59 protein-coding genes (1 of these 59 running past the window's edge) are annotated in these 54,692 nt (G+C 67.8%); 32 read left to right on the forward strand and 27 right to left on the reverse strand.

Going from position 1 to position 54,692, the window contains the following annotated elements; all coding sequences use genetic code 11:
• Positions 1-84 precede the first annotated feature (84 nt).
• Entirely contained in the window at positions 85-1,005 is a 921-nt protein-coding gene (locus Tchl_RS16570; protein ID WP_075149337.1) for a branched-chain amino acid transaminase, read from the forward strand.
• A 26-nt stretch (positions 1,006-1,031) separates the two neighbouring features.
• Positions 1,032-1,232, forward strand: a complete 201-nt coding sequence (locus tag Tchl_RS16575) for a zinc-finger domain-containing protein (protein WP_075149338.1) — start codon at positions 1,032-1,034, stop codon at positions 1,230-1,232.
• Positions 1,233-1,314: 82 nt separating this feature from the next.
• Here Tchl_RS16575 and rfbC read toward each other — a convergent pair whose 3' ends face one another.
• Together rfbC and rfbA are read right to left on the reverse strand one after the other, a co-directional pair.
• Complete coding sequence (gene rfbC / locus Tchl_RS16580; RefSeq protein WP_075149339.1) at positions 1,315-1,860, reverse strand: dTDP-4-dehydrorhamnose 3,5-epimerase; 546 nt, start codon at positions 1,858-1,860, stop codon at positions 1,315-1,317.
• A complete protein-coding gene (gene rfbA, locus Tchl_RS16585) occupies positions 1,860-2,744 on the reverse strand; it encodes a glucose-1-phosphate thymidylyltransferase RfbA (RefSeq protein ID WP_075149340.1) in 885 nt (294 codons plus the stop codon). Before rfbA ends, rfbC begins: the two co-directional genes overlap by 1 nt.
• Positions 2,745-2,983: 239 nt before the next feature.
• Here rfbA and Tchl_RS16590 point away from each other — a divergent pair, with 239 nt between their 5' ends.
• Positions 2,984-4,375: a phosphomannomutase/phosphoglucomutase gene (locus Tchl_RS16590; RefSeq protein WP_075149341.1), complete on the forward strand. Its 1,392-nt coding sequence runs from the start codon at positions 2,984-2,986 to the stop codon at positions 4,373-4,375.
• Positions 4,376-4,808: 433 nt separating this feature from the next.
• Here Tchl_RS16590 and alaS read toward each other — a convergent pair whose 3' ends face one another.
• The 3 genes from alaS to Tchl_RS16610 form a co-directional block, all read right to left on the reverse strand.
• Entirely contained in the window at positions 4,809-7,442 is a 2,634-nt protein-coding gene (alaS, locus tag Tchl_RS16600) for an alanine--tRNA ligase (protein ID WP_075149343.1), read from the reverse strand.
• 63 nt (positions 7,443-7,505) lie between these two features.
• The gene (locus Tchl_RS16605; RefSeq protein WP_075149344.1) at positions 7,506-7,919 is read right to left on the reverse strand and encodes a type II toxin-antitoxin system VapC family toxin; all 414 of its coding nucleotides are present in this window, start codon (positions 7,917-7,919) and stop codon (positions 7,506-7,508) included.
• Positions 7,909-8,160, reverse strand: a complete 252-nt coding sequence (locus tag Tchl_RS16610; protein WP_075149345.1) for a ribbon-helix-helix protein, CopG family — start codon at positions 8,158-8,160, stop codon at positions 7,909-7,911. The genes Tchl_RS16605 and Tchl_RS16610 overlap by 11 nt, the downstream gene beginning before the upstream one ends.
• A gap of 121 nt (positions 8,161-8,281) precedes the next feature.
• On the opposite strand from Tchl_RS16610, the gene Tchl_RS16615 reads away from it, so the two are divergent.
• Positions 8,282-8,833, forward strand: a complete 552-nt coding sequence (locus tag Tchl_RS16615; protein ID WP_075149346.1) for a cob(I)yrinic acid a,c-diamide adenosyltransferase — start codon at positions 8,282-8,284, stop codon at positions 8,831-8,833.
• On the opposite strand, the gene dinB is transcribed toward Tchl_RS16615, so the two are convergent.
• On the reverse strand, positions 8,834-9,907 hold the full coding sequence (dinB, locus tag Tchl_RS16620; protein WP_075149347.1) for a DNA polymerase IV: 1,074 nt from the start codon (positions 9,905-9,907) through the stop codon (positions 8,834-8,836). It abuts the gene before it with no gap.
• Between the two features lie 150 nt (positions 9,908-10,057).
• Positions 10,058-11,143 (reverse strand): 3-deoxy-7-phosphoheptulonate synthase AroG, encoded by a 1,086-nt coding sequence (gene aroG / locus Tchl_RS16625; RefSeq protein WP_075149348.1) that lies wholly within the window; start codon positions 11,141-11,143, stop codon positions 10,058-10,060.
• A gap of 229 nt (positions 11,144-11,372) precedes the next feature.
• On the opposite strand from aroG, the gene msrP reads away from it, so the two are divergent.
• Positions 11,373-12,305, forward strand: a complete 933-nt coding sequence (gene msrP, locus Tchl_RS16630) for a protein-methionine-sulfoxide reductase catalytic subunit MsrP (protein ID WP_075149349.1) — start codon at positions 11,373-11,375, stop codon at positions 12,303-12,305.
• A 117-nt stretch (positions 12,306-12,422) separates the two neighbouring features.
• Entirely contained in the window at positions 12,423-13,085 is a 663-nt protein-coding gene (locus tag Tchl_RS16635; RefSeq protein WP_232311613.1) for a protein-methionine-sulfoxide reductase heme-binding subunit MsrQ, read from the forward strand.
• On the opposite strand, the gene Tchl_RS16640 is transcribed toward Tchl_RS16635, so the two are convergent.
• From Tchl_RS16640 to yjgA, 3 genes are all read right to left on the reverse strand, one after another.
• Entirely contained in the window at positions 13,072-14,262 is a 1,191-nt protein-coding gene (locus Tchl_RS16640; protein ID WP_075149351.1) for a methyltransferase, read from the reverse strand. The genes Tchl_RS16635 and Tchl_RS16640 overlap by 14 nt on opposite strands.
• Before the next feature lie 104 nt (positions 14,263-14,366).
• Entirely contained in the window at positions 14,367-14,957 is a 591-nt protein-coding gene (gene mog / locus Tchl_RS16645) for a molybdopterin adenylyltransferase (RefSeq protein ID WP_075149352.1), read from the reverse strand.
• A gap of 85 nt (positions 14,958-15,042) precedes the next feature.
• Positions 15,043-15,657, reverse strand: coding sequence for a ribosome biogenesis factor YjgA (gene yjgA, locus Tchl_RS16650; protein ID WP_075149353.1), 615 nt, complete (start codon positions 15,655-15,657; stop codon positions 15,043-15,045).
• A gap of 56 nt (positions 15,658-15,713) precedes the next feature.
• Between yjgA and pmbA the strand changes: the two genes are divergently transcribed.
• The 9 genes from pmbA (at position 15,714) to ribD (ending at position 25,680) form a co-directional block, all read left to right on the forward strand.
• On the forward strand, positions 15,714-17,078 hold the full coding sequence (gene pmbA / locus Tchl_RS16655) for a metalloprotease PmbA (protein WP_075149354.1): 1,365 nt from the start codon (positions 15,714-15,716) through the stop codon (positions 17,076-17,078).
• Positions 17,079-17,151: 73 nt separating this feature from the next.
• Positions 17,152-18,258, forward strand: coding sequence for a TRAP transporter substrate-binding protein (locus tag Tchl_RS16660; protein WP_075149355.1), 1,107 nt, complete (start codon positions 17,152-17,154; stop codon positions 18,256-18,258).
• Between the two features lie 115 nt (positions 18,259-18,373).
• A complete protein-coding gene (locus tag Tchl_RS16665; protein WP_075149356.1) occupies positions 18,374-19,024 on the forward strand; it encodes a histidine phosphatase family protein in 651 nt (216 codons plus the stop codon).
• A 136-nt stretch (positions 19,025-19,160) separates the two neighbouring features.
• On the forward strand, positions 19,161-20,243 hold the full coding sequence (locus Tchl_RS16670; protein WP_075149357.1) for a TRAP transporter substrate-binding protein: 1,083 nt from the start codon (positions 19,161-19,163) through the stop codon (positions 20,241-20,243).
• 134 nt (positions 20,244-20,377) lie between these two features.
• Positions 20,378-20,986, forward strand: coding sequence for a TRAP transporter small permease subunit (locus Tchl_RS16675; protein WP_075149785.1), 609 nt, complete (start codon positions 20,378-20,380; stop codon positions 20,984-20,986).
• A complete protein-coding gene (locus Tchl_RS16680) occupies positions 20,983-22,668 on the forward strand; it encodes a TRAP transporter large permease (protein ID WP_075149358.1) in 1,686 nt (561 codons plus the stop codon). The genes Tchl_RS16675 and Tchl_RS16680 overlap by 4 nt, the downstream gene beginning before the upstream one ends.
• Positions 22,669-22,783: 115 nt before the next feature.
• The gene (gene glyA / locus Tchl_RS16685) at positions 22,784-24,034 is read left to right on the forward strand and encodes a serine hydroxymethyltransferase (RefSeq protein WP_075149359.1); all 1,251 of its coding nucleotides are present in this window, start codon (positions 22,784-22,786) and stop codon (positions 24,032-24,034) included.
• A gap of 58 nt (positions 24,035-24,092) precedes the next feature.
• Entirely contained in the window at positions 24,093-24,605 is a 513-nt protein-coding gene (gene nrdR, locus Tchl_RS16690) for a transcriptional regulator NrdR (RefSeq protein WP_075149360.1), read from the forward strand.
• Positions 24,586-25,680: a bifunctional diaminohydroxyphosphoribosylaminopyrimidine deaminase/5-amino-6-(5-phosphoribosylamino)uracil reductase RibD gene (gene ribD, locus Tchl_RS16695; protein ID WP_075149361.1), complete on the forward strand. Its 1,095-nt coding sequence runs from the start codon at positions 24,586-24,588 to the stop codon at positions 25,678-25,680. Before nrdR ends, ribD begins: the two co-directional genes overlap by 20 nt.
• Positions 25,681-25,688: 8 nt before the next feature.
• Here ribD and Tchl_RS16700 read toward each other — a convergent pair whose 3' ends face one another.
• The 4 genes from Tchl_RS16700 to Tchl_RS16715 are packed head-to-tail and all read right to left on the reverse strand — an operon-like array spanning position 25,689 to position 29,507.
• Positions 25,689-26,444 carry a HesA/MoeB/ThiF family protein gene (locus Tchl_RS16700; RefSeq protein ID WP_075149362.1) on the reverse strand — a complete coding sequence of 252 codons (756 nt, stop codon included), beginning with the start codon at positions 26,442-26,444 and terminating at the stop codon, positions 25,689-25,691.
• Between the two features lie 6 nt (positions 26,445-26,450).
• Positions 26,451-26,900: a hypothetical protein gene (locus tag Tchl_RS16705; protein WP_075149363.1), complete on the reverse strand. Its 450-nt coding sequence runs from the start codon at positions 26,898-26,900 to the stop codon at positions 26,451-26,453.
• 19 nt (positions 26,901-26,919) lie between these two features.
• Positions 26,920-28,299 carry a S41 family peptidase gene (locus tag Tchl_RS16710; protein WP_075149364.1) on the reverse strand — a complete coding sequence of 460 codons (1,380 nt, stop codon included), beginning with the start codon at positions 28,297-28,299 and terminating at the stop codon, positions 26,920-26,922.
• Between the two features lie 47 nt (positions 28,300-28,346).
• Positions 28,347-29,507 carry a murein hydrolase activator EnvC family protein gene (locus Tchl_RS16715; protein WP_232311614.1) on the reverse strand — a complete coding sequence of 387 codons (1,161 nt, stop codon included), beginning with the start codon at positions 29,505-29,507 and terminating at the stop codon, positions 28,347-28,349.
• Positions 29,508-29,522: 15 nt separating this feature from the next.
• On the opposite strand from Tchl_RS16715, the gene Tchl_RS18190 reads away from it, so the two are divergent.
• From Tchl_RS18190 to Tchl_RS16745, 7 genes are all read left to right on the forward strand, one after another.
• Positions 29,523-29,708: a hypothetical protein gene (locus tag Tchl_RS18190; RefSeq protein ID WP_232311615.1), complete on the forward strand. Its 186-nt coding sequence runs from the start codon at positions 29,523-29,525 to the stop codon at positions 29,706-29,708.
• Positions 29,709-29,971: 263 nt separating this feature from the next.
• Positions 29,972-30,301, forward strand: coding sequence for an ArsR/SmtB family transcription factor (locus Tchl_RS16720; RefSeq protein WP_075149366.1), 330 nt, complete (start codon positions 29,972-29,974; stop codon positions 30,299-30,301).
• A 45-nt stretch (positions 30,302-30,346) separates the two neighbouring features.
• Complete coding sequence (locus Tchl_RS16725) at positions 30,347-30,763, forward strand: rhodanese-like domain-containing protein (protein WP_075149367.1); 417 nt, start codon at positions 30,347-30,349, stop codon at positions 30,761-30,763.
• A 2-nt stretch (positions 30,764-30,765) separates the two neighbouring features.
• Positions 30,766-31,035: a glutaredoxin 3 gene (grxC, locus tag Tchl_RS16730; RefSeq protein ID WP_198158970.1), complete on the forward strand. Its 270-nt coding sequence runs from the start codon at positions 30,766-30,768 to the stop codon at positions 31,033-31,035.
• 108 nt (positions 31,036-31,143) lie between these two features.
• Positions 31,144-31,608 carry a protein-export chaperone SecB gene (gene secB / locus Tchl_RS16735; RefSeq protein WP_075149368.1) on the forward strand — a complete coding sequence of 155 codons (465 nt, stop codon included), beginning with the start codon at positions 31,144-31,146 and terminating at the stop codon, positions 31,606-31,608.
• A gap of 10 nt (positions 31,609-31,618) precedes the next feature.
• On the forward strand, positions 31,619-32,098 hold the full coding sequence (locus Tchl_RS16740; protein WP_075149369.1) for an SH3 domain-containing protein: 480 nt from the start codon (positions 31,619-31,621) through the stop codon (positions 32,096-32,098).
• Entirely contained in the window at positions 32,086-33,084 is a 999-nt protein-coding gene (locus tag Tchl_RS16745; protein WP_075149370.1) for an NAD(P)H-dependent glycerol-3-phosphate dehydrogenase, read from the forward strand. The genes Tchl_RS16740 and Tchl_RS16745 overlap by 13 nt, the downstream gene beginning before the upstream one ends.
• 25 nt (positions 33,085-33,109) lie before the next feature.
• Here the strand turns inward: Tchl_RS16745 and Tchl_RS16750 are convergent, their stop codons facing one another.
• The gene (locus tag Tchl_RS16750; protein WP_075149371.1) at positions 33,110-33,580 is read right to left on the reverse strand and encodes a tRNA (cytidine(34)-2'-O)-methyltransferase; all 471 of its coding nucleotides are present in this window, start codon (positions 33,578-33,580) and stop codon (positions 33,110-33,112) included.
• A gap of 132 nt (positions 33,581-33,712) precedes the next feature.
• Positions 33,713-34,420: a ComF family protein gene (locus Tchl_RS16755; protein ID WP_232311616.1), complete on the reverse strand. Its 708-nt coding sequence runs from the start codon at positions 34,418-34,420 to the stop codon at positions 33,713-33,715.
• 69 nt (positions 34,421-34,489) lie between these two features.
• Between Tchl_RS16755 and bioB the strand changes: the two genes are divergently transcribed.
• The 3 genes from bioB (at position 34,490) to Tchl_RS16770 (ending at position 37,197) form a co-directional block, all read left to right on the forward strand.
• On the forward strand, positions 34,490-35,482 hold the full coding sequence (bioB, locus tag Tchl_RS16760; RefSeq protein WP_075149373.1) for a biotin synthase BioB: 993 nt from the start codon (positions 34,490-34,492) through the stop codon (positions 35,480-35,482).
• Between the two features lie 11 nt (positions 35,483-35,493).
• Positions 35,494-36,438 (forward strand): methyltransferase domain-containing protein, encoded by a 945-nt coding sequence (locus tag Tchl_RS16765; protein ID WP_075149374.1) that lies wholly within the window; start codon positions 35,494-35,496, stop codon positions 36,436-36,438.
• A gap of 111 nt (positions 36,439-36,549) precedes the next feature.
• On the forward strand, positions 36,550-37,197 hold the full coding sequence (locus Tchl_RS16770) for a pyrimidine 5'-nucleotidase (protein WP_075149375.1): 648 nt from the start codon (positions 36,550-36,552) through the stop codon (positions 37,195-37,197).
• Between the two features lie 95 nt (positions 37,198-37,292).
• On the opposite strand, the gene hemB is transcribed toward Tchl_RS16770, so the two are convergent.
• Together hemB and yihA are read right to left on the reverse strand one after the other, a co-directional pair.
• Positions 37,293-38,309 carry a porphobilinogen synthase gene (gene hemB, locus Tchl_RS16775; protein WP_075149376.1) on the reverse strand — a complete coding sequence of 339 codons (1,017 nt, stop codon included), beginning with the start codon at positions 38,307-38,309 and terminating at the stop codon, positions 37,293-37,295.
• A gap of 238 nt (positions 38,310-38,547) precedes the next feature.
• Entirely contained in the window at positions 38,548-39,264 is a 717-nt protein-coding gene (gene yihA / locus Tchl_RS16780) for a ribosome biogenesis GTP-binding protein YihA/YsxC (RefSeq protein WP_232311617.1), read from the reverse strand.
• A 119-nt stretch (positions 39,265-39,383) separates the two neighbouring features.
• Here yihA and Tchl_RS16785 point away from each other — a divergent pair, with 119 nt between their 5' ends.
• From Tchl_RS16785 to phoU, 4 genes are all read left to right on the forward strand, one after another.
• On the forward strand, positions 39,384-40,013 hold the full coding sequence (locus Tchl_RS16785) for a c-type cytochrome (protein ID WP_075149377.1): 630 nt from the start codon (positions 39,384-39,386) through the stop codon (positions 40,011-40,013).
• Positions 40,014-40,099: 86 nt separating this feature from the next.
• On the forward strand, positions 40,100-41,350 hold the full coding sequence (moeA, locus tag Tchl_RS16790; protein WP_075149378.1) for a molybdopterin molybdotransferase MoeA: 1,251 nt from the start codon (positions 40,100-40,102) through the stop codon (positions 41,348-41,350).
• A 31-nt stretch (positions 41,351-41,381) separates the two neighbouring features.
• Positions 41,382-42,053 (forward strand): ribose-5-phosphate isomerase RpiA, encoded by a 672-nt coding sequence (gene rpiA, locus Tchl_RS16795; protein ID WP_075149379.1) that lies wholly within the window; start codon positions 41,382-41,384, stop codon positions 42,051-42,053.
• Between the two features lie 102 nt (positions 42,054-42,155).
• Positions 42,156-42,851: a phosphate signaling complex protein PhoU gene (gene phoU, locus Tchl_RS16800; RefSeq protein WP_075149380.1), complete on the forward strand. Its 696-nt coding sequence runs from the start codon at positions 42,156-42,158 to the stop codon at positions 42,849-42,851.
• A 130-nt stretch (positions 42,852-42,981) separates the two neighbouring features.
• Here the strand turns inward: phoU and Tchl_RS16805 are convergent, their stop codons facing one another.
• The 4 genes from Tchl_RS16805 to Tchl_RS16820 form a co-directional block, all read right to left on the reverse strand.
• A complete protein-coding gene (locus tag Tchl_RS16805; protein WP_075149381.1) occupies positions 42,982-43,254 on the reverse strand; it encodes an oxidative damage protection protein in 273 nt (90 codons plus the stop codon).
• A 79-nt stretch (positions 43,255-43,333) separates the two neighbouring features.
• Positions 43,334-44,659, reverse strand: coding sequence for an amino-acid N-acetyltransferase (argA, locus tag Tchl_RS16810; protein ID WP_075149382.1), 1,326 nt, complete (start codon positions 44,657-44,659; stop codon positions 43,334-43,336).
• Positions 44,660-44,836: 177 nt separating this feature from the next.
• Entirely contained in the window at positions 44,837-46,318 is a 1,482-nt protein-coding gene (gene pap, locus Tchl_RS16815; protein ID WP_075149383.1) for a polyphosphate:AMP phosphotransferase, read from the reverse strand.
• 67 nt (positions 46,319-46,385) lie between these two features.
• Entirely contained in the window at positions 46,386-47,108 is a 723-nt protein-coding gene (locus Tchl_RS16820) for a 16S rRNA (uracil(1498)-N(3))-methyltransferase (RefSeq protein ID WP_075149384.1), read from the reverse strand.
• A gap of 51 nt (positions 47,109-47,159) precedes the next feature.
• Between Tchl_RS16820 and Tchl_RS16825 the strand changes: the two genes are divergently transcribed.
• On the forward strand, positions 47,160-47,969 hold the full coding sequence (locus Tchl_RS16825; RefSeq protein WP_075149385.1) for an inositol monophosphatase family protein: 810 nt from the start codon (positions 47,160-47,162) through the stop codon (positions 47,967-47,969).
• A 91-nt stretch (positions 47,970-48,060) separates the two neighbouring features.
• Positions 48,061-48,936 (forward strand): phosphoribulokinase, encoded by an 876-nt coding sequence (locus Tchl_RS16830; protein WP_075149386.1) that lies wholly within the window; start codon positions 48,061-48,063, stop codon positions 48,934-48,936.
• 7 nt (positions 48,937-48,943) lie between these two features.
• Here Tchl_RS16830 and Tchl_RS16835 read toward each other — a convergent pair whose 3' ends face one another.
• The 5 genes from Tchl_RS16835 to Tchl_RS16855 all read right to left on the reverse strand — a co-directional run bounded on the left by Tchl_RS16835 (position 48,944) and on the right by Tchl_RS16855 (position 53,820).
• Positions 48,944-50,338 (reverse strand): 4Fe-4S binding protein, encoded by a 1,395-nt coding sequence (locus Tchl_RS16835; protein WP_075149387.1) that lies wholly within the window; start codon positions 50,336-50,338, stop codon positions 48,944-48,946.
• Positions 50,339-50,491: 153 nt separating this feature from the next.
• Positions 50,492-51,310: an FTR1 family iron permease gene (locus Tchl_RS16840; RefSeq protein WP_075149388.1), complete on the reverse strand. Its 819-nt coding sequence runs from the start codon at positions 51,308-51,310 to the stop codon at positions 50,492-50,494.
• A gap of 61 nt (positions 51,311-51,371) precedes the next feature.
• Complete coding sequence (locus Tchl_RS16845; protein ID WP_075149389.1) at positions 51,372-51,710, reverse strand: cupredoxin domain-containing protein; 339 nt, start codon at positions 51,708-51,710, stop codon at positions 51,372-51,374.
• Between the two features lie 78 nt (positions 51,711-51,788).
• The gene (locus tag Tchl_RS16850) at positions 51,789-53,279 is read right to left on the reverse strand and encodes a carbohydrate porin (protein WP_075149390.1); all 1,491 of its coding nucleotides are present in this window, start codon (positions 53,277-53,279) and stop codon (positions 51,789-51,791) included.
• A 1-nt stretch (position 53,280) separates the two neighbouring features.
• Positions 53,281-53,820 (reverse strand): iron transporter, encoded by a 540-nt coding sequence (locus Tchl_RS16855; protein WP_075149391.1) that lies wholly within the window; start codon positions 53,818-53,820, stop codon positions 53,281-53,283.
• A 381-nt stretch (positions 53,821-54,201) separates the two neighbouring features.
• Between Tchl_RS16855 and tkt the strand changes: the two genes are divergently transcribed.
• On the forward strand, positions 54,202-54,692 hold the beginning of the coding sequence (gene tkt, locus Tchl_RS16860) for a transketolase (protein ID WP_075149392.1). 1,537 nt of this gene lie beyond the right edge of the window; only the first 491 of its 2,028 coding nucleotides appear in the window; the start codon lies at positions 54,202-54,204; the stop codon falls past the right edge of the window.

The raw sequence follows: 54,692 nt of genomic DNA on the forward strand, positions 1-54,692 counted from the left end.
GAGCGCTTTGCGCTAGAATTGCGCGGCTCGGCGCCCGCACACCGCGGACCCCATTCATTCTTGATACAGGCGGAGATTTTGATCATGTCCATGGCTGATCGTGACGGTTTCATCTGGCAAGACGGCAAGCTCGTTCCGTGGCGCGAAGCGACCACCCACGTGCTGACCCATTCCCTGCACTACGGGCTGGCCGTCTTCGAAGGCGTACGCGCCTACAACACCGTCTCCGGAACCGCCATCTTCCGCCTCGCCGAGCACACCCAGCGCCTGATCAACTCGGGCAAGATCTACATGATGGACATCCCGTACTCGAAGGATGAACTCATGGAGGCACAGAAGGAGGTCGTGCGCGCGAACAAGCTCGAATCCTGCTACCTGCGCCCGATCGCCTTCTACGGCTCGGAAAAGATGGGCATCTCCACCCGCGGCGCGACCGTGCATGTGGCCATCGCAGCCTGGCCGTGGGGCGCCTACCTGGGCGAGGAAGGCCTGGAGAAAGGCATCCGCATCAAGACCTCGTCCTACACCCGCCACCACGTCAACTCGACGATGCCACGTGCCAAGCTCGCCGCAACCTACCCGAACTCGATCCTCGCCAACCTCGAAGTCACCAAGCAGGGCTACGACGAGGCCCTGCTCCTCGACAACCAGGGCTTCGTTGCCGAAGGCGCCGGCGAGAACCTCTTCGTGGTCAAGGACGGCAAGATCTTCGAACCCGAGATCGCCTCCGCGCTGACCGGCATCACCCGCGACTCGGTGATCACCATCGCGCGCGAATTCGGCTACGAAGTCCAGGCCAAGCGCCTCACCCGCGACGATATCTATCTCGCCGACGAAGCCTTCTTCACCGGCACCGCGGCCGAAGTGACGCCGATCCGCGAACTCGACGACCGCACGATCGGCGCCGGCAGGCGCGGCCCGGTCACCGAGAAGATCCAGGCCCGCTTCTTCGACGTCGTCAATGGCCGCGCGCCCGAATACGGCCACTGGCTGGCCCACGTCTGACACTTCCGTTCTGCGAGAACCGTCCCATGGTTGAAAACACCGACAAGACCCAGGCCGTCGCCATTGCCGCGAAGGATCTCCCCCTGCACTGCCCGCCCCCGGGAGCACCGCTGTGGGCGCGCCACCCGCGCGTGTTCCTCGACATCCTGAAGACCGGCGAAGCCGTGTGCCCGTACTGCAGCGCACATTACGTGTTCACCGGCGAGCGCCCGAAGGGGCACCACTGAAGCACGCCCCGGCCTCCGGGCCGGTCCGTCACGGGGGCCGCAGGCCCCCTTTTTCATTGCGGGCACAGTCCGCAGCCGGCGCTCAATCGAAGGTTTCCGCTTCGGCCAGCGCCTTGCCCTGCGCGTCCTTCCCCGACAGCTGCGGCGCGCCTTCCAGCGGCCACCCGACTCCGACCGCGGGGTCGTTCCAGGCCAGGCAGCGCTCGTATTCGGGGGCGTAGTAATCGGTCGTTTTGTAGAGGAAGTCGGCGCTGTCGCTGAGCACCACGAAGCCGTGGGCGAAGCCCGGCGGCACCCACAGCTGGCGATGATTGTCCGCCGACAGCTCCACCCCCACCCATTTGCCGAAGCTCGGCGAGCGGCGACGCAGATCCACCGCGACGTCGAACACCCGCCCGTTCACGACACGGACGAGCTTCCCCTGCGGCTGGCGGATCTGGTAGTGCAGGCCGCGCAGCACCCCTTTCGCCGAGCGCGAATGGTTGTCCTGGACGAACGCCGCATCGACTCCGGTGGCGTCGCGAAAAGCGCGCGCATTGAAGCTTTCGAGGAAAAACCCGCGGCTGTCGCCGAACACCTTCGGCTCCAGCACCAGCACCTCCGCAATCGCCGTTTGCGTGACCTTCATCAGAACACCTTTTCTTCCAGCAGCCGCTGCAGATATTGCCCGTAGCCGTTCTTCGCCAGCGGCGCCGCCAGCGCCTGCAGCTGTGCGGCATCGATCCAGCCCTCCCGCCAGGCGACCTCTTCCGGGCAGGCGATCTTCAGGCCCTGGCGATGCTCGATGGTCTGGATGAACATCCCGGCCTCAAGCAGGCTTTCATGGGTGCCGGTGTCGAGCCAGGCATGACCGCGCCCCATCACCTGCACGTCGAGCGCGCCCCATTCGAGGTAGCGCCGGTTCACGTCGGTGATCTCCAGCTCCCCGCGTGCGCTCGGGCGCAGGCCTCGCGCCACCTCGACGACCCTTTCATCGTAGAAATAGAGCCCGGTGACCGCGTAGCGGCTCTTCGGCCGCAGCGGCTTTTCCTCCAGGCTCACCGCACGTCCGTCACGGTCGAACTCGACCACGCCGTAGCGCTCCGGATCCTGCACCGGATAGGCGAACACCGAGGCGCCCACCGTACGCAGCGCGGCCCGCTGCAGCGCATCGGCAAGATCGTGGCCGTAGAACAGGTTGTCCCCCAGCACCAGGGCCGAAGGGCCGCCAGCGAGGAAGTCCTCGCCGATCAGGAAGGCCTGGGCAAGGCCGTCCGGGCTGGGCTGGACAGCGTACTCGAAACGCACCCCCCACTGGCTGCCGTCGCCCAACAACTGTCTGAAGCGCGGCGTGTCCTGCGGCGTCGAGATGATCAGGATCTCCCGGATTCCGGCCAGCATCAGCGTGGTGAGCGGGTAGTAAATCATCGGTTTGTCGTAGACCGGCAGCAGCTGCTTGGAAACGGCCAGCGTCGCCGGATGCAGCCGGGTGCCCGAGCCCCCGGCGAGGATGATGCCCTTGCGTGTCGTCATCGGAATCCTGCTCGCAAAAAGAAAAAAGGCGGGAAAATGCCCGGCGCGGATTGTAAACCCTCACTCCCGCCTCGAAAAAAGAACCTGACGTCGAGCACGATCCGGCTTCATCCGCCCGTCAGCCACAAAGCAAAGATCGGCACGGATCCGAACGCAGGCCTTCACTCCCTCGCCAGGGGGCATAGAATGCGCACCTCCGTTACCGCTTTCGTTTTCGCTTTTTCCTTCCGGACCGCCCCATGACCACGCCCCGCTACGCCCCTCCCGCTCCCGAAATCTTCAAGGCCTACGACATCCGCGGCATCGTCGATACCGTGCTGACCCCGGACGCGGTGCGTGCGATCGGCCACGCCCTGGGCTCCGAAGCGGTGGCGCGCGCCCAGCGGGCGATCGCCGTCGGCCGCGACGGCCGGCTGTCCGGCCCGGCGCTGGCCGGGGCGCTGGCCGAAGGCATCCGCGCCGCAGGCGTCGACGTCATCGACATCGGCTGCGTGTCCACGCCGCTGACCTATTTCGCCGCCCACGCCCTGGGCTGCGACTCCTGCGTTTCGGTCACCGGCAGCCACAACCCGCCCGACTACAACGGCCTGAAGATGGTACTCGGCGGGCAGACCCTGTACGGCGAGCTGATCCAGGCCCTGCGCCGGCGCATCGTCGACGACGAGCTGGCGGCCGGAGAAGGCGCGCTGCGCAGCGCCGACGTCCGCACCGCCTACCTCGACCACATCATCGCCGACGTCAGACTCGCGCGCCCGATGAAGATCGTCATCGACTGCGGCAACGGCGTCGCCGGCGGCATCGCGCCCGAACTTTTCCGCCGCCTCGGCTGCGAGGTCATCGAGCTCTTCTGCGTGGTGGACGGCACCTTCCCCAACCATCACCCCGACCCGTCCAAGCCCGAGAACCTGCAGGACGTGATCCGCGCCCTGCGCGACACCGACGCCGAACTGGGCCTGGCCTTCGACGGCGACGGCGACCGCCTCGGCGTGGTCACCAAGGACGGCGAGATCATCTTCCCCGACCGCCAGCTGATGCTGTTCGCCGAGGACGTGCTGACCCGCGTGCCCGGCGGCGAGATCATCTTTGACGTCAAATGCACGCGCAACCTCGCCCCCTGGATCCGCGCGCGCGGCGGCAAGCCGACGATGTGGAACACTGGCCACGCGCTGGTCAAGGCCAAGCTGAAGGAAACCGGTGCCCCTCTCGCCGGCGAGATGAGCGGCCACATGTTCTTCAAGGAACGCTGGTTCGGCTTCGACGACGGGCTCTATGCCGGCGCCCGCCTGCTCGAGATCCTGTCCGCACGTCCCGACCCCAACGCCGCGCTGAAAGCGCTGCCGAACGCAGTCAACACGCCCGAGCTGAACCTGAAGATGAACGAGGGCGAGCCGTTCGAGCTGGTGCGCCGGCTGCAGCAGAGCGCACGCTTCGACGGCGCCGGCGAACTGATCACCCTCGACGGCGTGCGTGCCGAATACGCCGACGGCTTCGGCCTCGCCCGCGCCTCGAACACCACGCCGGTGATGGTGCTGCGCTTCGAAGCCGATGACGAAGGCGCCCTGGCACGCATCCAGGGCGCCTTCCGCGCCGCGATCGACAGCGTCTGGCCGGGACTGAAGCTGCCGTTCTGAAGCCCTCATGCCGCCGGTAATACGCACAGCGCCCCGCACACCGCGGGCCGATGCCTTTCCCGGCATGGACAAAATACGGGAACGCGTACTATCTATAGAGTAGCGGGGGTGCTCGAGGAGTGGGTTATGGCGAACCGGAACTACAGCCGCGCGGACTGGCAGACGGCGCAAGTCGTCGACGACGTCGTGGCTTACCTCATGCGTGGCGGGCGGCCCGCAAGCGCCAGGTCGTTCATGAACGAGCACCTCGTCCCACCGGCGGTTCAACGCCGCGTACTGGCCAACCAGGCCGCCGTCAGGCACAGGATTTCGCCCGCAGCCTAGCAGCTCTGCGCCCCCACGGCATGCCGACCGTCGAGCCCGGCCGCCCCCCGCGCGGCTGCGACAGGAGGGCGTTCGTGCACGCGCCTGAAGCTTTGTTTCGGCGGGCAGGTTAGAGCTTCGCCTCTACCCAGCCTCGCACCGCAGCCAGTGCCGCCGGCAGGTTTTCCGGCCGGGTACCACCCGCCTGGGCCATGTCCGGACGCCCGCCGCCCTTGCCCCCGACCTGCTGGGCGACGAAGTTGACCAGCTCGCCGGCCTTGACCTTGCCGGTCTGATCGGCAGTGACGCCGGCGATCAGGCTGACCTTGCCTTCGCTCGCCGCCGCCAGCACGATCACCGCCGACTTCAGCTTGTCCTTGAGCTTGTCCAGGGTCTCGCGCAGGGTGGGGACGTCGGCGCCTTCGAGCACCGCCGCCAGCACCTTGACCCCGGCGAGCTCCACCGCCTGCCTGGCGAGATCGTCGCCCTGGCTGGCGGCGAGCTTGCTTTTCAGGCGCGCGACTTCTTTTTCCAGCATGCGGACGCTGTCGAGGATGCCGGCGACGCGCTCGGCAGCTTCGTCCGGCTGGACCTTGAGCAGCGCGGACATGCCCTGCACCCGGCGCTCCTGCTCCTGCAGGTAGCGCAGTGCGTTCTCGCCGGTAATCGCCTCGATGCGGCGGATGCCGGCGGCGACACCGCCTTCGCTGATGATCTTGAACAGGCCGATGTCGCCGCTGCGTGAGACGTGGGTGCCGCCGCACAGCTCCTTCGAGCTGCCGATCGACAGCACCCGCACTTCGTCGGCGTACTTCTCGCCGAACAGCATCATCGCGCCGGATTTCTGCGCCGCCTCGAGCGCCATGACCTCGGCCTGCGTCGCCGAGTTGGCGAGGATCTCGCGGTTGACGATCTCCTCGACCTCACGGATTTCCTCGGCGCTCATCGGTGCGGTGTGGGCGAAGTCGAAGCGGGTCTTGTCGGGGTCGACCAGCGAGCCCTTCTGCTGCACGTGGGCGCCGAGCACCTCGCGCAAGGCCTTGTGCATCAGGTGGGTGACCGAGTGGTTGCGTGCGGTGGCGGCGCGCGCGGCGACGTCCACCCGGGCGCTCACGCCCTGGCCCACCGCGAGCCTGCCGGTGCGCACCACGCCGTGGTGGCCGAACACCGCAGCCTGGATCTTCTGCGTATCTTCCACGCCAAAGATGCCGGCGGCGGCGCGCAGCTCGCCGCGGTCGCCGACCTGGCCGCCGGACTCGGCGTAGAACGGGGTGTGGTCGAGCACGACCACGCCGATCTCGCCCTCGAGCAGTTCGTTGACCGGGGCGCTGTCCTTGTACAGGGCGAGGATGTTGCCCTTTTCCTCCAGCAGCTCGTAGCCGTGGAACGTGGTCGCGGGGCCGTCGTATTCCAGGTTCGCCGCCATCTTGAACTTGCCCGCGGCGCGCGCCTGTTCCTTCTGCCGCGTCATTGCGGCATCGAAGGCGGCGGCATCCACGGTCACGTCACGCTCGCGGCAGATGTCGGCGGTGAGGTCGAGCGGGAAGCCATAGGTGTCGTGGAGCTTGAAGGCGGTGTTGCCGTCGAAGACGGTCTTGTCGGCGGCTGCCATCGCAGCGAGTTCGGCCTCGACGATCGCCATGCCGCTCTCGATGGTGGCGAAGAAGCGTTCCTCCTCCTGGCGCAGCACGTCCGTGATGCGGCGCTCGCCGTCCCTCAGCTCGGGATAGGCGCTGCCCATCTCGCCGACCAGATCGGGCACCATCTTGTGGAAGAAGGCGGCACGTGCGCCCAACTTGTAGCCGTGGCGGATGGCGCGGCGGATGATGCGGCGCAGCACGTAGCCACGGCCCTCGTTGCCCGGAATCACGCCGTCTGCGATCAGGAAGGAACAGGCACGGATATGGTCGGCGAGCACCTTCAGCGAGGGCGAATCCAGGTCGGCGCCGGAAGCCTCGCCCCCCACTTCACGATAAGCAGCCTTGATCAGGGCCTGGAAGAGGTCGATCTCGTAGTTGGCGTGCACGCCCTGCAGCACCGCAGAGATGCGCTCCAGGCCCATGCCGGTGTCGACCGAGGGCCGGGGCAGCGGATGCATCACGCCCTGCTCGTCGCGGTTGAACTGCATGAACACGTTGTTCCAGATCTCGATGTAGCGGTCGCCGTCTTCCTCGGGCGATCCCGGGGGGCCGCCCCAGATGTGCTCGCCGTGGTCGTAGAAGATCTCGGTACACGGGCCGCAAGGTCCGGTGTCGCCCATCATCCAGAAGTTGTCCGAGGCGTAGCGCGCGCCCTTGTTGTCGCCGATGCGGATCACGCGCTCGGAAGGCACGCCGACTTCCCTGGTCCAGATCTCAAACGCCTCGTCGTCCTCGGCGTACACCGTGACCCAGAGCTTGTCCTTGGGCAGCTTGAAGACCTCGGTGAGCAGCTCCCAGGCGTATGAAATCGCGTCGCGCTTGAAGTAGTCGCCGAAGCTGAAGTTGCCCAGCATCTCGAAGAAGGTATGGTGGCGCGCGGTGTAGCCGACGTTCTCGAGGTCGTTGTGCTTGCCGCCGGCGCGCACGCATTTCTGCGAGGTGGTGGCGCGGCTGTAGGGACGCTTGTCGAAGCCGAGGAAGACGTCCTTGAACTGGTTCATGCCGGCGTTGGTGAACAGCAGCGTCGGGTCCTCGTGCGGCACAAGCGAGCTGGAAGCCACGATCTGGTGGCCCTTGGATTCGAAGAACTTGAGGAAGGCGTCGCGGATTTCGGCAGATTTCATGAAGGATCCAGAGGAGAAAAGAGTTCGAGTCGTGTTCCTGGGTCGCGCACGCGGGGGCGCGGATCAATGTGTGTTGTCGCGCAGCGGATTGGCCAGCCAGGCGCCGTCCGGCAGGCGGTAGATGTCGAAGTCGCTGTCGATCGACAGTACCTCCCGGCAGCCTGTCTGCACGGCCAGCTGCACCACCGAGGCATCGGCGAGGTCCATTGGACGATCGCGATACCTGTCGATCAGGCCCGCGACGGCGCCGATACTGCCCTGCTCCAGCTCGGCGATCGCCAGCCCGCCACGGTCGATCCAGCTCAGCAGGCGCAACTGCGCATCGACGCTGTAGCGCAGCAGATGCATGACCTCGGTCAGCACCGGCCAGGTCGTCACCAGCGAAACCTCGTTGCCGCGCAGGAAGGACACGCAGGCCTGATGGTGCCGGTCGGCCGGGTTGAACAGCGCCAGCAGCGGCCCCGCGTCAACGATCATGCTTCGCACGCAGCGACTCCGTCAGGTAGTCCTTGCGGCGCTCGGCGAGGTCCGTCGGCCCGGCGTCGGCGCCGCCGAAAAGGTCCTTGCCAAGCTCGTAGGGAGTCTTGCGCGGAGCGACGCGCGCGAGGTACTCGCGCAAGCTGGCCTTGACCAGCTCGCTCTTGCTGCGCCCGGTCTGCGCGGCGGCACGCGCGAGTTCGGACTCGAGCTCGGGGTCGAGGCGGATCGACAGGGTCATGGGGCCGGCTTCCTGTATTACACAACGTAATGCATCGTATGACGCGCTGCGATCGAAGTCAATTTCGCCCCGCCCCACCTATAATTATGTGTTACGACAATCACCCCAACTCGAGAACATCATGGGCAACCGCCTCTCCAAGATTTACACCCGCACCGGCGACGCCGGCACCACCGGCCTGGGCGACGGCAAGCGGGTATCGAAGAACAGCCTGCGCATTCACGCCCTGGGCGAAGTCGACGAGACCAATGCCGTGGTCGGCCTGCTGCTGTGCGAGGAATTGCCCGACGCGGTGCGCGCACTGCTCACCGACGTCCAGCACGACTTGTTCGACCTTGGCGGCGAAGTGTGCATCCCCGGCATGAGCATGATCACCGGCAAGCAGGTGACCCGCCTGGAAGAGACGCTCGACGGCTTCAACGAAGCGCTGCCGCCGCTCAAGGACTTCATCCTGCCCGGCGGCAGCCGGGCTGCGGCGCTCGCCCACCACGCCCGCACCGTATGCCGCCGCGCCGAGCGCGCGCTGGTCGCGCTGGCGCTGGAAGAAGCGGTGAATGACGGCCCGCGCCAGTACCTCAACCGGCTGTCGGACCTGCTCTTCGTCCTCGGCCGCGTGCTCAACCGTGCCGCTGGGCGCGACGATGTGCTGTGGCAGAAGCGCAAGAACGCCTGATCAACCCGCCTCAAACAGGGAGCCCTGGACCTTCGCCTGCTCGTTGTCGGCGCGCTCGTCGAAGCGCACGCCGACACCGAGCAAGCGCACCGGCAGCGCCTTGCGCGCATGTGCTTCGCCCAGCAATCGGAGCCACACCGCCTCGTCGGGCGCGCTGCTGAGGCATTCGGCGGTGGTCCGGCTGAAATCGGAGAAACGCACCTTGACGAAAGCCTTGTGCACCGCAGGGCGGTCGCGCGCGCGCTCGAAGCGGCGGCGGAAATCCTCCAGCAGCGCGCACAAGGCGGCACGGCAGGCCGCCAGGTCGTGCAGGTCCGGCGTGTAGGTGGTTTCGACCGACAAGGACTTGCGGATCCGGTCCGGCTGCACCGCGCGCTCGTCGAGGCCGCGACACAGCCGGTGCAGGCTGGCGCCGAAGCTGCCGAATTCACGGGTGAGATCGGCTACGCTCCAGCTGCGCAGGTCACCGCAGGTGTGCACGCCGAGCCGGTTGAGCTTGCCTGCAGTGACCTTGCCGACGCCGAAGATCTTGTTCACCGGCAGCGCGGCGACGAAGGCATCCACATCCTGCGGGCGGACGACGAACTGACCATCGGGCTTGTTCCAGTCGCTCGCCACCTTGGCGATGAACTTGTTGGGGGCGATCCCGGCCGAGGCGGTGATGCCGACTTCGTCGCGAATGCGGGCGCGGATTTCCTGCGCCATCAGCGTCGCCGAGCCGCGACAGCGATCCACGCCGCTGACGTCGAGATAGGCCTCGTCGAGCGACAGCGGCTCGACCAGCGCGGTGTACCCGCGATAGATGGCGAGAATCCGCTGCGAAGCGGCACGGTAGCGCTCGAAGTCGGGCGGCAGCAGGATCAGCCCGGGGCATCGCTGCAGCGCCCGCGCGGTCGGCATCGCCGAATGCACGCCGAAGGCGCGCGCCTCGTAGTTGCAGGTGGCGATCACGCCGCGCGTCTCGGCCCGCCCCCCGACCGCCAGCGGGCGCCCGCGCAGCGAAGGGTCGTCGCGCATCTCGACCGCGGCATAGAAACAATCGCAGTCGCAATGGATGATCTTGCGCGTGGTCATGCTCACACCGGGTGCCCTCCGGCATCGCGGCGCGCTCCGGCCCGGTCCGCATCCATGCCCCGGTAGGACGGCCCGCCCATGACTTCACCCCGTGCCGCAAACGGCAAGGGCGTGCCGGCGCGGACGGCGCCCCGGCACGCCTTTAACCGTTTACTCGAACTCGGCCGCGCGCTTGACCCGGCGCTGGCGCACCGCCTCGGCGAGAATGTCGAGCACCTGCACACTGTCTTCCCAGCCGATGCAGGCATCGGTGATGCTCTTGCCGTACTCGAGCTCCTTGCCCGGCATCAGGTCCTGGCGCCCTTCCTTGAGGTGGGACTCGACCATCACCCCCATGATCCGCTCATCGCCGGCAGCCATCTGGGCGGCGGTATCCTTCGCCACCTCGATCTGCAGCCGGTGCTGCTTGCGGCTGTTGGCGTGGGAAAAATCGATCATCACCTTCGAGCAGACGCTGGCAGCGGCCAGCTCCTTGCTTGCGACATCGACGCTCGCGGCGTCGTAGTTCGGCTCCTTGCCGCCGCGCAGGATCACGTGGCAGTCCTCGTTGCCGCGGGTGGACACGATCGCCGAATGGCCGGCCTTGGTCACCGACAGGAAGTGGTGCGGCGCCTGCGCGGCCTTGATCGCATCGACCGCGATGCGCAGGTTGCCGTCGGTGCCGTTCTTGAAGCCGACCGGACACGACAGGCCGGAAGCGAGTTCGCGGTGCACCTGGCTTTCGGTGGTGCGCGCGCCGATTGCCCCCCAGGCGATCAGATCGGCGATGTACTGCGGCGTGATCATGTCGAGGAACTCGGTGCCCGCCGGCAGGCCGAGTTCGTTGATTTCCCACAGCAGCTTGCGCGCGAGGCGCACGCCCTCGTTGATGCGGAAGCTGTTGTCGAGGTAAGGATCATTGATCAGCCCCTTCCAGCCCACCGTGGTGCGCGGCTTCTCGAAATACACCCGCATCACCACGAGGAGGTCGTCCTTGAGCCGGTCGGCCTCGACCTTGAGCTTGTTCGCATAATCGATCGCAGCCGCGGCATCGTGGATCGAGCATGGCCCGATCACCACCAGCAGACGGTCGTCGGCGCCATAAAGGATGCGGTGGATACCCTGGCGCGCCTCGTAGGCGACTGCCGCGGCCTTCGGCGTGGCCGGAAACTCGCGCAACACGTGCACCGGCGGCACGAGTTCCTTGATTTCCTGGATGCGGACGTCGTCGATGTGGATCTTCATGGAGGCGGGCATGCTCGAACTCTACGTCAAGGCTGGAAGAAGCTTCCGATTCTAGCCCAAAGCACGGCACGGCTGGGTTTGTCGCCGGCGATCGTACGCCTCGGAAGTCGTCCTGTTTGCGGCCTCCTGCCCTGTTTTCGGCGTCTTTTCGGATACCGGGCATCATCAGCGGAATAAGACTCGGTAAAAACAGTCAAACCACCGTAGCTTTACAGAACAGCCCCCACAGAGGCCCGCCGCCATGCTGATCAAGCCCCCTCCCGAGCTCCCCCCGTCCGAGATCACGCCGCGCAAGCTGTTCGAGGCGCGGCGCAGCTTCCTCGCCCACACCGCCCTCGGCCTGACCGCGGGCGCCGCCCTCTGGCACGGCCTGCCGGTGCACGCGGCGAGCCGCCTGGATGGCCGGCCTTCGCCGCACTCGACGACCGAGCCGCTCACCGCACACAAGGCGGTGACGGGCTACAACAACTTCTACGAATTCGGCACCGACAAGGCCGACCCCGCGCGCCACGCGGCGAAGATGCAGGTCCGCCCGTGGACGCTGCGCGTCGAAGGCCTCGCCGCCCGCCCGCGCAGCTTCGACCTCGACGATGTGCTGAAGCTGGCGCCGCTGGAGGAGCGCATCTACCGCCTGCGCTGCGTCGAAGGCTGGTCGATGGTGATTCCATGGCTGGGCTTTCCCCTGGCCGCCGTGCTGAAGGAAGTCGAACCGCTGGGCAGTGCGAAATACGTCGAGTTCGTCAGCCATTACGACCCGGCGATCATGCTCCGGCGGCCGGTCCTCGACTGGCCCTACCGCGAAGGCCTGCGCCTGGACGAAGCCCTGCATCCGCTGACGATCCTGGCCCTGGGGCTGTACGGCGAAGCGCTGCCGAACCAGAACGGCGCCCCGCTGCGCCTGGTCGTGCCGTGGAAGTACGGCTTCAAGAGCGCGAAGTCGATCGTCGCCATCCGCCTCGTCGAGCACCAGCCCGCCACCGCATGGAACCTGGCGGCACCGCAGGAGTACGGCTTCTACTCCAACGTCAACCCGCAGGTCGCCCACCCGCGCTGGAGCCAGGCCAGCGAGCGCCGCATCGGCGAACTGCGCAAGCGCCCGACGCTGATGTTCAACGGCTACGCCGAACAGGTCGCCGGCCTCTACCGGGGCATGGATCTGGCAAAGGAGTTCTGAACCGGAGCCTTTCCCCCGGACCGTTTCCCGCCCCAGGGCCCGCCGCTCCACCTTCGCCCTCTCTTTCTTTTCGTTTACCCGCCCGCCGCCATGCCACTTCTTCCACCTTCGCTGCGAATGCCTTCCGCACGCCGGATCTCGTCGATCAAGGCGCTGCTTTTCGTGCTCTGCCTGATCCCCGCCGCACGGCTCGCCCTCGGCTGGCAGGCCGACACCCTCGGCGCCAACCCGGTCGAGACCCTCACCCGCGACAGCGGCGAGTGGGCGCTGCGCTTTCTGCTGCTGACCCTCACGGTGACGCCGCTGCGCCGCCTCAGCGGCCTGCACTGGCTGCTGCGCCTGCGCCGCATGCTGGGGCTGTACGCCTTCGCCTACGCCGCGGCGCACTTCGCCCTCTACCTGTGGCTGGACCAGTTCTTCGACTGGGGCGCGATCGCCCGCGACCTCCTCGAGCGCCCGTTCATCAGCGTCGGTTTCGCCGCCTTCGTGCTGCTGCTGCCGCTCGCTGCCACCTCCAACGCCTTCGCCATCGGCCGTCTCGGCGGCCGCCGCTGGCAGGCGCTGCACCGCGCGGTGTACGGCATCGCGATCCTCGCGGTGATGCATTTCTGGTGGTTGGTGAAAGCCGACCTGCGTGAACCGCTGCTCTACGCTGCGATCCTGGCCGTGCTGCTGGGCCTGCGTGCATGGTGGCGCGAACAGGAGCGCCGCCGCCAGCTGTCGGTGCCGCCGCCGGCGAAGCACCTCGAGCGCCCGCTGATCCGGATCATGCCGAAGTAGCCCGAGGCGAGACCGCCAGCCGCCATAGCGAAGTGACTTCGGCGGCACGCGCGGCGTGCAGCGCATCGCCGGCGTCGGCGGCCTTGCGGTGGCGCGGACGGATGTCCTCGCGGCCGGCCACCTCCAGCCCGGCCGCTTCGATCCAGCCGAGCAGTTCGGCGCGCGTGCGCAGGCCGAGGTGCTCGGCGAGATCCGACAGGATCAGCCAGCCCTCGCCGTCCGCCTCCAGATGCGCCGCCAGCCCGGCGAGAAAGCCGCGCAGCATGCGGCTGTCGGGGTCGTACACCGCGTGCTCGATCGCCGCCCCCGGCCTGGCCGGGACCCAGGGCGGATTGCACACCACCAGCGGCGCGCGCCCGGGCGGAAAGAGATCGGCGTGCACCAGCTCGACGCCACCGGCCAGCCCCAGGCGGTCGAGGTTTTCACGGGCGCAGCCCAGCGCCCGCGCATCCTGATCGGTGGCCACGACCCGGGCCACCCCCCGCCGCGCGAGCAGGGCGGCGATCACCCCGGAGCCGGTACCGATGTCGAACGCCAGCCGTGGCGACGGCAGGGGAACGCGTGCGACCAGGTCCAGGTATTCGCCGCGGAGCGGCGAGAACACCCCGTACCAGGGATGGATGTGCGCCTCCAGCGCCGGCACCCACACGCCTTTGCGCCGCCACTCATGCGCCCCGATCAGGCCGAGCAGCTCGCGCAGGGAGATCACGAACGGCGCCGCGGGGAGGTCCGCATCGGGGGTGCCGGCAATCGCTTCGGCCACGGCTTCGGCGACGTCCGGTGCCCGCCGAAACGGAATACGCGTTGCGCTCTCGACGGGGATCAGCAACATCCCCAGCGCGCGCGCACGCTGGGCCTGGGCCATGCGGTGCAGGTGGAAGGCCTCGGCCGCCGCAGCCGGTTCGCGGGCACGCTTGCGCGGACGGGCGGCGGCGCGTCGGCCCATGGCCTGGAGCAGCTGGCGGGCGTTGTGGTAGTCGCCCCGCCACAGCAGGGCGGTGCCCTCGCAGGCGAGCCGCCAGGCAGCGTCGGCCGTCATCGTGTCGTCCGCCACCACCACCCGTTTCGGCGGCGCCTGGCCGCTCTCGGAGCGCCAGCGCGCGCTGCGGACCGCACCGTCTTCAGTCCACGTCAGGCAGGAACTCCGGGCCGCGGAACCGGCCGCCGTGCGCGCCATTTCCTCGCACCCTGCATCGCCCGCGGCCGCAGGCGCGGTGTGGCGAGTGCCCGCGACCGTGCCCGCCAGGCCAGCATGCACCGCACCGTCCCGCCGCCGGGGGCTCAAGCCTGTTTCGTCCGGATCGCGTGCTTGGGGCGGAAGGCCTTGATCACCGCTTCGTCGGTTTCGATGTAGGGCCCGCCGATGAGATCGATGCAGTAGGGCACGGCGGCGAAGATGCCGACGTGGCGCACCGCGCCGTCGGCGTCGCGCACGCCTTCGAGGGTCTCGCGGATCGATTTGGGCTGGCCGGGCAGGTTGATGATCAGGCAGCGGCCGCGGATCACCGCGACCTGGCGCGACAGGATCGCGGTGGGGACGAAGTTCAGGCTGATGCGGCGCATCTCCTCGCCGAAACCGGGCATTTCCTTGTCGCCGACTGCGAGCGTGGCCTCGGGAGTCAGGTCGCGCGGCGCCGGGCCGGTGCCACCGGTGGTCAGCACCAGGCCGCAGCCGGCCTCATCGGCCAGTTCGACCAGGGTGCGCTCGATCAGCGGGCGCTCGTCCGGAATCAGCCGCGTCTCGGCGCTCCACGGCGAGATCAGCGCCCTGCCCAGCCAGTCCTGCAGCGCGGGGATGCCTTGATCTTCGTAAGTGCCTTCGGAGGCGCGGTCGCTGATCGACACCAGGCCGATGCGGATGGGTTCGCTCATGGGTTCAGTCTCGTCGTCGGTGGATCACAGGGGTGCAGCAGCAGGCATGCGGCGAAGGCCGCAGCGGCCGGCGCGTGCGCCCGCTTCATTCGCCCGCAGTCTCGCCCGGGGCGGTCGCCACGCCCGGGGCCCCTTCCCCGGCCTCTTCCGCGGCGGCGTCCTGCGCTTCCTGCAGTTCGCGCAGCACGCGGAAGATCTCGCGAAAGGACTTTGGCGGCTTGCCGGCCTCGCGCTCCTTGAGTGCGTTGCGGCGCAGCGTGCGCAGGTATTGCAGATCGGCGCCGGGCCAGGATTCGGCGATGCTGCCGATGACTTTCTCGTCCTCGAGCAGATCGCTGCGCAAGCGCTCGAGGCGGTGCATCTTCGCCACTTCGGCGGCTGAATTCCCGGCGAAGATCTCGAGCTGGGCCTGGATCGGCGCCGGGTCGATCTTGCGCATCAGCTTGCCGATGTACTGCATCTGGCGCCGCCGCGCTTCCATCTTGAAGCCTTGCGCGGCGCGGATGGCGTCGTACAGCACATCGGGCAGCGGCACTTTCTTCAGGCGCTCGGCGGACAGCGCGACGAGTTGTTCGCCCAGGTCCTGCAGTGCGTGCATTTCGCGCTTGCGACTGCTTTTGCTTGCTGGCTCGACGAAATCGTCCTCGTCCGGCACGGCGGGATGGGGGGAATGGCGTGAATCGGAGCGCATTGCGTGCATGGGGGGCTGGCGTGATCGGAGTAAGATTATAGCCTTTGCACGCACACGACCCCTCCATGTCCGATCAAGGCTTTTCCTTCACCCAGGCGCAGCTCGCCGAAATTGCCACCGACATCCTGAAGCACGCCAAACAAGGCGGCGCCTCGGCCTGCGAGACCGACGTTTCGGAAGGCTTCGGCCAGTCGGTCGCAGTGCGCCGGAGCGAAGTCGATACCATCGAGTACAACCGCGACAAGGGCGTCGGCGTCACCGTCTATCTGGGCCAGCAGCGCGGCTATGCGAGCACCTCCGATTTCTCCAAGAAGGCGCTGCAGGCCACGGTCGACGCCGCACTGTCGATCGCCCGCTTCACCGCCCCCGACCCCTGCGCCGGACTGGCGGATGCGGCGCTGATGGCGCGCGCGCAGGACATGCCCGACCTCGACCTCTTCCACCCGTGGAAGATCGACATCGACACCGCGATCGAACTCGCCCGCCGCTGCGAGGACGCCGCCTTCGCGGTGAGCCCGAAAATCCGCAACTCGGAAGGGGCCAACACCTCGATCCAGCAGTCGCACTTCGTTTCCGCCAACAGCCACGGCTTTCTCGGCGGCTACGCGACCACCCGCCACGGCCTGTCGTGCTCGGTGATCGCCGGCGACAGCGACGACAGCGACGATAGCGACGGCATGCAGCGCGAATTCTGGTACGACTCGCGGCGCGATCCGGCCGAACTGATGGCGGCGGAAGAAATCGGCCGCATCGCCGGCGAGCGCGCGATCGCCCGGCTGGGGGCGAGGCAGATCCGCACCTGCGAAGTGCCGGTGATCTTCGAAGCTCCGCTCGCGGTCTCGCTGCTCGGCAACTTCACGCAGGCCGTCAGTGGCGGCTCGCTGTACCGCAAATCGAGCTTCCTGCTCGACAGCCTGGGGCAGTCCGTGTTCTCCCCCGTGGTCAGCATCTCCGAGCGCCCGCACCTGAAAAAAGCCTTCGGCTCCAGCCCCTTCGACAGCGACGGCGTCGCCACCCGCGACCGTGAAGTGGTCATCGACGGCGTACTCCAGGGCTACTTCCTGTCCGCCTACTCGGCGCGCAAGCTGGGCATGCAGACCACCGCCAACGCCGGCGGCTCACACAACCTGCGGGTGAAGCCGGGGGCGCAGGATCTCGCCGGACTGATCCGGCAGATGGACCGCGGCCTGCTCGTCACCGAACTGCTCGGCCACGGGGTCAATTACGTCACCGGCGACTACTCGCGCGGTGCCGCCGGCTTCTGGGTGGAAAAGGGTCGCATCAAGCATGCAGTCGAGGAAGTCACCATCGCCGGCAACCTGCGCGACATGTTCCGCGGCATCGTCGCGGTCGGCAACGACGCCCTGCCGCGCGGGGCCAAGATGTGCGGCTCGCTGCTGATCGACAACATGAAAGTGGCCGGGCGCTGAGCCCGGCGGTCGTGCCCCTGAAGGGGGCCTATAATCGGCCCCCGATATTCACCTCAAGACACAAGGAGAAACCGTGGAGCGTCGTTCCTTTCTCAAGAAAGCCGGTGCCGGCCTTGCCGCTGGCGCGGCTGCCGGGGTGGCCTCGAGTACCGTGTCCGCCGCACCGGCCGTGCACACCGGCCTGCCCGCAATCAAATGGCGGATGACCTCGAGCTTCCCGAAGAGCGTCGACACCTTGTTCGGCAGCGCCGAGATGCTCGCCAACCGCGTGCGTGAGATCACCGGCGGCAAGTTCGACATCCGCATCCACGCCCCGGGCGAGATCGTCCCCGCGCTGATGGCGCTCGACGCGGTGCAACAGAACACGGTCGAAATGTGCCACACCTGCTCCTACTACTACGTCGGCAAGGACAAGGCCTTCGGTTTCGGCACCGCCATCCCCTTCGGCCTCAACGCGCGCCAGATGGACGCCTGGATCATCGCCGGCAACGGCCAGCAGCTGCTCGACGAGTTCTACGCCAACTACAACCTCTACTCCTTCCTCGGCGGCAACACCGGGGTGCAGATGGGCGGCTGGTACCGCAAGCAGATCAGCACCGTGGACGACATCAAGGGGCTGAAGATCCGCATCGCCGGCCTCGGTGGCGAGATCCTGTCGCGCATGGGCGCGGTGCCGCAACAGCTCGGCGGCGGTGACATCTACACTTCGCTGGAAAAGGGCACGATCGACGCCGCCGAATGGGTCGCCCCCTACGACGACGAAAAGCTCGGCCTGTACAAGGTGGCGCCCTACTATTATTCGCCGGGCTGGTGGGAGCCAGGCCCGGTGGTGCATTTCTTCGTCAACCGCCAGGAGTGGGACAAACTGCCGAAGGAATACCAGGCCGCATTCCGCGCCGCCTCGCGCGAAGCCCACATCCTGATGACATCGACTTACGACCACAAGAACCCCCAGGCCCTTGCCCGCCTGCTCGGCCAGGGCGTGAAGCTGCAGGGCTTCTCCAACGAGATCATGAAAAAAGCCTACGACGTATCACGCGAGCTGTACGCCGAAGAAGCGGCGAAGAACCCCGCGTGGGCGAAGATCTACGCCGACTTCGACAAATACCGCAAGTCGCAGAACGCCTGGTTCGGTGTCGCCGAAGCCGGCTTCGACCGCTTCATGCAGTCGGTGCGCTAAGCGCACGCGCACCCGCCCGAAAGCCACGCCCGCCGTATCGACGAGACCCCTGCGGGGGTCTCGCCGTTTCCGCTGCACACGAACGGGCCGGCACTTTGCAGGAGGCCACCTCCCCATGACCAACAATTCCGCCTGCCGTATCTGCCTGATCCGCCACGGCGAAACGGCGTGGAATACCGAACGCCGGCTGCAGGGCCATATCGACGTCCCGCTCAACGACACCGGCCTCGCCCAGGCCGAAGCCGCCGCACGCCGTCTCGCCGGACAGGGCTTCGCCGCGCTCTACAGCAGCGATCTGCAGCGTGCGCGCCAGACCGCTGCCGCGATCGCGTGTCACCATGGACTCGGCGCCGAACCCGAGCACAGGCTGCGAGAACGCCATTACGGGCTTTTCCAGGGTCTGACCTACGAAGAGGCGGAACACCGCCACCCCGAGCTCTACCGTCGCTTCAAGGCGCGCGACGCCACCTTTGCCTTCCCGGAGAGCGGCGAGAGCCTGCACGATTTCGCCGCCCGGGTGCATACGGCACTGGCCGACATCGCCCGGCGTCACGGCGGCGAGCAGGTGCTGGTCGTCACCCATGGCGGGGTGCTCGACATCGCCCACCGTCTCGCCACCGGCACGGCTCTCGCCGCACCGCGCACCTTCCCGATTCCGAATGCAGCCCTGAACTGGATCGAGCACCAGGACGGCAGCTGGCGCCTGCTTGCATGGGCGGACGAAAGCCATCTACGGGGATCACTGGACGAATTACCCAACGCCTGAAAACCGGCGGAACACCCGAAAAACGCCCGTATTCATGACAAACGGAATAAAAATAAGGGTTTTCCGCGGTTTTCGCCAGCCCGCCCAAGCTCCCTATAATCGCGCCGTTCATTCAAACACCCCGTGAGGAGACACAATGGAACGTCGTAAATTCCTGCAAGGCGCCGGCATGGCCGGCATCCTCGCCGCAGGCACTGCCCCGGCGATCGTGCACGCCCAGCAGCAGATCCGCTGGCGCCTCGCCTCCAGCTTCCCGAAGTCGCTCGACACCCTGTACGGCGGCGCCGAGACCTTCGCCAGGAACGTCAGCGAGGCCACCGGCGGCAAGTTCACCGTCAGCGTCCATGCGGCGGGTGAACTGGTGCCGGCCTTCGGCGTCGTCGATGCGCTGCAGCAGGACACCATCGAGTGCGCCCACACCGCGCCCTACTACTTCTTCGGCAAGGACGAGTCCTTCGCCCTCGACTGCGCCATCCCCTTCGGCATGAACGCGCGCCAGATGGCGGCCTGGATGCACCACGGCAACGGCCTCAAGCTGCTGCGCGAGTTCTACGCCCAGTTCAACATCGTGAACTTCGTGATGGGCAACTCCGGGGCGCAGATGGGCGGCTGGTACCGCAAGGAAATCAAATCGGTCAAGGATCTCGAAGGCCTCAAGATCCGCATCGGGGGCTTCGCCGGCCGCGTCATCACCAAGCTCGGCGCGGTGCCGCAGAACATTCCCGCGGGCGAGATCTACCAGGCGCTCGAGAAGGGCACGGTGGATGCGGCGGAATGGATCGGCCCCTACGACGATCTGCGCCTGGGCCTGCACAAGGTCGCGAAGAACTACTACTACCCGGCGTGGTGGGAAGGCAGCACCCAGTTCTCGCTGCTGGTCAACGCCAAGGCGTTCAACGGCCTCTCCGGCGAATACAAGGCGATCGTGCGCCAGGCCGCTTCCGACGCCCACATCGATGTGCTCTCGCGCTACGACGCACACAACCCGAGTTCGCTCAAGCAACTGATCGCCGAGGGTGCCAAGCTGCAGCGCCTGCCCAAGGACGTCATGGACGCCGCGTTCAAGGCCTCGCGCGAGGTTTACGCCGACCTGAACGACAAGAACCCGAACTGGAAGAAGATCTACGGCGACTACTCGCGCTTCCTCGCCGACGCTTACCAGTGGGAAGGCGTCGCCGAAGGCAGCTACAACCAGTACATGTCGGCGCAGAAACTATAATCCGCTCAGGCGCCCGGCCATTTCGGCCGGGCGCCTGCCGACCATTTGCAGACGATTCTGGCATCACCCCCTTGCCGAGCGCGCATTCCGATCCGCTCGGCTTTTTTGTGGTCATTCAGTTCCAGGTAACTCCAATGGGAACGCTCCTCGGTTTCTCCCGCATCATCGACGCCGTCAGCCGCCTGGTCGGCAGATCGGTGATCTGGCTCATCCTCGCCGCGACCCTGATCAGCGCCGCCAATGCGGTCGCGCGCAAGGCCTTCAACATCGGCTCGAACGCCTTTCTCGAAATCCAGTGGTACCTGTTCGCCGGCGTATTCATGCTCGGCGCCGGCTACGCCCTCCTGCAGAACGCCCATGTACGCATCGACGTGATCGCCAACAAGCTGGGCAGCCGGATGCGCAACCTGGTCGATGTGATCGGCATCGTCGTCTTCCTGCTGCCGCTGTGCTACTTCATGATCACTTATTCGTGGCCGGTGGTCGCCGGCGCCTATGCCTCCGGCGAGATGTCCTCCAATGCCGGTGGCCTGATCCGCTGGCCCGTGTACGCCCTCGTTCCGGCCGGCTTCGCGCTGCTTGCGCTGCAGGCGATCTCCGAACTGATCAAGCGCATCGCCTTCCTCCGCGGCCTGGGCCCCGACAGCATCGCGCATGACGGGCACAACGACGCCGAGGACCACATCCACGCCACCCTCGGCGACGCCTCTCCGAACAACGCCGCCGGCGAGCCCAAGAAATGATCGAATTCGTCACCGCCAACATCGCCCCGATCATGTTCGGGGTGGTCGTCCTCTTCCTCCTGTCGGGCTTTCCGGTCGCCTTTTCGCTCGCGTCCTGCGGCCTGTTCTTCGGCTTCATCGGCCTCGAGCTGGGCATCATCCCGGCAACGCTGTTCCAGGCCCTGCCGCTGCGGGTGTTCGGCATCATGCAGAACGACACCCTGCTGGCAATCCCGTTCTTCACCCTGATGGGCCTGATCCTCGAGCGCAGCGGCATGGCCGAGGATCTGCTCGAGACGGTCGGCCAGGTGTTCGGGCCGATCCGCGGCGGCCTCGCCCTGGCCGTGATCTTCGTCGGCGCGCTGCTGGCGGCGACGACCGGCGTGGTCGCCGCCTCGGTGATCTCGATGGGGCTGATCTCGCTGCCGATCATGCTGCGCTACGGCTACAGCCGCCCGATCGCAACCGGTGTGATCACCGCCTCCGGCACCCTCGCCCAGGCCATCCCGCCCTCGCTGGTGCTGATCGTCATGGCCGACCAGCTCGGGCGCAGCGTCGGCGACATGTACAAGGGCGCGATGATTCCGGCGCTGGCGCTGGTCGCGCTCTACGCCCTGCTCATCATCGGTCTGGCGATCTTCAGGCCCAAGATGGTGCCCGCACTGCCCCCCGAAGCGCTGAGCTACCGCGAACCGAACGGAAACTCCGGCCTGCGTTCGCTCGGTGTGCTGGCACTGCTGGTTACCACGGCCTCGATCGTGCTCGGGCAGAACTACGGGGCGGTGCTGGAATATCTGAAGGGGTCCGAGACCCCCACGCCGGCGCTCGACGAAACGGTCGTCGTCGCACTGACCTTCGGCACCTTCCTGGCGCTGATTCTCGCCATCGCCAACCACCTGCTCAGGCTCGGCCTGCTGTCGCGCATCGCCGAGCGGGTGACCTTCGTGCTGATTCCCCCGCTCGCCCTGATCTTCCTCGTGCTCGGCACCATCTTCCTCGGTGTCGCGACGCCGACCGAAGGCGGCGCGATGGGCGCGACCGGCGCGCTGATCATGGCATTGATGCGCCGCCGGCTCGATTTCAAGACCCTGATCCAGGGCCTCGAATCGACCGCACGGCTGTCGATCTTCGTGATGTTCATCCTGATCGGCTCGACCGTCTTCAGCTTCATCTTCACCGCGGTGGATGGCCAGATCTGGGTCGAGCACCTGTTCGACAAGCTGCCGGGCGGCCAACTCGGCTTCCTGCTGTTCGTGAACGTGGTGATCTTCTTCCTCGGCTTCTTCCTCGACTTCTTCGAGATCGCCTTCATCCTGCTGCCGCTGCTGGCGCCGGTCGCCGAGAAGCTCGGGATCGACCTGATCTGGTTCGGCGTGATCATCGCCCTGAACCTGCAGACCTCGTTCCTGACGCCTCCGTTCGGCTTTGCCCTGTTCTACCTGCGCAGCGTCGCGCCGGGTGCGTCCTACCTCGACCGCATCACCAACAAGCGCATCGAGGGCATCAAGACCACCGACATCTATCGCGGCTCGGTCGCGTTCGTGCTCATCCAGATCGTCATGGTCGCCCTCGTCATCGCCTTTCCGCAGCTGGTCACCGGCGGCCTCGACGAGAAGGCCGAGATCGACCTCGACACGATCAGGATCGAGATTCCCACCGACGCCGGCGGCGGCTGGGGCGAGGAGAAGAAGGACGGCTGGTAAGCCGGGCTCCAGCCTCACAACCAGGCGCACACCCGGCGGGTGTGCGTCTTTTTTTGCGCAGCGCCGCACGTGCTAAACTTCGCGCTCGAAATCAACCCTTTCCGAGTCTGCCTCCATGTTCTCCGCGCAAGACACCCTCGCCAAGGTCGATCCCGAACTGTGGTCCGCCGTTCAGGCTGAAAACCGCCGTCAGGAAGATCACATCGAGCTGATCGCCTCCGAAAACTACGTCTCCCATGCGGTGATGGAAGCCCAGGGCTCCCAGCTCACCAACAAGTATGCCGAGGGCTATCCGGGCAAGCGCTACTACGGCGGCTGCGAGCATGTCGACGTCGCCGAGCAGCTCGCCATCGACCGTCTCAAGGCCTTGTTCGGCGCCGAAGCCGCCAACGTCCAGCCGAACTCCGGCTCGCAGGCCAACCAGGCGGTGCTGATGGCCTTCGCCAAGCCCGGCGACACGATCATGGGGATGAGCCTGGCCGAAGGCGGCCACCTCACCCACGGCATGCCGCTGAACATGTCGGGCAAGTGGTTCAACGTCGTCGCCTACGGCCTCGACGACAAGGAAGAGATCGACTACGCGGCGATGGAGCGCCTGGCCCACGAGCACAGGCCGAAGATCATCATCGCCGGCGCCTCCGCCTACTCGCTGCGCATCGACTTCGAGCGCTTCGCCAAGGTCGCAAAAGACATCGGCGCGATCTTCTGGGTCGACATGGCGCACTACGCCGGCCTCATCGCCGCCGGCTTCTACCCCAACCCGGTACCGCACGCCGACGTCGTCACCTCGACCACCCACAAGACCCTGCGCGGCCCGCGCGGCGGCATCATCCTGATGAAGGCCGAACACGAGAAGGCGCTCAACTCGGCAATCTTCCCCGGCCTGCAGGGCGGTCCGCTGATGCACGTGATCGCCGCCAAGGCGGTCGCCTTCAAGGAAGCCGCCACGCCCGGGTTCCGCAACTATCAGGAACAAGTCATCGCCAACGCCCGGGTGATGGCACGCGTGCTCGGCGAGGAGCGCGGGCTGCGGATCATCTCCGGACGCACCGAAAGCCATGTGTTCCTCGTCGACCTGCGCCCGAAGAAGATCACCGGCAAGGCCGCCGAGGCGGTGCTGGGCAGCGCCCACATCACGGTCAACAAGAACTCGATTCCGAACGACCCGGAAAAGCCCTTCGTCACCTCGGGCATCCGGATCGGCTCGCCGGCGATGACCACCCGCGGCTTCACCGAAATCGAGGCCGAGAAGATCGCCCACCTGATCGCCGACGTGCTTGATGCGCCGGAAGACCCCGCGGTGATCGAACGCGTGCGCGGCCAGGTCGCCGCACTGTGCGCGAAATTCCCGGTATACGGCAAGTAAGCCGCCCGCCGGGGCGGGCCGCGGACTGGCCCGCCCCGCTCGCGATGCCCCTCCGGCCATGAAATGCCCCTTCTGTGGCGATCCCAACACCCAGGTCACCGACACCCGCGAGAACGAGGACGGTGACGTCGTCCGCCGCCGCCGGCGCTGCGTGAAGTGCGACAAGCGCTTCACCACCTACGAGCGCATCGACCTCAAGATGCCGCACATCGTCAAGCGCAACGGCAACCGCAGCGAGTTCGACCATACCAAACTCGCCGGCAGCATGAAGCTGGCGCTGCGCAAGCGCCCGGTGACGATGGAGGCGATCGAAGCCGCGGTCGATCGCATCGAGGCGAAGCTGCTGTCGCTGGGCGAGCAGGAAGTTCCCAGCGAGAAGGTCGGCGAACTGGTGATGAAGGAGCTGAAGAAGCTCGACAAGGTGGCCTATATCCGCTTCGCCTCGGTGTATCGCAACTTTGCCGACGTCGACGAATTCTCCGAAGTGATCCGCGAGGTGCAGGCGCGGCCGCGCCGCAACCGCGGCCCGCAGACCTCCACCCCGTCCGAAGATGACCTTTTCGGCAACTGACCATGGCGCGATGGCGCGCGCGCTCGCCCTGGCAGCGCGCGGGCTGGAGACCACCGCACCCAACCCGCGGGTCGGCTGCGTGCTGGTTCGGGACGGTGAAATCGTCGGCGAAGGCTGGCACCGGCGCGCCGGCGAAGCGCACGCCGAAATCCACGCCCTGGAGCAGGCCGGCGAGCACGCCCGCGGCGCGACCGCCTACGTCACGCTGGAACCCTGCTCCCACTTCGGCCGCACGCCGCCTTGCGCCGACGCGCTCATCGGTGCCGGAGTCGCCCGCGTGGTCGCGGCGATGGAAGATCCCAATCCACTGGTCGCCGGGCGCGGCATGGCGCGCCTGCGCGCCGCGGGCATCGTCACCGCACACGGCTTGATGGAAAACGAGGCCCACGAACTCAATATCGGGTTCGTTTCGCGCATGACCCGGGGCCGGCCCTGGCTGCGCCTGAAAGCGGCCGCCACCCTCGATGGCAAGACCGCGCTCAACAACGGCGTCAGCCAGTGGATCACCGGCCCCGATGCGCGGCGTGACGGCCACCGCTGGCGCGCACGCGCCTGCGCCGTCCTTACCGGCATCGGCACGGTGCGCGCGGACGACCCTCGGCTCAGCGTGCGCGATGTGCCCTGCGAGCGTCAGCCGCTGCGGGTTCTGATCGACGCCCGCCTCGACGTTTCGACGAAGGCGCGCATCGTCAACGGCGAACCGATCCTGATCGCAACGGCGTGCGAAGATCGCGCGCGCAGCGCACCGCTGCTCGAGCGCGGGCATCAGGTAGTGATCCTGCCCGACGCTGCCGGCAAGGTCGCCCTGCCCGCGCTGATGCGCGAACTGGGGCGACGCGGCGTGAACGAGGTCCACGCCGAGGCCGGCTTCAGGCTCAACGGTTCACTGCTGCGCGAAGGCTGTGTGGACGAGCTGCTGCTCTACCTCGCACCGATGCTCGCCGGCGATGCGGCGCGGGGGCTGTTCAACCTGCCCGAGCTGCACACGCTCGAGGCCGCGACACGGCTGGAGCTCCGCGACCTGCGCATGATCGGCGCGGACCTGCGCCTGATCGCGCGCCTGCGCCCCGCCTGAGGGGATCTTCAACGCAGGCTGGCGCCGCACACGGTGCAGCCCGGATCCCGCCCGAAGGCGACGCTGCGCCATTCCATCGACAGGCCATCGAGCAGCAGCAGGCGGCCATCGAGCGAGGTGCCGCAGCCCATGATCAGCTTCAGTGCCTCGGCCGCCTGGGTAGTGCCGATCATGCCGACGATGGGCGCAAACACCCCCATCACCGCGCAGCGCACCTCCTCGAGGTCTTCGGCTTCCGGAAACAGGCAGTGATAGCAGGCGCTCTCGGGCCTGCGCAGGTCGAACACCGAAACCTGGCCGTCGAAACGGATCGCCGCCCCGGACACGAGCGGCTTGCGATGAGCCACGCAGGCGCGATTGACCGCATGCCGGGTGGCGAAGTTGTCGCTGCAGTCGAGGACGACGTCGGCCGCGGCGACCTGCTCGTCGAGTGCTCGCCCTTCCAGGCGCGCCTGCAGCGGCTCGATCCGGGTCAGCGGGTTCAGGCGATGGAGCGTGGCACGGGCCGATTCGACCTTGGGCGCGCCGATCATCTCGGTCGAATGCATGATCTGGCGCTGCAGATTGGTCAGATCGACCGTGTCATGGTCGGCGATCGCGATCGTGCCCACCCCGCCCGCTGCCAGATACATCGCCGCGGGCGAGCCCAGCCCGCCCGCACCGACGATCAGCACGCGCGCATCGAGTAGCGCCTGCTGGCCTTCGACGCCGATTTCGGGCAGCAGGATATGCCGGCTGTAGCGCAGGAGCTGATCGTCGTCCATGAAATCCTATTTGTATTCGCGCAGGTCGGGGGGGGTGTCGTCGTGATCGCCGTGGATGTGATGGTTCCAGGCCTGGATATAGACTTCGTTGGACTGCTTGATCAGGCGCTCGGGCGAAAGCAGGTTGTGGCGCTGGGTTTCCTCGGAGAAATAGACCAACGCGCGCGCGAGGCGGACATAGAGCGAATTCTCGAGCGCGAACCCGGCCTCGCGCAGCGCATCCTCGAGCGCCTCGAGCGAGTATTCGAGCACGGAGTAGCGCACGATCAGCGCCAGGGGGTCAGCGCCATGCTCGACTTCGAGCCCTTTCAGCAGGCGCAGCGCGATCCACGCCCGTTCGATCTGCCCCGGCGGCGCCGGCCTGAACCGGATCTCGCGCTCCTTGACGATGCCGGCGCCATGGACAGGATGGTCATGATGCCTGCCAGCCAGCTTGTAAGCGGTTTCCCGACGCATCACGCCCCTCCCTGTGCGGTCATTCCGCGATCTTGCCCGGGATGACCGGAAGCCCCTTGAGGTGATTGAGTGCCTGGTGCAACTGATGATCGTCGTCCCCGGCAAGCTCGAAACGGGCCGGCTCGCCTTCGTCGTCGCCAGCCGCGGGGCGGGGCTGCGCCGCGGCCGCCTTGCGTTCGGCCTCCGGGTCCTTGTCATTGCCGAGATGGCCCTGCAGGTCGGCCTCGCGCACGCGGCGGCTGGAACCATTGGCGCTTTCCTCGACGACGACGTCGGGTTCGATCCCCTTGGCCTGGATCGAGCGCCCGCTGGGGGTGTAGTAACGCGCGGTGGTGAGCTTGATCGCCGTGCTGTTGTTGAGCGGCAGGATGGTCTGCACCGACCCCTTGCCGAAGGTCTGCGTCCCCATCACCGTCGCCCGCTTGTGATCCTGCAACGCCCCGGCGACGATTTCCGACGCCGAAGCCGAGCCCGCATTGACCAGCACCACCATCGGCACCTCCTTGGCACCGGCAGGCAGGCGGCGGAGGAAGTCGTCGCGCGTCCCGCGCAGGTAATCCGCCGCCGCCGCGCGGTATTCGCGCTTGGCGTCTTCGGTACGGCCATCGGTCGACACCACCAAGGTGTCGGTGGGCAGGAAGGCAGCGGCGACACCGACGGCACCGTGCAGCAGGCCGCCGGGGTCGTTGCGCAAATCGAGCACCAGGCCCTGCAGCGGCCCCTCGCCCGCAAGCTTGGCGAAGTGATCCACCACCGATGCCGCGGTGTTTTCCTGGAACTGGGCCACGCGCAGGTAGGCGTAGCCGGGCTCGATCATCTTCGAGCGCACGCTCTGCACCTTGATCACTTCGCGGGTCAGGGTGATCACGATCGGGCGCGTCTCGCCCTTGCGCATGATCGTCAGCGTGATGTCGGTACGCGGCTTGCCCCGCATGCGCTTGACCGCGTCGCTCAGGCTCATGCCCTTGACCGGCGTGTCGTCGAGCTTGACGATCAGGTCACCCGCCTTCACCCCTGCGCGGAAAGCCGGCGTATCCTCGATCGGCGAGATCACCTTGACGAAGCCGTCTTCCATGCCGACTTCGATCCCCAGCCCGCCGAATTCGCCCTGGGTGCCCACCTGCAGATCCTTGAACGCCTCGGCGTCGAGATAGGCCGAATGCGGGTCCAGCCCGGACAACATGCCACTGATCGAGTCGGTGATCAGCTTCTTGTCTTCCACCGGCTCGACATAGCCCTGCTTGATCGCGTTGAACACGTCGGCATAGGCGCGCAACTCCTCCACAGGCAGAGGGACCTGGGTACTGCGGTCCGCATTGGCGGAAAAATTGAGGCTGATCATGATTCCGGCGAACACGCCGGTCATCACGAGACCGAACTGCTTCAGCTTGCTGCGCATGAGAACTCCATTGATCCACCGGCTGCCGTGCCGGCAATGCCACCGGACTAGTCGAGGCGGACCCATTTGAGCGGGTCCTGAGGCTGTCCCTGGTGACGTATTTCGAAGTATAAACCCGATTCCCCGCCGCCTCCGTCACTGCCCACGCTGGCAATCGCATCCCCGCCACCGACCTGTTCGCCGAGTTCCTTGAGCAAGGCATCGTTGTTGCCGTAGATCGACAGGTAATCGCCGCCGTGGTCGATGATGATCAGGTTTCCATAGCCGCGCAGCCAGTCGGAAAACACGACTTCGCCCCCGGCAATGGCGCGTACATCGGCCCCCACCGCAGCCCGAATGAAAACCCCCTTCCACGTCGTACCGCCTTCGGCCCTTGGAGCACCGAAGCGGCCGACGAGTTCACCGCGCACCGGAAAGTGCATCTGGCCACGCAACTGGGAAAAACGCACGCCGGTGGGGGTGGGGCCAGCCGCGCTGCGCACCTCGCCCACCACCGCTTCGGCCCGGCGCGGCGGCGGCGCAGCAGCGGGAGCACGCGCCTGCCGCGCCTGCTCCTCGGCGGCACGGCGCTCTGCCGCTCTGCGCTCGGCCAGCTGGCGCGCCGCCTCGCGCGCCGCCGCCGCGCGCGCGCGCTGGACGAGCACATCGATCACCTTGGCGAGGCGCTGTTCGTCCTGTTGCAGCGTGCTGACCTGGCGCTTTTGCGCCTGCAATTCGTCGGCGATCGACGCCAGCGCCCGTTTGCGCTCGAGCTGCACCACTTCCAGCTCGGCACGCTGCGCGCGCTGCTCGCCCGCAAGCGCCAGCATGCGGTCACGGTGGGAGCGGAGCTCTTCGCGCCGGCGCGTGAGTTCGGCCAGGTCGGCGCGCAAGGATTCGATCACCGCAACGCGGGCACGACCGAGATGCTCCAGATAATGGGCATCGCGCGCGAGCTGGTTGGGGTCGCGGGCAGACAGCATGGGGGCCACGCCATCGGCCGCGCCATGAACGTAATACCGCCGCAGCCACTGCGCCAGCTCGTCGCGGCGTCCATCGATGCGTGCCTGGCTGTCGCGCTGTGCGGCTTCGAGCCGGGCCAGCTGCCGTTCCGCATCCTTGCGTTCGGTTTCGAGCGCAGCAAGCCGGCGCGTCACGCGCGACACTGCACGCTCGGCCTCGGCCAGCGCGGTGGCCGCCGACGAGCGCCGTGACTCGGTGCGGACCATATCCTGCCGGAGGTCATGAATGCGCCTCTTGAGATCGTCCAGCCCCTGGCGGCGCTCGGCGATCTCACCCGCATCCTGGGCACTGGCGGACAGCCCCAAGGCTGCGCCCAGGAACGCGAAACCGAACGCGAGAACCACCCGACGCCATCGATCCAGCATCAAACCCGCCCCCGGCCGACGGGCGCTCAGACCGTGCCCTGACTGGCTGCCAGCGCCTCGGCGAGACCCCGCCCGAGCCCCCCGGCGGAGCGGCACCCCCGGCGCCCCTTATCCCGGGCCGATTCACCGCAACGAAGCAGAACGATCTTGTACATGAAGCGCCATTCCAGTCAGAGGGCAAAACAGCGGGGGAGAACGCAGCCGAGCGCACCTGCCCCGAAACCGCCCGAGGGCACGGCTGCAGCGATACGCATTCATAGAACGCAGTATTTTATACTATCGCTTTTGCCCGCACCGACCCCACTGTGAACAACGATCACAACTTCGCGCTCATCGACAAGCACGAGCACATCGAAACCGCTGCGCGCGCGCTCAAGGCGATCGCCCACCCGCTGCGCCTGAAGATCCTGTGCGTGCTCGGTGAAGGCGAAGTCTGCGTCCAGGACATCGTCGATGCGGTCGGCACTTCGCAGAGCAACATCTCCCAGCATCTCGCCATCCTGCGCGACAAGGGCGTGCTGCAGACCCGCAAGGACGCCAACCGCGTTTACTATCGGGTCGGCGACCAGCGCACGCTCCAGCTCATCGTGCTGATGCGCGAAGTGTTCTGCGGCGCGGATGCGGATCGAAGCTGACTCCGCCCCCCACTTCCCACCCCCTAACCCGGAGCACATCCTTTCGTGGAATTCCTGCAACAGAACTGGTACTGGGCTGCCCTCGCGGCCGCCAGCGGCGCCTGGCTGATGGCCGACCTGATCCGCAACCGCGGCGACAAGAGCCAGCTTTCGCCGCTCGAGGCCACCTTGCTGATCAATCGCGAGGACGCCATCGTCATCGACATACGCGATCCGGGCGAATATGCCCAGGGCCACGTCCCCAACGCCCGCCACATTCCCGCGGGCGAACTGGCCCGCCGCAGCGGTGAGCTGGAAAAGTGGAAAAACCAGCCGCTGATCCTGTGCTGCGCCACCGGTGCGCGCTCGAACTCGGCACTCCAAACGCTCCGCCAGGCCGGCTTCGACAAGCTCTACAACCTGCGCGGCGGCATGATGGAATGGCAGAAGGCCGGCCAGCCGACCAGCCGCAAGAGGAAATGAGCATGTCGCCGCAAATCCGCATGTATGCCACCGCTACCTGCCCCTATTGCATCCGTGCCGAGCAGCTGCTGCGGGACAAGGGCGTGGCCAGCCTGGACAAGATCCGGGTCGATCTCGAACCCGCCCGCCGCGATGAAATGACCACCCTCAGCGGACGGCGGACGGTTCCCCAGATCTTCATTGGCGACTACCATGTCGGGGGGTGCGACGATCTTTACGCGCTGGACCGCACCGGCCAGCTCGATGCGCTGCTGCGTGGCGAGCCGGCCTGAACCGGTTCCGGCCCGCCCCCGTCGCTCCCGTCCTGTCACCTCCATCGCGGCCCGGCGTCATTGCCTGGTCGACTCCCACCGATTTCCACTCTCACTGGCTTTCCTTCCATGTCCGAAAACACCCAACCCGTATTCTCGATCGAAAAGCTCTACGTCAAGGATCTCTCGCTCGAAGTGCCGGGCGCGCCGCAGATCTTTCTCGAGCGCGAAGCCCCCCAGGTCAACGTTCAGCTGCGCACTGCGGGGCAGCCGGTCGATGAGGGCGTCTACGAAGTCACCCTGACCGTCACCGTGACCGCCCAGATCGGCGAAGAGCGCACCCTGTTCCTGGTCGAGGTCGCCCAGGCCGGCATCTTCCAGATCCGCAACATCCCCGCGGCCGATCTCGAGCCGGTGATGATGATCGGCTGCCCGAACATCCTCTTCCCCTACGCCCGCGAAGCGATCTCCGACGCCGTCACTCGCGCCGGCTTCCAGCCGGTGCTGCTGTCGCCGGTGAATTTCGAATCGCTCTACCAGGCCCAAAGCCAGCAGGCGGCCGAGCACGCCGCAGGCGAAGTGCCGATCCAGTGAGTCCGCGCTCATGAACAGCGCCCACCGCTCCTTCGCAACGAAGCTGGCCAGTGCTCCCGCGCTCGCCCTCGTCCTGCTGGGCGCCCCCGCCGGCCCGGCCCTTTCCCAAGGGATCGAGTTCCGCTCCGCCGGTGCGGCTACCGTGGTACGCGACGCCCCTTCGCCGCAAGGCCGGGCGCTGTTCATGTTGCGCCCGGGGACGCCGGTCGAAGTCGTCATCGCCCAGGACGGCTGGCTGCGGGTACGGGAATCCGGCGGCACGCTGAGCTGGGTCGAACGCAGCGCCCTCGGCACGCGCCGCACCGTGATGATCACTGTGGAGCGTGCGACCATTCGCCGCGCGCCCCGCGAGGATGCCCCGCCGAGCTTCGAAGCGGTGCGCAACGTCGTCCTCGAGCTGCTCGAGCCACCTGCACTGGGCTGGGCCCGGGTCCGTCACACCGACGGCCTCGAAGGCTTCGTGCGCGCCGCCGAGGTATGGGGCCTGTGAGCTGCAACATCACGGTATTCGGCGCCGGCGCCTGGGGCACCGCCCTCGCCCAGGCCCTGTCCACCACCCACACGGTCAGGCTGTGGGCACGCGACCGCCAGCACCTGGGCGAGATCGCCCGCACCCGCGAAAACCGCCGCTATCTGCCCGGCGTGCAGTTGCACCCCGCCCTGGAATTCGAAGCCGACTTCCCTGCCGCAGCCCAGGGCGCGGACCTGCACCTCGTCGTCACCCCGCTTTCCGGCCTGCGCGACACCGCACGCGGGCTGCGCGAGCAGTCTCCGGGCACTCCCCTGCTCTGGGCATGCAAGGGCTTCGAAGCCGGTAGCGGCCGCCTGCCGCACGAGATCGCGGCCGAAGAACTCGGCGTCGGTGCACCCTGCGGCGTGCTCACCGGCCCCAGCTTCGCCGCCGAAGTCGCGCGCGGCCTGCCGGCCGCCATCACGCTCGCCGCCAGCGACACCGCGTTCGCCCACCACTGGGTAAATGCGCTGCACCAGCCGCGCCTGCGCCTCTATGCCAACACCGACCTGGTCGGCTGCGAAATCGGCGGCGCGGTGAAGAACGTCATCGCGATCGCCGCCGGGGTGTCCGACGGCATGGGCTTCGGCCTCAACGCCCGCGCCGCGTTGATCACCCGCGGCCTGGCCGAGATCGCCCGCCTCGCCGAAGCGCTCGGCGGGCGCAGCGAGACCCTGATGGGACTGGCCGGCATGGGCGACCTGCTCCTGACCTGCACCGGCGATCTGTCGCGCAACCGCCGCGTCGGCCTCGCACTGGCCGAAGGCAAAAGTCTGGACCACATCCTGCACGAACTCGGCCACGTCGCCGAAGGGGTGCCTACCGCCCGCGAAGTCGTCCGTCAGGCGCACCGCCACGGCGTCGAAATGCCGATCTGCGAAGCGATCGACGCACTGCTGCATCATGGCCTGAGCGCACGCAACGCGGTCGAGCAGTTGCTGGCCCGCGAGCCCCGCCACGAATGATCGACACCGTGCCGGTGCCGTCGGACTACAGTCCGGCGGCACCGGCAAAATCGTGCTGGCGCCAGGCTTCGTAGACCACCACCGCCACCGCGTTCGACAGGTTCACGCTGCGATTGGTGGGACGCATCGGAATCCGCAGCCTCATCCCCGGCTCAAGGGCCTGCACCACGTCCTCGGGCAGGCCCCGGCTTTCCGGCCCGAACAGCAGCGCATCCCCTTCCCGGTAGTCGACCGCATCATGGCGCCGGCTGCCGCGCGTGGTGAGCGCGAACATGCGCCGCCCGGCCAGCGCCTGGCGGCAGCGGATCCAGTCCGGATGCACGGTGACACAGGTCAGGTCGTGATAATCCAGCCCGGCCCGGGCAAGCTGCTTGTCCGACAGGTCGAAGCCGAGCGGCGCCACCAGGTGGAGCCTGCAACCGGTGTTCGCTGCAAGGCGGATGATGTTGCCGGTATTGGGGGGAATTTCAGGCTGGTAGAGGACGATTTCGAACATCGGGAAAGCGGGCGAGCTCCGTTGCGCCCGGACCAGGCATCGGGCCGGCGCACTGGGGGGCGTGGATGAAGGAGGGGCGCCGCCGCGACAGTGGCGCCCGGCAGCGCGCAACTGTACCGCAGCAGGCCGCGCTCAGTAAGGGGCGGGCGTGCGCGCGACGACCAGGTTCCCCACCCAGGCCGCACCCCGTTGCTTCAGACAGCGGGCGAGCGCATCCAGGGTTGCACCGGTGGTCATCACGTCATCGACCACGATCACCCGCCGCCCGCCCAGTTCGGCACTGCATGCGAATGCGCCGTGCGGGTTGCGCAGGCGCGCTGCGCGCCCGAGGCCGGCCTGGGCAGGAAGGTTGCGGGTCTTGCCGACCAGCGAAAGCGCCAGCGGCAGGCCACGCGCGCGCGCGAACGGCCGCGCAAGTTCCACTGCCTGGTTGAAGCCGCGCTCAGCCAGACGCCGCGGGTGAACAGGCATCGGCAGGACGAGATCGGCGCTCGCGCCGAAATCCCCCGCTCTCGCCGCCAGCTCGGCGGCGAAAAAGTCCGACAGCGCCAGCCGGTGGCGATACTTGAGCGCATGCACCATCGCATCGACCGGAAAGGCGAAGTCATACAGCGCGCGCGTCGCATCGTAAGCCGGCCCCTCGCGCAGGCAGGCGCCGCAGGGACCTTCGCCAAGCGCCGGCAGCGCGCACTGCGGGCAGGCCGTGCCAGGCCGCCGCGGCAGGGCGGCGGCGCATGCCGCGCACAGCGCCTCGCGCCCCGCCTCGTTGCCACACACGAAGCAGTCCTGCGGCACCGCGAAGTCGGCGACGCGCGACAGCAGCAAAGGAATGAATCGCACGGCGTTTGACAACATTTCAGGGGATGGAAGAACATGTGGGCTCCGTAATTACAGCCCGGAACGCCTGAAATGACAATGACTTCTGCCGCCCTCGACCGCCAGCCCCCGGCAGCCCCTGCAACCGCCGAGCGCAAGCGGTGGACCGTTGCCGAAGTGCAGGCCCTGTTCGAGCTGCCCTTCTTCGAACTGATGTACCGCGCCCAGCAGGTTCACCGCGAGCATTTCGACCCGCACGCGGTCCAGCGGTCCACCCTGCTGTCGATCAAGACCGGCGGCTGCTCGGAAGACTGCGGCTACTGTTCCCAGTCGGCACGCCACGACACCGGCCTCGAGCGCGAGCGCCTGATGGCGCTCGGCCAGGTGCTGGAAAACGCCCGTGCCGCGAAGGCCCGCGGCGCGACCCGGTTCTGCATGGGCGCCGCCTGGCGCGGACCGAAGGACAAGGATCTCGAGCCGGTGCTGGAGATGGTGCGCGAGGTCAAGAAACTCGGCCTGCAGACCTGCGTGACCCTGGGCATGCTCAAGGACGGCCAGGCCGAGCAGCTCGCCGAAGCCGGGCTCGATTACTACAACCACAACCTCGACACCGCGCCCGATTTCTACGGCCAGGTGATCACCACCCACTCCCTGCAGGACCGCCTCGACACCCTCGACAAGGTGCGCGGCGTCGGCATCAACGTCTGCAGCGGCGGCATTGTCGGCATGGGCGAGAGCCGCCCCCAGCGCGCCGCACTGATCGCCCAACTCGCCAACCTGCCGACTCCGCCCGAATCGGTGCCGATCAACAACCTGGTGCAGATTCCCGGCACGCCGCTGGCCGGCGCCGGCCAGCTCGACCCGTTCGAGTTCGTGCGCACCGTCGCCGCGGCCCGCATCACCATGCCGCAAAGCTTCGTGCGCCTGTCCGCCGGCCGCGAGCAGATGAGCGACGAACTGCAGGCGTTGTGCTTCATGGCCGGCGCCAACTCGATGTTCTACGGCGAGCGCCTGCTCACCACCGACAACCCCGACGCCGACCGCGATGATCGCCTGTTCGAGCGCCTCGGCCTGCGCGCGGTCTGAACCCGGCGACGATGCGCGAAGAGCACGCCCCGCACCACTCCGACAGTAGTTTCAGCCTCGACCGAACCCTACTGCGGCGGCGCTTCGAACGCGCTGCCGCAGCCGACGACGACACCGAGCTGCTGGCACGCGAGATCGCCCGGCGCATGGATGAGCGCCTCGATTACATCCGCGTTGCCCCCGGGCGCGTTCTCGACCTCGGCTGCGGCACCGGTGCCGACCTGGCGCGACTGGCCGGGCGCTTCCCCGAGGCCATGCTCCTCGCCGCCGACTTCGCCCCGGCAATGGTCGCACGCGCCAAAACCCGCCCATGCCCCGCGGCACGGCAGTCCGGCCTGCTCCGCCGCCTGCTCGGCGGAGGGCGCGAAGCCCCACCCGGCGTCGTCGCCGATGCCACCGCACTGCCGCTGGCGCGCGCGAGCCTCGGCCTGGTGTGGTCCAACCTGATGCTGCCGGCAATCGACGACCCGCTGCCGGTATTCAGGGAAATCCACCGCGTGCTCGAGACCGGCGGCCTGCTGATGTTCTCCACCCTCGGCCCCGACACCTTGCGCGAACTGCGTGCCGCCCTGCCCGCGCACGCGGGCGAGCGGGTGCACCGCTTCATCGACATGCACGACCTGGGCGACGCGCTGATTGCGGCCGGCTTTGCCGATCCGGTCATGGACATGGAAATGCTCACCCTGACCTACACCGGGTTCGACGCGCTGCTCCACGACCTGCGCGCCAGCGGCGCCAGCAACGCCGCGCGCAACCGCCCGCGCGGACTATCGGGGCGCGACGGGTGGGCACAGGCGCGCGCCGCCTACGACCGGCTGCGCCGCGACGGCCGACTGCCGGCCACCTTCGAGATCATCCAGGGCCATGCCTGGAAGGCCGCACCGAAAACCACCGAGGATGGGCGCAGCATCATGCGCTTCCAGCCGCGTCCGGCAGCACAAAGCCCGGATGACTGAATCCCTGGCCCCACGATCGCCCTGACAGGGAGAGCGCCGTTCCAGCCGGTGGCGCCACACGCCCCTGCTCGCACGCTCCCGCTTCTCGACCACCCCCGTTCCGGCGCCCCCATGCCCCTTTCCCCCGTCTGGCTGTTCGACCTCGACAACACCCTGCACGACGCCCGCCCGCACATCTTTCCGCACATCAACCGCAGCATGACGGCCTACCTCGAGCGCCACCTCGGCCTCGCCCCGGATGAGGCCAACACCCTGCGCGCCCATTACTGGCGACGCTACGGCGCCACCCTGCTCGGGCTGATGCGCCACCACGGCACGGACCCGGATCATTTCCTCGTCGAAACCCACCGCTTCGAGCGCCTGCACGAGATGCTCGTGTTCGAGCGTGCACTGCGCGCGATGCTGCGCCGTCTGCCCGGACGCAAGATCGTATTTTCCAACGCCCCCCGGCACTACGCCGAGGCGGTGCTGGAAATCATGGGGATACGCCGGCTGTTCGAAGAGGTGGTCGGCATCGAAGGCCTGGGCTACCAGCCCAAGCCCGGCATCCACGCCTACCGCAGGCTGCTGCACGAGCGGCGGCTGAACCCGGCACGCTGCGTGATGCTCGAGGATTCGGCCGCGAACCTGCGCACCGCCAAGCGCCTCGGAATGCGCACGGTGCTGGTCGGCCGCGGGCTGCGCAGGCCGGCCTACGTGGATGTGAAAATCGCCTCGATCCTCGACCTGCGCAGCCAGCTCGGCCGCCTCGTGCGGTAGCGGAAGTTCCCTCTTCGGGCGAGGCCGGAGCGCCTACGCAGACGCCGCCGGAAACCGGACGCGAGGCGCCGGACAGGTATCGCCGCACCCGCGGCTCAGGCGCCCGCCTTCAGCCAGCCTGCCGCGTCGAGAGCGTAGTAGGTCAGGATGCCATCTGCGCCGGCGCGCTTGAACGCCAGCAGCGCTTCCAGCGCGCAGGCCCGCTCATCCAGCCAGCCGTTGGCGGCCGCGGCCTTGAGCATCGCGTACTCGCCGCTCACCTGATAGACGTAAGTCGGCACTTCGAGCTCGCGCTTGACCCGGCGCACGATGTCCAGATAGGGCATGCCCGGCTTCACCATGAACATGTCGGCGCCCTCGGCGATGTCGAGGGCGACTTCGCGGATCGCCTCGTCGCTGTTGGCCGGATCCATCTGATAGGTGTACTTGTTGCCCTGGCCCAGGTTTCCGGCCGAACCCACGGCATCACGGAACGGCCCATAGAAACTCGACGCGTATTTCGCCGAATAGGCCAGGATGCGGGTGTGGATGTGGCCGGCGCGATCGAGCTCGGCGCGGATGCGGCCGATCCGTCCGTCCATCATGTCCGACGGCGCGACCACGTCGGCACCGGCACGTGCATGGCACAGAGCCTGCTTCGCCAGCGCTTCGAGGGTCTCGTCGTTCATCACGTAGCCGCGCGGATCGTCCGGATCGATCAGGCCGTCCTGACCGTGGCTGGTGTAGGGGTCGAGAGCGACATCGGTGATCACCCCCAGTTCGGGGAAGCGCGCCTTCAGCGCCTGCACCGTGCGCGGCACCAGGCCGTCCGGGTTCCAGGCCTCTTCCGCGCCGGGCGTCTTGCCGCCCGCATCGATGACCGGAAACAACGCCAGCGCCGGCACCCCGAGCGCGAGCGCGCGCTCGGCCAGGTGCAGCAGGCGGTCGATGGAGACGCGTTCGACACCGGGCATCGAGGGCACTGCCTCGACACGCCCCGCGCCCTCGAGCACGAACACCGGGTAGATCAGGTCGTCTGCGGTAAGCACGTGCTCACGCATCAGACGGCGGGAAAAATCATCGCGCCGCATACGCCGCATGCGGATCGCGGGAAAGGCTCCGGTGGGTCGCATCATCTTCTCGTGTATCGGTTGGGAACCGGCCATCGGGCCGTCGACTGCCTGAGGCGGCGGCGGCTCAACGCATCGCGCCGCCGACGGGCGAAACAAGCAGAAATGCTTTCGCCCGGAACTTTCGGCAAACCAGGTCTATCTTAATATACAGATGGCTCCGCCCCCCCGGCTGGGCCATCTCCCGCTTCACCTCCCTGAGCGGGTGCCTCACGCCCGGTGAGGCTTTTTCGACCCCCGACTACATCCCCTCGTCGGGGGTCTTTGTTTTTGCGCTCACCGATGCCGCGGGCGCCTGGGTCAGGCTTTGCCCTGGCGGGCGGGCGCTGCGATCAGCCAGGGAGAGCTCCGCGCGCTCGGCGGCGTCACCGCCGAGCCAGCCGCCGATGACGCGCTCGGCCTCCTCCACCCCGCTCTTCTTCAGGCTGGAAAACAGCTGCACGGTAATGTGCTCCCCGAACGGCGCAAGCTGCCGGCGCACATCCTGAAGAACAGCCGCTGCGGGGCCGCGCGAGAGCTTGTCGCTCTTGGTCAGCAACACATGGATCGGCCGTCCGGAAGGCGCGAACCAGTCGATCAGCTGGCGATCGAGCACCGTCAACGGGCGGCGCGAATCCATGATCAGTACCAGGCCGACCAGACTCTCGCGCCTTTTCAGATAGACCTCGATCAGGCCCTGCCATTCGCGGCGGATCTTTTCCGGCACCGCCGCGTAGCCGTAGCCAGGCAGATCGACGAGCAAGGCGCCATTGTTGAGGCGGAAGAAATTGATCAGCTGGGTGCGGCCCGGGGTCTTCGATACGAACGCCAGCCGCACATGCCCGACGAGGGTGTTGATCGCGCTCGACTTGCCGGCATTGGAACGCCCGGCGAAAGCGATTTCCGCTCCCGAGGGCGGTGGCAGGCCGGAAGGCTTGGCGATCGAAATTTCGAATTGTGCGTTGCGGAACAAGGGCATGAAAGAAAGGCCGGGAAGGCCGCTGGCTGCGGGAGAGCGGGCATCGCATCGCGCAACGCCGCGTTGATGGGATAGAATACCGCGTTTGAAACAATCACTCACGGCTTTCCGAGGACACCATGATCAAGCGTTCCCTGCTGCTCTCGTCGCTGCTGCTGCTTGCCGGCAGCCTTCAGGCCCAGGACCCGGCCTCCGAGCTCGCCAAGGCAAAACAGACCGCTGAAACGCTCTGCGCCGCCTGTCACGGTGCGGACGGCAACAGCCAGCTCCCGGCCAACCCGAAGCTCGCGGGTCAGCACCAGGACTACCTGTTCAAGCAGCTGCGCGAATTCAAGGGCTGGAACGGCGCCACCCCGGTACGTGAGAACGCGGTCATGTCGGCGATGGTCGCCGGCCTCGAAGAAAACGACATGCGCGCGCTGGCAAGCTATTTCGGCGCTTTCGAGCAGCAGTCCGAAGCGGCGAAGAGCATGGACACCGCCGAACTGGGCCAGCAGATCTGGCGCGCCGGCATTGCCGCCAAGGGCGTCCCCGCCTGCGCCGCCTGCCATGGCCCCGCCGGTGCCGGCATGCCTGCCCAGTACCCCCGCCTGTCGGGCCAGTTCGCCGAATACACCGAAGCCCAGATGAAGGCATTCCGCGACGGAATCCGCCACAACGATCCGAACAGCATGATGCGCACGGTCGCCCTGAAGATGACCGATCCGGAAATCAAGGCCGTGGCGGATTACGCGGCCGGGCTGCGCTGAGCGCCGGCCACCGTGCCCGCCCCCGGGGGCGGACGACGACCGGCCGCCACATTCCCGACCGGCCGCCATTTTCCGGACCCCTGCCCATGACCCAAGCCTCTTCCAACGCCACCAACAGCCGCAACTTCCTCGGCGTCGACGAGGCGCGCGCAGCCATCCTCGACGGGCTTTCGCCGATCTCCGGTTGGGAGCGCGTCGCAGTGCGCGCCGCGCTCGGCCGCGTGCTCGCCGAGGACGTGATCGCCCCCTACAACGTTCCCGCCCACGACAACTCGGCGATGGACGGCTACGCGGTGCGCGCCCAGGACCTCGCCACCGCCACCGAGACGGCGCTGGCGATCGTCGGCACCGCCTTCGCCGGGCGGCCGTTCTCCGGCATCGTCGGCGCCGGACAGGCGGTGCGGATCATGACCGGCGCCTCGATTCCGCAGGGCGCCGACACCGTCGTCGTCCAGGAAGTGGCGCGCCGCGAGCACGACCGCGTATTCATCCCCGCCGGGCAGAAAAAAGGGCAGAACCTGCGCCGCGCCGGCGAAGACCTCGCCGAAGGCGGGGTCGCACTCGCCGCCGGCACCCGCTGCGGCCCGGCCGAACTCGGCCTGATCGCCTCGCTCGGGATCGCCGAAGTCGTCGTCCGCCGGCCGCTACGCGTCGCCTTCTTTTCCACCGGCGACGAAATCGCCTCGATCGGCCGCCCGCTCGGCCCCGGCGAAGTCTACGACAGCAACCGCTACACCCTTTTCGGCGCGCTCTCGCGGCTGGGCTGCGAGTTGCTCGACATGGGTGTCGTCCCCGACCGCCCCGAGGCGCTCGAGGCCGCCTTCCGCGACGCCGCACAGACGGCCGACGTCGTCATCACCAGCGGCGGAGTCTCGGTCGGCGAGGCCGACTTCATCCGCGAGATGATGGCGCGCCTGGGCGAAGTCGCGTTCTGGAAGCTGGCGATCAAACCCGGCCGGCCGATGGCGTTCGGCCGCATCGGTGGCGCCGTGCTGTTCGGCCTGCCGGGCAACCCGGTGGCGGTGATGGTCACCTTCTACCAGTTCGTGCACGACGCCCTGCTCAAGCTGATGGGGGTCAGCCCGCTGCCGCCGGCCGAGCGCTTCCCGGCGCGCGCCGACTTCAGCCTGCGCAAGCAGCCCGGCCGCACCGAATACCTGCGCGGACGCCTGCGGCGCGCCCCCGACGCCCTCTCCGTGGCACTCGCCGGCGCCCAGGGCTCGGGCGTGCTCAGTTCGATGTCGGAAGCCGACTGCTTCGTCGTGGTGGCGGAAGAGTGCACCGCGGTGCAGCCCGGTGACACGGTCCTCGTTCAACCTTTCCACGGCCTGATGTGACACCGGTCGCAGCCCGCAGGCAGACACGCCCATGACCCAGGACGAACTCAAGAAAGCCGCGGCGCTGGCCGCACTCGACTACATCGTGGACGGCAGCATCGTCGGCGTCGGCACCGGCTCCACGGTGAACCACTTCATCGACGGCCTCGCCGGCCTCCGCAGCCGGATCCGTGGCGCCGTCTCCAGCTCCGAAGCCAGCTCGCAGCGGCTCGCCGCCCACGGCATCGAGGTGTTCGACCTCAACGGCATCGAATCGCTGCCGGTCTACGTGGACGGCGCCGACGAGATCGACCACGGCTTCGCCATGATCAAGGGCGGCGGCGGCGCACTGACGCGCGAGAAGATCGTCGCTGCGGTGTCCGAACGCTTCGTCTGCATCTGCGACGCCAGCAAGCGCGTCGACGTCCTTGGCCGCTTTCCGCTGCCGGTCGAAGTCATCCCGATGGCGTGCACCCATGTCGCCCGCGAACTGCGCCGGCTCGGCGGCGAGGCGAAGCCGCGCGCCGGCTTCGTCACCGACAACGGCAACCTGATCCTCGACGTCCACGGCCTGTCGATCACCGACCCGGTGGCGCTGGAGCGCAGCATCAACCAGATCGTCGGCGTGGTCACCAACGGCCTCTTCGCCGAACGCGGCGCCGACGTGCTGCTGCTCGCCGGCGGGAACGGCGTGGAACGGCTCGAACGCGCTCCAGCACAATAGCCGGGCGAACAGCGGCGTCACCGGCCAGCGACGCGGCGCGCAACAAAACCTTAACAATCATCTGTTAGCCTGCAAGCCCTCCCGACTGGACTCCTGGCAACAATGACGGAACACACGCTGAAGCAGTTCGATATCGAGCTGGACGAGATCCGCCGCGGCGTCCTGCAGATGGGCGGCATGGTCGAAGCCCAGTTCACCAAGGCGCTGGAAGGATTGCGCAGCGGCGACATGGCCTCAATCGAAACCGCCATCGAGGCCGACAAATCAGTCAATCTCGAGCAGCTCAGGCTCGATGACGCCTGCACTCACGTCATCGCCAGGCATCAGCCGACAGCCCGCGATCTGCGCCTGCTGCTGACGGTGATCAAGGCCGTATCCGACCTCGAGCGCGTCGGCGACGAAGCCAAGAAGATCGCCAAGGCGGCCCGACGCCTGCACGCGAACGGTGCCTCCTCCACCCCGAAAGTCGGACTCAGCCACACCGCTCAGCTGGCGCTCGAGATGCTGCGCTCCGCCCTCGACGGCTTCGCTCGCAACGACGCCGGGGGGATCGACGAAATCAAGCGCAAGGACGGCGAGGTCGACAGTGATTTCAAGGGCATCACGCGCCAGCTGATCACCTACATGGTGGAGGACCCGCGCACCATCACCAGCAGCCTGGAGCTGCTGTTCATCGCCAAGGCGATCGAGCGCATCGGAGACCATGCGCTGAACATCGCCGAACATGTGGTCTATATGGTGAGCGGCGAAGACGTGCGCTTTGCCAAAGCCCAGTCCACCGCGGATGAAAGACGCTGAAGCCTGCCTGTAGCCGCCTTGGCGCGGACATCACCGCGCAGGCGCTGAAGACAGGAAAGGGATGGCTGCACGCCATCCCTTTCCTGTCTGGCGGGGACCGGAACCCCGCCGCTGTCCTGCTCCGCCCTTGTTACTGGCTGGGCGGCACATAGCCGGAGACCTGGTCGGCGCCCCCTTCGAAGAAGTGCTTTTCCATCTGCTCGGCCAGATACTTGCGCGCCCGCGGCTCCATCAGGTTGAGGCGGTTCTCGTTGATCAGCATGGTCTGGTACTTGACCCACTGCTGCCACGCTTCTTTCGACACGTTGTCGAAAATCCGCTTGCCGAGCGCGCCCGGGACCGGGGGCAGGTCGAGGCCTTCGGCCTCGCGTCCGAGTTTGACGCAGTTCACCATGCGAGCCATGTTGCTATCCTTTTGCTGTCGGGTTCATCGAGACTTTGAGCGCGCATTTTAGCCGATTCGGCCGTGCCCGCCCGCCGCATCACAGTGCCTTGACGAACACCTTCGAGCGGCGCTGCAGGTTGTAGAGCTCGCGCTTCTTGCGCGGCAGGGCCTCGGGGCCGATTTCGTTGAAGCCGCGTTCGCGGAACCAGTGCGCGGTGCGGGTGGTGAGCACGAACAGGCGCTCGAGCCGCTGCAGCCGCGCGCGCCGCTCGATGCGGCGCAGCAGCTGGTCGCCAAGACCGGCCCGGCGATACTCGTGGGTCACCGCCAGGCAGGCCAGCTCGGCGGCATTGTCCTCGCTGAACGGGTAGAGCGCAGCGCAACCGACCAGCACCCCGTCATGCTCGACGACGCTGAAGCGCTCGATTTCCTGCTCGAGCAGTTCGCGCCCGCGGCGCACCAGGGTGCCGTCGGCCTCCATCGGCGAAATCAGCGCCACCAACGCGGCGACGTCGTCCACCGTCGCCTCGCGCAGACGGAACAGCGGGTCGCGCGCAACCACCGTGCCGACCCCGGCGTGGGTGAAGAACTCGAGCAGGAGACCGCCGTCGAGGTCGTGGTCGATCAGATGGCAGCGCGCCACCCCCTTGCGCACCGCGCGGATCGCACACGGCAGGAACAGGTGCAGGTCCTCGGTCAGCCCTTCGCCGGTGTCGAGCTTGGCCTGCGCCTCGTCGGCGGTGACCGACTCGACGAGCTGGCCCTCGGCGTCGAGCAGGCCGGGCGCATCGCACAGGTAGATCAGCTTCTCGGCCTTCAGCGCCACCGCCACCGCCTCGGCCACCTCCTCCATCGCCAGATTGAAGATCTCGCCCGCCGGCGACACCCCGAGCGGCGTGATCAGCACCACGTTCTGCTGGTCGAGGTCGGCGTTGATTTCCTCGGCGATGATCTTGCGCACCGCACCGGTGTATTGGTAATCGACCCCATCGACCACCCCGACCGGGCGCGCGGTGATGAAGTTGCCGCCGGTGACGCGGATGTAGCTGCCCGCCATCGGCGTGTTGGGCAGGCCCTGGGAGAGCAGCGCCTCGACTTCGACGCGGGTCACCGCCATCGCCGATTTCACGCACTCGAGCGCCTCGACGTCGGTCACCCGCAGGCCGTGGTGAAAACGCGGCGCCAGCCCGCGGCGGGCCAGCTCGGTGTCGATCTGCGGACGGGCACCATGCACCAGCACCAGGCGGATGCCCAGCGCCGCGAGCAGGTTGCAGTCGTAGGCCAGGCTCTGCGCGCGCGCGCCGGCGGCGACCTCGCCACCGAAACCGACGACGAAGGTGCGCCCCCGGAAGGCATGGATGTAGGGCGCCGCGCCGCGCACCCAGGCGACGAAACGCGCCGTCGCGTCATCGACCCGGGGCACGCGCGCCGCGCCCGAAGGCGGCGCAGAGGAAGGGGGCGTGGAGCTGGATTCGGTGTTCACATTCACACATTCACCACTGCGGCATCGACCGGGCAAAGGCACGGCCGGGGACTGGATCGAATGCCGGGATTCTAGCCCGAATGCACGCCCCGGTTCGCGCCCGCCCCGCCACCGGGCTCATCCGAGCGCTGCTTCGAGGCGTTCGCAGATCGTGCGCAGGACCTTGATCCGGGCGAAATGCTTGTCGTCGGCCTCGACCAGGGTCCAGGGCGCATATTCGGTACTGGTGCGATCGACCATGTCGCACACTGCACGGCTGTAGTCGTCCCACTTGTCGCGGTTGCGCCAGTCTTCCTCACTGATCTTGAAGCGCTTGTGCGGTTGGGCTTCCCGCTCCTGAAAGCGCACCAGCTGTTCGTCCCTGCCAACCGCCAGCCAGAACTTCACCACCACCGCCCCGGCCGCCACGAGCTGATCCTCGAAATCGTTGATCTCGGCGTAGGCCCGCATCCAGTCGGCCTCGGAGCAGAACCCTTCGATCCGTTCGACCAGCACGCGGCCGTACCAGGAGCGGTCGAACACGACGACCTTGCCGCGCGGCGGCAGATGCCGCCAGAAGCGCCACAGGTAGGGCTGGGCACGCTCTTCCTCGGTGGGAGCGGCAATCGGCACGATGCGGTACTGGCGTGCATCGAGGGCGCCGACCACGCGCCGGATCGCCCCGCCCTTGCCGGCCGCGTCCATGCCTTCGAACACCAGCACCAGCGCACGCCGGCGAAAGGCCGCCGAGCACGACAGCAAGGCCAGCCGGCCCTGCAGCGGCTCGAGCAGCTCGTCGTACTCCTTGCGCTTCATGTCCTGGCGCACCAAGGTATCGAGCACGTTGACCCGGTCGATGCGCGGCGGCAGCGGCGCCACCGACAGGCGCGCCATCCAGTGCTGGCTTGCCGCATCGAGGCGGCGGCGCAGCGCGGCGAGCAGGGTGCGGCCGGCAAACAGCGCGCGATAGCTCGGGTCCGAGCCATCGACGATCAGCCACGGCGCCTCGCCGGTGCTGGTGGTGCGCAGCACATGGCCCGCCACTTCACGGTAGCGGTCGTAGCGCGCATAAAAGCGCCAGTCGCGCGCAGTGACCCGCCAGCGCGTGCGTTCGTCCTTTTCCAGCTCCCGCAGGCGCTTCTTCTGCGCCGCCTTCGACAGATGGAACCAGAACTTGATCAGCAGCACGCCCTCGTGCGCGAGCATGGTCTCGAAGCGGCGGATCTCGTCCAGGCGCTGGTCCAGTTCGGCCTTCTTGCAGCTGCGCTCGACACGCTCGCGGATGGGCTGGGCGTACCAGTTGTTGAACAGCACGCCGATCTTGCCGCGCGGCGGCAGCGCACGCCAGAAGCGCCACATGAACGGACGCTCGGCCTCTTCCGCGGTCGGCGCGTCGAACGCCCAGGACTGGATGTGGCGCGGGTCCATCCACTCGTTGAGCAGGTTCACCGTCTCGCTCTTGCCCGCGCCATCGACGCCGTTGATCAGCACCACGACGGCGAACTGGCCAAGCTCGAGCAGATCGAACTGGGCGTCCAGAAGTTCGGCGCGCAGGCCGGGCACCGCCGCATCGTAGTCCTCCTTCGTGGTGCAGTGGCCGAGTTCGGCGGATTCGAACATGCGATGGACTCCTTCGTCGATCTGCGACCGTCGGCACCGAGCCGCGAAAACGGCGCGGACGCGGCCTTCAGAAATCGCCCCAGCGTGCCTGCACCACCGCAAGCGCGGCCAGGCCGGCGGTTTCGGTGCGCAGCACGCGCGGCCCCAGGCTCACGCGCTGGCAGCCGGCGGCATCGGCCGTAGCCAGTTCGGCTTCGCTCCAGCCGCCTTCCGGGCCGACCAGCAGGTGCACGCCGGTCGGTGGCCGCAGGGCGTCGGCAAAGCCACTCGCCCCGCCCGGCGCGAGCAGGTAGTTGCGGGCGTCGCGCTGGCTCGCCAGCCAGTGCCCCAGCGCCTGCACCGGCCGCACTTCGGGAATGCGGTTGCGCCCGCACTGCTCGCACGCCGACACCGCCACCTGCTGCCAGTGCGCCACGCGCTTGTCGGCGCGCTCGCCGCCAAGGCGCAGCACCGAGCGCTCGGCCTGCACCGGCTGGATCGCGGCCACACCCAGCTCGACCGCCTTCTGCACGATCCAGTCCATCTTGTCGCCGGCCGCCAGCGCCTGCACCAGCACGACCTGCAGCGGCGACTCGCGATCGGCCGCGCTGCGTTCGCCGAGCACGGCCACGGCCGTCTTGCCGCGCACCACCAGGCGCGCGGCGGCCTCGCCCCCCGCGCCGTCGAACAGGGTCAGCGCCTCGCCCTCGCGCAGCCGCAGCACGCGCAGGGCATGGTGGGCGAGCGCCTCGGGCAGCACCACTTCGCCCCCCGCAGGAAGGCGATCCGGAAAGTGGAAACGTGAAATCATCGTAAGATTATAGGCCCGAGTACCGCCCACCCGACCGGCAAGGAGTCCGTCATGCCCACCGCCTCGCAGCGCCTCGCGCGCGCCCGAGCGCTCGAATCCCTGGTGCGCGACATCGCGCGCGAGGAAATCCTGCCGCGCTACCTGAAGTCCTCGCGCAGCCGCAAGGCCGATGGCTCGCTGTTTACCGAGGCCGACCTCATCTCCCAGCGCCGCTTTTCCGAAGCGCTGCCGCAGCTGCTGCCGGGCGCGGTGCTCGGCGAAGAGATGAGCGCCGCCGAACAGGCCGTGCTCTGGAACGAAGGCGGGCGCGGCCTGTGGTGCATCGACCCCATCGACGGCACCACCAATTTTGCCAACGGCATTCCGCTGTTCGCCGTCTCGATCGCCTACCTGATCAACCACCAGCCAGTGCTCGGCGTCGTCTACAACCCGATCACCGACGAATCCTTCTACGCCGCCCGCGGCGCCGGCGCCTTCCTCAACGGCACCGAGCTGCCGCTGCGCCCGAGCGCGGCCTCGCTCCACGACGCCGTCGCCGGAGTGGACTTCAAGCGCATCAGCCACCATCTCGGCGACGAGCTCGCGGTGCGCCCTCCCTACTATTCCCAGCGCAACTTCGGTTCGAGCGCGCTCGAATGGTGCTTCGTTGCCGCCGGCCGCCTCGATGTCTATCTGCATGGCGGGCAGATGCTGTGGGACTACGCCGCGGGCTGCCTGATCCTCGCCGAGGCCGGCGGCCAGGCCGAAGCGCTCGACGGCGGGACGCTGATGTCGGGACCGGCAATCAAGCGCGGGGTCATCACCGCGGCCAGCCCGGCGCTGTTTACCGAATGGTCAGCCTGGGTGAAGGGGCATTCCTGACGCGCCCCGCCTCCAGCCCGCTTTTCCGCCCCCTGCGGCGGCCCCACCACCGCGCCGATCCGACAAGCGCACGCCTCCGGCGGAGACCACCATGTCCATGAAGCACCCGATCATCGCCGTCACCGGCTCATCCGGCGCCGGCACCACCACGGTCAAACACACCTTCGAGGCGATCTTCCAGCGCGAAAGCGTCAACGCCGCGATCGTCGAAGGCGACAGCTTCCACCGCTACACCCGGGCGGAAATGAAAGCCCTGATCGAGGACGCCGAGCGCACCCACCAGCGCGGCATCAGCCATTTCGGCCCGGAGGCGAATCTGCTCGCCGAGCTCGAAAGCCTGTTCCGCGCCTACGGCGAATCGGCCACCGGGCGGCGGCGCTACTATATCCACAACGAAGCCGAGTCGATGCGCTGGAACCTGCCGATGGGCACGTTCACCGAATGGGAAGACCTGCCGGTGGGCACCGACTGCCTGTTCTACGAAGGCCTGCACGGCGCCCTGGTTACCGACGAAGTCGACGTCGCCCGCCATGTGGATCTGCTGATCGGCGTGGTGCCGACGATCAACCTCGAATGGATCCAGAAGCTGCACCGCGACACCAAGCTCCGTGGCTACACCGCCGAGGCGGTGCAGGACACCATCCTGCGCCGGATGCACGACTACGTGCATCACATCGTGCCCCAGTTCGCCCGCACCCACATCAACTTCCAGCGCGTGCCGGTGGTCGACACTTCGAATCCCTTCATCGCCACCAGCGTCCCCACCCAGGACGAGTCGATGGTGGTGATCCGCTTCAAGGACCCGCGCGGCGTCGACTTCCCCTATCTGTTGCGCATGATCCACGATTCGTTCATGAGCCGCGCCAACACCATCGTCATCCCGGGGGGGAAGCTCGACCTGGCGATGCAGCTGATCCTGACGCCGCTGATCTGGAAGCTGATGGAACGCCGCCGGCAGTGGGTGTGAGCCGCCCTCACCACAGGTAGAACATCGTCACCCACGGCAGCACCGCGCCGGCCGTCGCCACCGCGAAGGCGGCGAAGGCCGCGCCGCGGCGGGCCGCGGACGGCGGCGCACGGCGCAGCTGCAGGGCGGCGAGGACGAGGCTGGCCGCGGTAGCCAGCGCGAGCAGCCCGCCGCGCCAGAGCGGCAGCGCCGGAATCACCACGCCTTCGGCCGCGAGCAGGGTCACGGTCAGCGCCGACAGGCCCAGAAACACGCCGACGCCACCGAGCGGAATCAGCGCGTAGGCCAGGCGCAGGTGCGCCCGCGCCTCGCCCAGGGCAAAGCCGGCCACGCGCAGCCACAGGCTGATCCAGCCGCCGATGAGGAGCGCGGCGGCGCCGATGTAGGCGAGGATCATCAGGCCGTCAAGCCAGGTGAACACATCGCTCGCTTCCGGGTAATGGGTCAGCAGCCACCACGGAATGTCGCTGTCGAAGAGGGCGAAGGCCTCGCGCTCGATCAGCCACTCGGCCACCGCGAGCTTGGCGCGCACGAACCAGGGCGAAGCCGACCACTGGAAGGCGCCGATTGCGGTGCCGATGACGCCGAACACGAGCAGGCGCACTTCCCAGGGCTGGACCTCGGCGCCGCGCAGGCGCGCGACTTCGCTGCCGGGCAGGCGCGCGGCGAGGTTCACCGCGCCGCGATGGCCAGCGCAGCGCCCGCACATGTGGCAGTCGGAGGCGCTTTCCATGCGGCGGATGTCGACCAGCGGCGCGCAGTCGACCGCCCCCGCCGTGCGCGCCGGCGCGGCCTCCCAGGCGGCGCGGTCGGTGCGGAAATGCATCGGGGCGAGGCGCGCGAGGAGGCCGAACACGCCGCTCACCGGGCACAGGTGGCGACACCAGACACGCTTGCCGCGCCCATAGACGAGGCCGACCGCGACCGCGGCGACGGTCGAACCACCAAGCACCAGCAGCGCCGCCTGGGCGTATTCATACACGCTGACCAGTTGCCCATAGACGGTGGTGAGGACGAAGGCGACGAAAGGCCAGCCCCCCCACTTGATCCAGCGCGGCACCGGACGGCCGAGGCCGACGCGCGAAGCCTGCTCGGCGAGAAAGCCTTCCGGACACAGCACGCCGCACCACACCCGCCCCATCAGCATCATCGACAGCAGCACGAACGGCCACCACAGGCCCCAGAACACGAACTGTGCGAACAGGGTCAGGTCGTCCCACAGGCGGGCACCGGAATCGGGCAGCGGCAGGAAGGCGGGGGTGACGACGAGGAACAGGTACACCGCCAGCACCGCCCACTGGAGGCCGACGATCGAGCCGCGATGGCGGCGCATCGCCTCACCGAGACGGGCAAGCACGGGGGGCCGGCGCGGCGCCGGCGCAGACGCGGTGCTACCGCTCATCGCCTCCTCCTTGCACCGGGAGCCTGCCCGGCAGGGCGCCAGCCGGACGCCACCGCTCGGCGCGCCTCGCTCACCGGACGACCCTCCTGTCGCTACGCGACCTCCTCCCCGGGGGAGGCGAGCGCGTCCCTTCGGGCGGCCGTGCGGGCGCGCTCATGCCACCCTCCGCCGCTGCAGGCGGCCGAGCGCAGCGACCAGCAGCCAGTAGCCGCCCCACGCGCACAGCGCCATCAGCGAGGGCTGCGAACGGTAGCCGGCGAAGGCGCTGGCGATACCGCCGAGCGTGCCGCCATCGTCGAGCAGCGCCGAGCTGTCCCACACCGGCTCGAGCAGCGGCGGCAGCCATTCGAGGTTGATCAGGCGCTCCACGCCCGCGACCAGCAGGCCGGCGGCAAGCAGCAGCAGCACCAGCTCGCTGGCGCGGAAGAACACCCGCTGCGGCAGCCAGTGCGCACCGCGCTGGATCAGCCAGGCGGTCAGCAGCGCCAGCACGAAACCGATGCCGGCGCCGGCGAGCATGCCGTTGAGCGCCGCGCCCGACTGCTCGAGGCCGAGCCCGTAGAGGAACAGCACCGTCTCCGCGCCCTCGCGCCCGACCGCGATCGCCGCCAGCAGCGCCACCGACAGTCCGCCCGCATTCTCCGCCGCACGCGCGAGGCCGGCCTCGAGCTCGCGTTTGATGTGGCGGCCGTGGGCGCGCATCCACAGCACCATGTGGGTGATCAGGCCGGCGGCGAGGATCACGATCGCGGCCTGGAACAGCTCCAGCGCATCGCCGGCGAGCTGGCTGCTCAGACCAAGCATGGCGAGCGCGAGCACGCCGGCGAGCACCAGCCCGCCGCCGACCCCTGCCCACAGGTGGCGCACCCCGATGCGGCCGTCGCCGCGCGCGCCGATCCAGGCGTAGAGGATGCTGATCACCAGGATCGCTTCGACGCTTTCGCGCCAGACGATGAACAATGCATTACCCATGGTTCGTGCTCTCGACCGTACTCGTTATTTGTAGATGCCGCGTGCTCCGCGCCGGCCCAGCTCAGCGCGCGATGAACTGGCCCTTCGCGGTGTCGGGATGGAACTCGCCGAAGAAGGGATAGGTGCCGGCCTTGAGCGGCGGGTAAATCGTCGTGCGGGTGACGCCGGGGCCGACGACGAGCTCCTTGAACGGGCGCGTGGTCTCGAACTCTTCCGGGCCGGCATTGCGGTTGATCAGGCGCAGGCGGAAACGGGTGCCGGCCGGCACTTCGATGGTTTCGGGGGTGAAGCGGCCGTTCTCGGCGACGACCTCGAAGGTGGGCATCTCGGCATGCGCCGCGAGCGGCGCGACGAGCAAGATGGCGGCGAAGGCCGCTGCGGACAGGCGGACAGGATTCATGATCTCGATAGGGGCACGCTGAATGGCGAAAAACCCCGCCCGGCACGAAGCGGGGCGGGGCAAAAGAGGCGCAGGTTATCAGAACGCATACAGTCCGCGCAGACCGAACACCGTCACCGATTCCGCATCGGGGTTGGCCGCGGCCCGCCGGATGTACTGCAGATCGGGCGTCAGCGACAGCTGCGGGTTCACCTGCCAGCGGTAGTAGAGCTCGGCGACCTGCTCGGCGCCGCGGGCGTCGTAGCCGAAATCGGGCGACAGCGGCGCTTCGGCACGGAACTCGTCGCTCGCGCGCAGCCAGGCCCAGGCCAGGCCGACGCCGTCGGCACCACGACCCCAGGCATTGCCGGTGAGCTCGCCGCCCACGGTCAGCGCACGGTCGAAGGCGGCCTTGCCCGAGCTCGCACGGCCATAGCGGGCGAACAGGGTGAGGTCTTCATGCACGCGCTGGTCGACGCTCAGCCCCCAGCCGGTGGTGGCATCGACACTGCCGTCGAAGCCCTCGTACTGGCCGTTGCGCCAGGCATAGAGGCGGTAGTTGCCGTCGAAGCCCTGGTTCTTGCGCCCGTACTCGAGCTGACCGATGACGAAGGGCTTGGTGAAGCTGCGCCCGAACTTCGCCCCCTCGCCGGCACCGAACGCCGCCACCGAAGCCTGCCACCAGTCCGGCGCGGCGCGCTCGTTGCGGTAGGCCAGGCGCAGCCCGGGGCTGAAGCCGTAGTCGTCGGCGCCGACCGCACCGCCCGAGTCGAGCAGCGGGTTATGCACGAAGACGTTGTTGAGGAACTTCTCCGCCTCGTTGTCGGCAATCGCGTTCTGGTCGAAGAATACGAAAGGGTCCATCTTGCCCACGGTGAGCTGCAGGCTGTGCGGCGTGTTCGGGTGCGTACCGAGCGGCGTCGTCAGCTGGTACCAGGCCTGGGCGACGATCGCGTAGCTGTCCTGCGAACCGGCACCGCCCTGGAAGGCGAGACTGTTGTAGGCGCCGGTGAAGGCCGGATTGGCCTCGGGCAGGCCTTCGCCCTCCTGGCCGACGCGCAGCTGGGCGAAGAACTCGCCCGTACCGGCGCCGATGTCGCCTGCAGGCAGGGTGATGCCGAGATCGCCGCGCCACGACAGCAGCGACACGTCCTTGCCGTCGGCATTGGCGTCGCCGTCGATGCGCTGCGCCACTGCGGCGACGCTGGCCTCGACCGCGATGCCGTCGAGCGCTTCGGCCAGGCGGGTGGGCGCGCCGATCGCCTGGGTCTTGGCCTCGACCGCCTTCAGGCGGGTCACGAGCTCGGGTTCGCGGGCGCTGATGCGGTCGCTCTCGAGGCCGGCGGCGACTTCCTTGCTGGCCTGCTCGAGCGCGGCGACGCGCTGTGCAAGCGCGGGGGCCGGCGCGGGCGCGGCGAGGCGCGCCTCGAGCTCGCTGTTGCGCTTTTCGAGCTTCTCGACCCGCTCGGCGAGCCGGCGCAGCTCGGCGAGCAGCTTGTTCTCGGTCGGCGTCGCCGCCTGCGCCGCGCCGCCAGCGGCGGCGAGCAGCGCGGCGGCGAGCGCCGTGCGGGCAATGCGCGGGGGCGCCATCTCAGTAGCCGCCCTTCTTGCCGATGCCGACATAGGTGAATTCGTTTTCCACCTCGAAAGGCTTGAACCACGGCCGCACCCCGGTGGCGCGGTCGGTGTGGCGGCCGAAGTGGTTGCCGTGCCCCTCGCCCGGCGGCAGGATCGTGTACTTGACCTTGTACTTGCCGGGACCGTCGAGCTTGATGTTGTCGCCATAGTGCGGACCGTCGCTCGCCACCATCGGCATGAAATCTCCGGCCTGCTTCCAGTCGCTGCCGACCTTGGCGATCTCGAACTTCACCGTCAGGTAGGGAATCCAGCTGCCTTCCTCAAAACCGTTCGGGTTGTCGGCGAGCGCACGGATGTCGGCCTCGATATGGATGTCCGACTCGCTCGCCTTCTTCATCATACCGTCCGGCTCCATCTCGATCGGCTGCAGATAGACCGCGGCGACTTCCATGCCGAAGCGCTGCTGCGGCGTGCCGATCGGGTACTCGAGGGCGTGGGCTGAGGTCACCGCGGCAAGCAGCGCGGCCGCGGCAAAGGAACGGCGGAAAATCATTGGTGTTTTCTCCCTGAGACGATGAATCGAAAGAGGCCTCCCCGCCGTGCCACGACCGAGCCTGTCCGGGCGGGCTTGCGGCACCTGCACACATGATGGGTGACACCCTCGCGGCGACAAGCGGAAAAGCAGGTGGCGCTACCTGACAACGTCGTTAATGATAATCGCAATCATTTGTGCCTTGTAAATATTTTTACCTCCATTCCGTCGCGAGCAGGCGCGATTCATGCACATCGGCGCACAGCACGCGTGCCGGCGAAACAGATCCACGGGAGACAGGCTCCCATCACACCTTGATGCTGCGCCGCAGCACTAGCAACCGGCCGGGCTTTTCAGGGATAATTGCGGTTTTTCGATGGTGGCCTCCGGCCCGAGAACAGCATGCAGCCGACCCGCAACGTCAAAGCTCCGGTCTTCAACCCCGTCACCGGTGCGATCCGCGCCCTCGCGATGGATGCCGTGCAACAGGCCAACTCCGGCCACCCGGGCGCGCCGATGGGCATGGCCGAGATCGCCGAAGTGCTGTGGCGCCATCATCTGCGCCACAATCCGGCGAACCCGAAGTGGGCCGACAGAGACCGCTTCGTGCTCTCCAACGGCCACGGCTCGATGCTGATCTACGCGCTGCTCCACCTCACCGGCTACGAGCTGCCGATCGAGGAGCTCAAGCGCTTCCGCCAGTTGCACAGCAAGACCCCCGGCCACCCCGAATACGGCTACGCCCCCGGCATCGAGACCACCACCGGCCCGCTCGGCCAGGGCATCACCAACGCGGTCGGCATGGCGCTGGCAGAGAAGGTCCTCGCCGCCGAGTTCAACCGCCCGGGCCACGAGGTCGTCAATCACAACACCTACGTCTTCCTCGGCGACGG

It is taken from the genome of Thauera chlorobenzoica (assembly GCF_001922305.1).
Lineage (GTDB): Bacteria > Pseudomonadota > Gammaproteobacteria > Burkholderiales > Rhodocyclaceae > Thauera > Thauera chlorobenzoica.

Bases quoted from the DNA above. Each gene is read 5' to 3' on its own strand.
- rfbA (WP_075149340.1), bottom strand. From the start codon at position 2,744: ATGACGACACGCAAGGGCATCATCCTCGCCGGGGGCTCGGGCACCCGG.
- yihA (WP_232311617.1), bottom strand. From the start codon at position 39,264: ATGCCCTTGTTCCGCAACGCACAATTCGAAATTTCGATCGCCAAGCCT.
- Tchl_RS16845 (WP_075149389.1), bottom strand. From the start codon at position 51,710: ATGAATCCTGTCCGCCTGTCCGCAGCGGCCTTCGCCGCCATCTTGCTC.
- Tchl_RS16835 (WP_075149387.1), bottom strand. From the start codon at position 50,338: ATGAGCGGTAGCACCGCGTCTGCGCCGGCGCCGCGCCGGCCCCCCGTG.
- Tchl_RS16640 (WP_075149351.1), bottom strand. From the start codon at position 14,262: ATGGCGCGCACGGCGGCCGGTTCCGCGGCCCGGAGTTCCTGCCTGACG.
- Tchl_RS16710 (WP_075149364.1), bottom strand. From the start codon at position 28,299: ATGCGCAGCAAGCTGAAGCAGTTCGGTCTCGTGATGACCGGCGTGTTC.
- Tchl_RS16575 (WP_075149338.1), top strand. From the start codon at position 1,032: ATGGTTGAAAACACCGACAAGACCCAGGCCGTCGCCATTGCCGCGAAG.
- Tchl_RS16745 (WP_075149370.1), top strand. From the start codon at position 32,086: ATGGGGCCTGTGAGCTGCAACATCACGGTATTCGGCGCCGGCGCCTGG.
- Tchl_RS16850 (WP_075149390.1), bottom strand. From the start codon at position 53,279: ATGGCGCCCCCGCGCATTGCCCGCACGGCGCTCGCCGCCGCGCTGCTC.
- bioB (WP_075149373.1), top strand. From the start codon at position 34,490: ATGACAATGACTTCTGCCGCCCTCGACCGCCAGCCCCCGGCAGCCCCT.
- Tchl_RS16570 (WP_075149337.1), top strand. From the start codon at position 85: ATGTCCATGGCTGATCGTGACGGTTTCATCTGGCAAGACGGCAAGCTC.
- pap (WP_075149383.1), bottom strand. From the start codon at position 46,318: ATGTTCGAATCCGCCGAACTCGGCCACTGCACCACGAAGGAGGACTAC.
- grxC (WP_198158970.1), top strand. From the start codon at position 30,766: ATGTCGCCGCAAATCCGCATGTATGCCACCGCTACCTGCCCCTATTGC.
- Tchl_RS16855 (WP_075149391.1), bottom strand. From the start codon at position 53,820: ATGATTTTCCGCCGTTCCTTTGCCGCGGCCGCGCTGCTTGCCGCGGTG.
- Tchl_RS16615 (WP_075149346.1), top strand. From the start codon at position 8,282: ATGGGCAACCGCCTCTCCAAGATTTACACCCGCACCGGCGACGCCGGC.
- Tchl_RS16830 (WP_075149386.1), top strand. From the start codon at position 48,061: ATGTCCATGAAGCACCCGATCATCGCCGTCACCGGCTCATCCGGCGCC.
- Tchl_RS16605 (WP_075149344.1), bottom strand. From the start codon at position 7,919: ATGATCGTTGACGCGGGGCCGCTGCTGGCGCTGTTCAACCCGGCCGAC.
- mog (WP_075149352.1), bottom strand. From the start codon at position 14,957: ATGAGCGAACCCATCCGCATCGGCCTGGTGTCGATCAGCGACCGCGCC.
- nrdR (WP_075149360.1), top strand. From the start codon at position 24,093: ATGAAATGCCCCTTCTGTGGCGATCCCAACACCCAGGTCACCGACACC.
- Tchl_RS16715 (WP_232311614.1), bottom strand. From the start codon at position 29,507: ATGGTCCGCACCGAGTCACGGCGCTCGTCGGCGGCCACCGCGCTGGCC.
- Tchl_RS16785 (WP_075149377.1), top strand. From the start codon at position 39,384: ATGATCAAGCGTTCCCTGCTGCTCTCGTCGCTGCTGCTGCTTGCCGGC.
- ribD (WP_075149361.1), top strand. From the start codon at position 24,586: ATGACCTTTTCGGCAACTGACCATGGCGCGATGGCGCGCGCGCTCGCC.
- yjgA (WP_075149353.1), bottom strand. From the start codon at position 15,657: ATGCACGCAATGCGCTCCGATTCACGCCATTCCCCCCATCCCGCCGTG.
- Tchl_RS16670 (WP_075149357.1), top strand. From the start codon at position 19,161: ATGGAACGTCGTAAATTCCTGCAAGGCGCCGGCATGGCCGGCATCCTC.
- Tchl_RS16750 (WP_075149371.1), bottom strand. From the start codon at position 33,580: ATGTTCGAAATCGTCCTCTACCAGCCTGAAATTCCCCCCAATACCGGC.
- Tchl_RS16635 (WP_232311613.1), top strand. From the start codon at position 12,423: ATGCCTTCCGCACGCCGGATCTCGTCGATCAAGGCGCTGCTTTTCGTG.
- phoU (WP_075149380.1), top strand. From the start codon at position 42,156: ATGACGGAACACACGCTGAAGCAGTTCGATATCGAGCTGGACGAGATC.
- Tchl_RS16765 (WP_075149374.1), top strand. From the start codon at position 35,494: ATGCGCGAAGAGCACGCCCCGCACCACTCCGACAGTAGTTTCAGCCTC.
- Tchl_RS16610 (WP_075149345.1), bottom strand. From the start codon at position 8,160: ATGACCCTGTCGATCCGCCTCGACCCCGAGCTCGAGTCCGAACTCGCG.
- glyA (WP_075149359.1), top strand. From the start codon at position 22,784: ATGTTCTCCGCGCAAGACACCCTCGCCAAGGTCGATCCCGAACTGTGG.
- Tchl_RS16805 (WP_075149381.1), bottom strand. From the start codon at position 43,254: ATGGCTCGCATGGTGAACTGCGTCAAACTCGGACGCGAGGCCGAAGGC.
- Tchl_RS16590 (WP_075149341.1), top strand. From the start codon at position 2,984: ATGACCACGCCCCGCTACGCCCCTCCCGCTCCCGAAATCTTCAAGGCC.
- Tchl_RS16680 (WP_075149358.1), top strand. From the start codon at position 20,983: ATGATCGAATTCGTCACCGCCAACATCGCCCCGATCATGTTCGGGGTG.
- Tchl_RS16770 (WP_075149375.1), top strand. From the start codon at position 36,550: ATGCCCCTTTCCCCCGTCTGGCTGTTCGACCTCGACAACACCCTGCAC.
- Tchl_RS16665 (WP_075149356.1), top strand. From the start codon at position 18,374: ATGACCAACAATTCCGCCTGCCGTATCTGCCTGATCCGCCACGGCGAA.
- Tchl_RS16700 (WP_075149362.1), bottom strand. From the start codon at position 26,444: ATGGACGACGATCAGCTCCTGCGCTACAGCCGGCATATCCTGCTGCCC.
- Tchl_RS16675 (WP_075149785.1), top strand. From the start codon at position 20,378: ATGGGAACGCTCCTCGGTTTCTCCCGCATCATCGACGCCGTCAGCCGC.
- Tchl_RS16825 (WP_075149385.1), top strand. From the start codon at position 47,160: ATGCCCACCGCCTCGCAGCGCCTCGCGCGCGCCCGAGCGCTCGAATCC.
- moeA (WP_075149378.1), top strand. From the start codon at position 40,100: ATGACCCAAGCCTCTTCCAACGCCACCAACAGCCGCAACTTCCTCGGC.
- aroG (WP_075149348.1), bottom strand. From the start codon at position 11,143: ATGCCCGCCTCCATGAAGATCCACATCGACGACGTCCGCATCCAGGAA.
- Tchl_RS16705 (WP_075149363.1), bottom strand. From the start codon at position 26,900: ATGCGTCGGGAAACCGCTTACAAGCTGGCTGGCAGGCATCATGACCAT.
- secB (WP_075149368.1), top strand. From the start codon at position 31,144: ATGTCCGAAAACACCCAACCCGTATTCTCGATCGAAAAGCTCTACGTC.
- hemB (WP_075149376.1), bottom strand. From the start codon at position 38,309: ATGCGACCCACCGGAGCCTTTCCCGCGATCCGCATGCGGCGTATGCGG.
- rfbC (WP_075149339.1), bottom strand. From the start codon at position 1,860: ATGAAGGTCACGCAAACGGCGATTGCGGAGGTGCTGGTGCTGGAGCCG.
- pmbA (WP_075149354.1), top strand. From the start codon at position 15,714: ATGTCCGATCAAGGCTTTTCCTTCACCCAGGCGCAGCTCGCCGAAATT.
- msrP (WP_075149349.1), top strand. From the start codon at position 11,373: ATGCTGATCAAGCCCCCTCCCGAGCTCCCCCCGTCCGAGATCACGCCG.
- Tchl_RS18190 (WP_232311615.1), top strand. From the start codon at position 29,523: ATGAATGCGCCTCTTGAGATCGTCCAGCCCCTGGCGGCGCTCGGCGAT.
- rpiA (WP_075149379.1), top strand. From the start codon at position 41,382: ATGACCCAGGACGAACTCAAGAAAGCCGCGGCGCTGGCCGCACTCGAC.
- Tchl_RS16840 (WP_075149388.1), bottom strand. From the start codon at position 51,310: ATGGGTAATGCATTGTTCATCGTCTGGCGCGAAAGCGTCGAAGCGATC.
- dinB (WP_075149347.1), bottom strand. From the start codon at position 9,907: ATGACCACGCGCAAGATCATCCATTGCGACTGCGATTGTTTCTATGCC.
- Tchl_RS16820 (WP_075149384.1), bottom strand. From the start codon at position 47,108: ATGATTTCACGTTTCCACTTTCCGGATCGCCTTCCTGCGGGGGGCGAA.
- Tchl_RS16740 (WP_075149369.1), top strand. From the start codon at position 31,619: ATGAACAGCGCCCACCGCTCCTTCGCAACGAAGCTGGCCAGTGCTCCC.
- alaS (WP_075149343.1), bottom strand. From the start codon at position 7,442: ATGAAATCTGCCGAAATCCGCGACGCCTTCCTCAAGTTCTTCGAATCC.